Origin of the sequence: Vibrio sp. 1727 (genome assembly GCF_033344415.1) — a bacterium.
GTDB lineage: Bacteria > Pseudomonadota > Gammaproteobacteria > Enterobacterales > Vibrionaceae > Vibrio > Vibrio alginolyticus.
This window is the reverse complement of sequence record NZ_JAWPOT010000010.1, coordinates 115,343-173,013: the sequence shown is the minus strand read 5'-3', so window position 1 is coordinate 173,013 and position 57,671 is coordinate 115,343. Positions and strand designations below refer to the sequence as shown.

The 57,671-nt window shown below is 43.7% G+C and carries 50 protein-coding genes, 1 tRNA gene and 4 pseudogenes (1 of these 55 cut by a window edge); 27 read left to right on the top strand and 28 right to left on the bottom strand.

The window, feature by feature from the left end; translation table 11 throughout:
* Positions 1-277: 277 nt before the first annotated feature.
* Positions 278-1,072, bottom strand: coding sequence for an AraC family transcriptional regulator (locus R8O10_RS11810; protein ID WP_005375710.1), 795 nt, complete (start codon positions 1,070-1,072; stop codon positions 278-280).
* 122 nt (positions 1,073-1,194) lie between these two features.
* Between R8O10_RS11810 and R8O10_RS11805 the strand changes: the two genes are divergently transcribed.
* Positions 1,195-2,001, top strand: coding sequence for a sulfite exporter TauE/SafE family protein (locus R8O10_RS11805; protein WP_318191431.1), 807 nt, complete (start codon positions 1,195-1,197; stop codon positions 1,999-2,001).
* Positions 2,002-2,120: 119 nt separating this feature from the next.
* Here R8O10_RS11805 and R8O10_RS11800 read toward each other — a convergent pair whose 3' ends face one another.
* The 4 genes from R8O10_RS11800 to R8O10_RS11785 all read right to left on the bottom strand — a co-directional run bounded on the left by R8O10_RS11800 (position 2,121) and on the right by R8O10_RS11785 (position 5,972).
* Positions 2,121-3,146, bottom strand: coding sequence for a hypothetical protein (locus R8O10_RS11800; RefSeq protein ID WP_318191430.1), 1,026 nt, complete (start codon positions 3,144-3,146; stop codon positions 2,121-2,123).
* A gap of 392 nt (positions 3,147-3,538) precedes the next feature.
* Positions 3,539-3,841: a hypothetical protein gene (locus R8O10_RS11795; RefSeq protein ID WP_005375707.1), complete on the bottom strand. Its 303-nt coding sequence runs from the start codon at positions 3,839-3,841 to the stop codon at positions 3,539-3,541.
* A gap of 205 nt (positions 3,842-4,046) precedes the next feature.
* Positions 4,047-4,985 (bottom strand): alpha/beta hydrolase, encoded by a 939-nt coding sequence (locus tag R8O10_RS11790; RefSeq protein ID WP_017635745.1) that lies wholly within the window; start codon positions 4,983-4,985, stop codon positions 4,047-4,049.
* 72 nt (positions 4,986-5,057) lie between these two features.
* Positions 5,058-5,972 carry an alpha/beta hydrolase gene (locus R8O10_RS11785; protein WP_318191429.1) on the bottom strand — a complete coding sequence of 305 codons (915 nt, stop codon included), beginning with the start codon at positions 5,970-5,972 and terminating at the stop codon, positions 5,058-5,060.
* A 128-nt stretch (positions 5,973-6,100) separates the two neighbouring features.
* Here R8O10_RS11785 and R8O10_RS11780 point away from each other — a divergent pair, with 128 nt between their 5' ends.
* Positions 6,101-7,030, top strand: a complete 930-nt coding sequence (locus R8O10_RS11780) for a LysR family transcriptional regulator (RefSeq protein ID WP_115386707.1) — start codon at positions 6,101-6,103, stop codon at positions 7,028-7,030.
* 68 nt (positions 7,031-7,098) lie between these two features.
* On the opposite strand, the gene R8O10_RS11775 is transcribed toward R8O10_RS11780, so the two are convergent.
* Positions 7,099-8,292, bottom strand: a complete 1,194-nt coding sequence (locus R8O10_RS11775; RefSeq protein WP_213891233.1) for an acetate/propionate family kinase — start codon at positions 8,290-8,292, stop codon at positions 7,099-7,101.
* A gap of 363 nt (positions 8,293-8,655) precedes the next feature.
* Between R8O10_RS11775 and R8O10_RS27945 the strand changes: the two are divergent.
* Positions 8,656-8,976, top strand: a pseudogene (locus tag R8O10_RS27945) (GGDEF domain-containing protein); the annotation flags it as partial.
* Between the two features lie 193 nt (positions 8,977-9,169).
* Positions 9,170-9,310, top strand: a complete 141-nt coding sequence (locus tag R8O10_RS27940) for a hypothetical protein (RefSeq protein ID WP_412035165.1) — start codon at positions 9,170-9,172, stop codon at positions 9,308-9,310.
* A gap of 72 nt (positions 9,311-9,382) precedes the next feature.
* Here the strand turns inward: R8O10_RS27940 and R8O10_RS11765 are convergent, their stop codons facing one another.
* Positions 9,383-11,314: a DEAD/DEAH box helicase gene (locus R8O10_RS11765; RefSeq protein ID WP_005375680.1), complete on the bottom strand. Its 1,932-nt coding sequence runs from the start codon at positions 11,312-11,314 to the stop codon at positions 9,383-9,385.
* Between the two features lie 413 nt (positions 11,315-11,727).
* On the opposite strand from R8O10_RS11765, the gene rnb reads away from it, so the two are divergent.
* Together rnb and R8O10_RS11755 are read left to right on the top strand one after the other, a co-directional pair.
* On the top strand, positions 11,728-13,731 hold the full coding sequence (gene rnb, locus R8O10_RS11760) for an exoribonuclease II (RefSeq protein ID WP_318191428.1): 2,004 nt from the start codon (positions 11,728-11,730) through the stop codon (positions 13,729-13,731).
* A 71-nt stretch (positions 13,732-13,802) separates the two neighbouring features.
* The gene (locus R8O10_RS11755; RefSeq protein ID WP_053303736.1) at positions 13,803-14,612 is read left to right on the top strand and encodes an AraC family transcriptional regulator; all 810 of its coding nucleotides are present in this window, start codon (positions 13,803-13,805) and stop codon (positions 14,610-14,612) included.
* Positions 14,613-14,645: 33 nt separating this feature from the next.
* Here the strand turns inward: R8O10_RS11755 and R8O10_RS11750 are convergent, their stop codons facing one another.
* On the bottom strand, positions 14,646-14,999 hold the full coding sequence (locus R8O10_RS11750) for a DUF3024 domain-containing protein (protein ID WP_017635751.1): 354 nt from the start codon (positions 14,997-14,999) through the stop codon (positions 14,646-14,648).
* A 266-nt stretch (positions 15,000-15,265) separates the two neighbouring features.
* Here R8O10_RS11750 and R8O10_RS11745 point away from each other — a divergent pair, with 266 nt between their 5' ends.
* Positions 15,266-16,090 carry a phosphate ABC transporter substrate-binding protein gene (locus tag R8O10_RS11745; RefSeq protein ID WP_158155297.1) on the top strand — a complete coding sequence of 275 codons (825 nt, stop codon included), beginning with the start codon at positions 15,266-15,268 and terminating at the stop codon, positions 16,088-16,090.
* Between the two features lie 63 nt (positions 16,091-16,153).
* Here R8O10_RS11745 and R8O10_RS11740 read toward each other — a convergent pair whose 3' ends face one another.
* On the bottom strand, positions 16,154-16,834 hold the full coding sequence (locus R8O10_RS11740; RefSeq protein WP_005386198.1) for a MaoC family dehydratase: 681 nt from the start codon (positions 16,832-16,834) through the stop codon (positions 16,154-16,156).
* Positions 16,835-17,163: 329 nt separating this feature from the next.
* Between R8O10_RS11740 and R8O10_RS11735 the strand changes: the two genes are divergently transcribed.
* A tRNA-Ser gene (locus tag R8O10_RS11735) sits at positions 17,164-17,254 on the top strand.
* A gap of 160 nt (positions 17,255-17,414) precedes the next feature.
* On the opposite strand, the gene R8O10_RS11730 is transcribed toward R8O10_RS11735, so the two are convergent.
* Positions 17,415-18,965: a PAS domain-containing methyl-accepting chemotaxis protein gene (locus R8O10_RS11730; RefSeq protein WP_033907145.1), complete on the bottom strand. Its 1,551-nt coding sequence runs from the start codon at positions 18,963-18,965 to the stop codon at positions 17,415-17,417.
* Positions 18,966-19,250: 285 nt separating this feature from the next.
* Here R8O10_RS11730 and modF point away from each other — a divergent pair, with 285 nt between their 5' ends.
* On the top strand, positions 19,251-20,705 hold the full coding sequence (gene modF, locus R8O10_RS11725; protein ID WP_047101539.1) for a molybdate ABC transporter ATP-binding protein ModF: 1,455 nt from the start codon (positions 19,251-19,253) through the stop codon (positions 20,703-20,705).
* Here the strand turns inward: modF and R8O10_RS11720 are convergent.
* On the bottom strand, positions 20,693-22,165 hold the full coding sequence (locus R8O10_RS11720) for an EAL domain-containing protein (protein WP_053303738.1): 1,473 nt from the start codon (positions 22,163-22,165) through the stop codon (positions 20,693-20,695). The genes modF and R8O10_RS11720 overlap by 13 nt on opposite strands.
* 348 nt (positions 22,166-22,513) lie before the next feature.
* Between R8O10_RS11720 and R8O10_RS11715 the strand changes: the two genes are divergently transcribed.
* The 3 genes from R8O10_RS11715 to R8O10_RS11705 all read left to right on the top strand — a co-directional run bounded on the left by R8O10_RS11715 (position 22,514) and on the right by R8O10_RS11705 (position 27,428).
* The gene (locus R8O10_RS11715) at positions 22,514-23,248 is read left to right on the top strand and encodes an IclR family transcriptional regulator (protein ID WP_005386192.1); all 735 of its coding nucleotides are present in this window, start codon (positions 22,514-22,516) and stop codon (positions 23,246-23,248) included.
* Positions 23,249-23,254: 6 nt separating this feature from the next.
* Positions 23,255-24,094 carry an arginase gene (locus R8O10_RS11710; RefSeq protein ID WP_318191427.1) on the top strand — a complete coding sequence of 280 codons (840 nt, stop codon included), beginning with the start codon at positions 23,255-23,257 and terminating at the stop codon, positions 24,092-24,094.
* Between the two features lie 307 nt (positions 24,095-24,401).
* Complete coding sequence (locus R8O10_RS11705) at positions 24,402-27,428, top strand: polymer-forming cytoskeletal protein (protein ID WP_318191426.1); 3,027 nt, start codon at positions 24,402-24,404, stop codon at positions 27,426-27,428.
* A gap of 64 nt (positions 27,429-27,492) precedes the next feature.
* Here R8O10_RS11705 and R8O10_RS11700 read toward each other — a convergent pair whose 3' ends face one another.
* From R8O10_RS11700 to pcp, 4 genes are all read right to left on the bottom strand, one after another.
* A complete protein-coding gene (locus R8O10_RS11700; RefSeq protein ID WP_005386186.1) occupies positions 27,493-28,785 on the bottom strand; it encodes a DEAD/DEAH box helicase in 1,293 nt (430 codons plus the stop codon).
* Between the two features lie 170 nt (positions 28,786-28,955).
* On the bottom strand, positions 28,956-29,942 hold the full coding sequence (locus R8O10_RS11695; protein ID WP_318191425.1) for a GTP-binding protein: 987 nt from the start codon (positions 29,940-29,942) through the stop codon (positions 28,956-28,958).
* 63 nt (positions 29,943-30,005) lie between these two features.
* A complete protein-coding gene (locus R8O10_RS11690; RefSeq protein ID WP_005375648.1) occupies positions 30,006-30,269 on the bottom strand; it encodes a hypothetical protein in 264 nt (87 codons plus the stop codon).
* A gap of 197 nt (positions 30,270-30,466) precedes the next feature.
* On the bottom strand, positions 30,467-31,105 hold the full coding sequence (gene pcp / locus R8O10_RS11685) for a pyroglutamyl-peptidase I (RefSeq protein ID WP_213879528.1): 639 nt from the start codon (positions 31,103-31,105) through the stop codon (positions 30,467-30,469).
* Positions 31,106-31,392: 287 nt separating this feature from the next.
* On the opposite strand from pcp, the gene R8O10_RS11680 reads away from it, so the two are divergent.
* The 4 genes and pseudogenes from R8O10_RS11680 (at position 31,393) to trpB (ending at position 34,449) form a co-directional block, all read left to right on the top strand.
* Positions 31,393-31,641 (top strand): hypothetical protein, encoded by a 249-nt coding sequence (locus R8O10_RS11680; protein WP_213879526.1) that lies wholly within the window; start codon positions 31,393-31,395, stop codon positions 31,639-31,641.
* 306 nt (positions 31,642-31,947) lie between these two features.
* A complete protein-coding gene (locus R8O10_RS11675) occupies positions 31,948-32,160 on the top strand; it encodes a cold-shock protein (protein ID WP_005375644.1) in 213 nt (70 codons plus the stop codon).
* A 359-nt stretch (positions 32,161-32,519) separates the two neighbouring features.
* A pseudogene (locus R8O10_RS11670) lies at positions 32,520-32,826 on the top strand (S1 RNA-binding domain-containing protein); the annotation flags it as partial.
* A 399-nt stretch (positions 32,827-33,225) separates the two neighbouring features.
* Positions 33,226-34,449, top strand: coding sequence for a tryptophan synthase subunit beta (gene trpB, locus R8O10_RS11665; protein ID WP_238970815.1), 1,224 nt, complete (start codon positions 33,226-33,228; stop codon positions 34,447-34,449).
* A 131-nt stretch (positions 34,450-34,580) separates the two neighbouring features.
* Here the strand turns inward: trpB and R8O10_RS11660 are convergent, their stop codons facing one another.
* A complete protein-coding gene (locus tag R8O10_RS11660) occupies positions 34,581-36,038 on the bottom strand; it encodes a DUF3360 domain-containing protein (RefSeq protein ID WP_005375642.1) in 1,458 nt (485 codons plus the stop codon).
* 418 nt (positions 36,039-36,456) lie between these two features.
* Between R8O10_RS11660 and R8O10_RS11655 the strand changes: the two genes are divergently transcribed.
* Positions 36,457-36,873: a VF530 family DNA-binding protein gene (locus R8O10_RS11655; RefSeq protein WP_005375544.1), complete on the top strand. Its 417-nt coding sequence runs from the start codon at positions 36,457-36,459 to the stop codon at positions 36,871-36,873.
* Between the two features lie 151 nt (positions 36,874-37,024).
* Here R8O10_RS11655 and R8O10_RS11650 read toward each other — a convergent pair whose 3' ends face one another.
* The 5 genes and pseudogenes from R8O10_RS11650 to R8O10_RS11625 all read right to left on the bottom strand — a co-directional run bounded on the left by R8O10_RS11650 (position 37,025) and on the right by R8O10_RS11625 (position 40,861).
* Positions 37,025-38,275 carry a DEAD/DEAH box helicase gene (locus R8O10_RS11650; RefSeq protein ID WP_005375545.1) on the bottom strand — a complete coding sequence of 417 codons (1,251 nt, stop codon included), beginning with the start codon at positions 38,273-38,275 and terminating at the stop codon, positions 37,025-37,027.
* Between the two features lie 393 nt (positions 38,276-38,668).
* Positions 38,669-39,139, bottom strand: a complete 471-nt coding sequence (locus tag R8O10_RS11645) for a hypothetical protein (protein WP_318191424.1) — start codon at positions 39,137-39,139, stop codon at positions 38,669-38,671.
* Positions 39,129-40,039 (bottom strand): annotated as a pseudogene (locus R8O10_RS27935) (hypothetical protein). The gene R8O10_RS11645 and the pseudogene R8O10_RS27935 overlap by 11 nt, the downstream one beginning before the upstream one ends.
* A gap of 320 nt (positions 40,040-40,359) precedes the next feature.
* Positions 40,360-40,605: a hypothetical protein gene (locus tag R8O10_RS11630; protein ID WP_170890046.1), complete on the bottom strand. Its 246-nt coding sequence runs from the start codon at positions 40,603-40,605 to the stop codon at positions 40,360-40,362.
* Positions 40,606-40,645: 40 nt separating this feature from the next.
* The gene (locus R8O10_RS11625) at positions 40,646-40,861 is read right to left on the bottom strand and encodes a DUF3820 family protein (RefSeq protein WP_005375557.1); all 216 of its coding nucleotides are present in this window, start codon (positions 40,859-40,861) and stop codon (positions 40,646-40,648) included.
* Positions 40,862-41,004: 143 nt separating this feature from the next.
* On the opposite strand from R8O10_RS11625, the gene R8O10_RS11620 reads away from it, so the two are divergent.
* Positions 41,005-41,313 (top strand): cysteine-rich CWC family protein, encoded by a 309-nt coding sequence (locus R8O10_RS11620; protein ID WP_080276966.1) that lies wholly within the window; start codon positions 41,005-41,007, stop codon positions 41,311-41,313.
* 38 nt (positions 41,314-41,351) lie between these two features.
* On the opposite strand, the gene R8O10_RS11615 is transcribed toward R8O10_RS11620, so the two are convergent.
* The gene (locus R8O10_RS11615; RefSeq protein WP_005375560.1) at positions 41,352-41,696 is read right to left on the bottom strand and encodes a HopJ type III effector protein; all 345 of its coding nucleotides are present in this window, start codon (positions 41,694-41,696) and stop codon (positions 41,352-41,354) included.
* A gap of 199 nt (positions 41,697-41,895) precedes the next feature.
* On the opposite strand from R8O10_RS11615, the gene R8O10_RS11610 reads away from it, so the two are divergent.
* Positions 41,896-43,665, top strand: coding sequence for a choice-of-anchor I family protein (locus tag R8O10_RS11610; protein ID WP_086047303.1), 1,770 nt, complete (start codon positions 41,896-41,898; stop codon positions 43,663-43,665).
* A 70-nt stretch (positions 43,666-43,735) separates the two neighbouring features.
* On the opposite strand, the gene R8O10_RS11605 is transcribed toward R8O10_RS11610, so the two are convergent.
* Both R8O10_RS11605 and phhA read right to left on the bottom strand, forming a co-directional pair.
* Positions 43,736-44,074 carry a 4a-hydroxytetrahydrobiopterin dehydratase gene (locus R8O10_RS11605; RefSeq protein ID WP_005375563.1) on the bottom strand — a complete coding sequence of 113 codons (339 nt, stop codon included), beginning with the start codon at positions 44,072-44,074 and terminating at the stop codon, positions 43,736-43,738.
* Complete coding sequence (gene phhA / locus R8O10_RS11600) at positions 44,064-44,858, bottom strand: phenylalanine 4-monooxygenase (protein WP_318191423.1); 795 nt, start codon at positions 44,856-44,858, stop codon at positions 44,064-44,066. Before phhA ends, R8O10_RS11605 begins: the two co-directional genes overlap by 11 nt.
* Before the next feature lie 222 nt (positions 44,859-45,080).
* Between phhA and R8O10_RS11595 the strand changes: the two are divergent.
* Positions 45,081-47,053 (top strand): annotated as a pseudogene (locus tag R8O10_RS11595) (acetoacetate--CoA ligase).
* 149 nt (positions 47,054-47,202) lie between these two features.
* Here the strand turns inward: R8O10_RS11595 and R8O10_RS11590 are convergent.
* Positions 47,203-47,778, bottom strand: a complete 576-nt coding sequence (locus R8O10_RS11590; RefSeq protein ID WP_085569285.1) for a class I SAM-dependent DNA methyltransferase — start codon at positions 47,776-47,778, stop codon at positions 47,203-47,205.
* Positions 47,779-47,949: 171 nt separating this feature from the next.
* On the opposite strand from R8O10_RS11590, the gene R8O10_RS11585 reads away from it, so the two are divergent.
* A complete protein-coding gene (locus tag R8O10_RS11585; protein WP_005375568.1) occupies positions 47,950-48,828 on the top strand; it encodes a LysR family transcriptional regulator in 879 nt (292 codons plus the stop codon).
* 176 nt (positions 48,829-49,004) lie between these two features.
* Complete coding sequence (locus R8O10_RS11580) at positions 49,005-49,898, top strand: cation diffusion facilitator family transporter (protein ID WP_005389400.1); 894 nt, start codon at positions 49,005-49,007, stop codon at positions 49,896-49,898.
* A gap of 151 nt (positions 49,899-50,049) precedes the next feature.
* Here R8O10_RS11580 and yddG read toward each other — a convergent pair whose 3' ends face one another.
* Positions 50,050-50,952 carry an aromatic amino acid DMT transporter YddG gene (yddG, locus tag R8O10_RS11575; protein WP_005389394.1) on the bottom strand — a complete coding sequence of 301 codons (903 nt, stop codon included), beginning with the start codon at positions 50,950-50,952 and terminating at the stop codon, positions 50,050-50,052.
* A 120-nt stretch (positions 50,953-51,072) separates the two neighbouring features.
* Between yddG and R8O10_RS11570 the strand changes: the two genes are divergently transcribed.
* From R8O10_RS11570 to R8O10_RS11550, 5 genes are all read left to right on the top strand, one after another.
* The gene (locus R8O10_RS11570) at positions 51,073-51,222 is read left to right on the top strand and encodes a hypothetical protein (protein ID WP_017634379.1); all 150 of its coding nucleotides are present in this window, start codon (positions 51,073-51,075) and stop codon (positions 51,220-51,222) included.
* A gap of 12 nt (positions 51,223-51,234) precedes the next feature.
* Positions 51,235-51,885: an isoprenoid biosynthesis glyoxalase ElbB gene (gene elbB / locus R8O10_RS11565; RefSeq protein ID WP_017634378.1), complete on the top strand. Its 651-nt coding sequence runs from the start codon at positions 51,235-51,237 to the stop codon at positions 51,883-51,885.
* Between the two features lie 333 nt (positions 51,886-52,218).
* Positions 52,219-53,367: an L-threonine dehydrogenase gene (gene yiaY, locus R8O10_RS11560; RefSeq protein ID WP_005388247.1), complete on the top strand. Its 1,149-nt coding sequence runs from the start codon at positions 52,219-52,221 to the stop codon at positions 53,365-53,367.
* A gap of 149 nt (positions 53,368-53,516) precedes the next feature.
* Positions 53,517-54,593, top strand: a complete 1,077-nt coding sequence (locus R8O10_RS11555) for a PQQ-dependent sugar dehydrogenase (RefSeq protein WP_318191422.1) — start codon at positions 53,517-53,519, stop codon at positions 54,591-54,593.
* Between the two features lie 142 nt (positions 54,594-54,735).
* Complete coding sequence (locus R8O10_RS11550; RefSeq protein ID WP_021707668.1) at positions 54,736-55,350, top strand: HAD family hydrolase; 615 nt, start codon at positions 54,736-54,738, stop codon at positions 55,348-55,350.
* A 108-nt stretch (positions 55,351-55,458) separates the two neighbouring features.
* Here the strand turns inward: R8O10_RS11550 and R8O10_RS11545 are convergent, their stop codons facing one another.
* Entirely contained in the window at positions 55,459-55,938 is a 480-nt protein-coding gene (locus R8O10_RS11545) for a Dps family protein (RefSeq protein ID WP_033906834.1), read from the bottom strand.
* A 300-nt stretch (positions 55,939-56,238) separates the two neighbouring features.
* A protein-coding gene (locus R8O10_RS11540; RefSeq protein ID WP_262649351.1) for a methyl-accepting chemotaxis protein crosses the window boundary here: on the bottom strand, positions 56,239-57,671 show its 3' portion. Its footprint extends 568 nt past the window's final position; the window shows 1,433 of its 2,001 coding nt (coding positions 569-2,001); its start codon lies beyond the right edge, outside the window; the stop codon is at positions 56,239-56,241.

The window sequence follows — 57,671 nt, the reverse complement described above, 5'->3', positions numbered from 1 at the left end:
GCTATGAGACCTAGTAATCGTTACGATTTCGCTCTAGTTCACGGACATATTGACACAGTCCCACCCCATGTAGAGTCAAGTCAGACAGCGCTTGTGAAGAAATCAACGTTTACTCTCTCTCAATAGGAGACTACTGGTTGTGAGATCAATTCTTCAAACAACAAATTGTAGAGCCCCAAACAAGGAAATGTTATAACATAACAGTTAATCTTTTCAATATTTACCTTTTTTGATTAAAGATAATTAGGGGAACATCATGAGCATGCGAGCACGGAAATTATATTCCGCGATTAGAAAAGTAACGCGTAGGTGAATCGCCATAGACCCGACGAAACATCGCGATAAAGTTGCTGGGCGTCGAATAACCCAAAGCATGTGCAACCGCTCCTACAGATTCCCCTCGAGCTATCATTTCTAATGAATGTATTAGCAGTACTTGTTGCCGCCATTCATTAAAACTCATGTTTAACTCACTTCGAATCAATCGTCTTAACGTCCGAGATGAGACTGCCCCAATATTGGCCCAATGCTCCACAGAATGTTTGCTGTTTGGGTCTATTAAAATTGCTTGAGTAACTTTTTGCAGTCTCGGATCTCTGGGCAGCGGGATGTGGAGTGACTCATGAGGGCTATTGACGATTTCATCGGATATTACGGCAAGAATACGTAAAGACTGTATGGATAGATCGTCTGTTTTGCTCCATATCGATGCTCTAACCGATAGGGCTTTCAACACATCGCTCATTTGGATAACACAAGGTCTCATTGGAAACCGCTCACAACTCTCTGGAGTAAACAGTAATGAACGACCTTTCAGAGAACCACAAAAATAAACACTGTGCATCGCACCCGGGGGGATCCAACCAGCTCGGTGAGGTGGTAGTATCCACGTTCCTTCATCGGTTTTGACCTGAATTAGCCCTTCATCTATACACAGTAACTGGCCTCGATGATGACTGTGCCAATTATGTGGCCGTTGATCCAAATGGTTGAAGTCGCTCCTTTCATGCTGCCACTCCTTAACGATCAGTGCGGCGCCATTTTTCCATTCGCTGTAATCAGAGTTTGTCACTTTATTTACTCAATTCCATTTTGGCCATTATTCATTATTTTCTGTCCTCTTAACGTTACCATAGCAAGTTAGCGTTCGAGTAACATTTTAGCAACGACCATTTTATCGAAGGCAGAACCATCATGAACGAACCTATCTTTATTATCTATTACATTACGGCAGGCTTGGGCATTGGCTTTCTCGCAGGACTCGTTGGTGTGGGTGGTGGTGGAATGGCCGTCCCTATTTTTGCGTTTCTATTTTCACTACAGGGAATAGCTGATACGGAAGTAGTGCATCTTGCGTTGGGGACATCAATGGCTTCGATGATTGTTACAACATTGGGCAGCATGCGCGCTCACTACAAAAAAGAGAATGTAGACTCGACAATGGTAGTAAAAATGTTGAGCGGAGTTCTAGTCGGAACATTTTGCGCCACATTCGTAGCATCGTATCTACGAGGCGTCTATCTGGCAGGCTTTTTCAGCGTATTCATGTTGTATGTTGCTTATAAGATGTTCCTCAACACTGAAAATGAGTACAACCCTAACCCACATGGGGCTATCGGTAATATCACTGTAGGCTCGGTGATTGGCTCTGTATCAGCACTTGTCTCTATAAGCGGTGCGGGGTTGATCATCCCCTATCTTGTCCAGCAAAATTTTGAGGTAAAACGTGCTATTGGTACCTCTGCTGCGATAGGTTTCCCTATCGCGCTGTCAGGAAGCCTCGGTTACATGTTAAACGGATGGGAAAATACAGATTGGAACGCCTTAGTCTTAGGATACATATACCTTCCTGCAATGATCAGCTTCTCCATTAGTAGCTACTTAACTACTAGCCTCGGCGTGCGTTGTGCAGCGTATTTCCCAAATAAAGTTCTTAAGAAAATCGTTGGTATTTTGTGTGTTCTTCTAAGCTTTAAAATGCTGGGACAAGTACTTAATTAAGGCAAATAATACGGTCACTAGTACGTCTTGCAGTATGGTGGAGGGATAAGCCTGCACAAAACTTACTCCTCGCTTTGCTTACTCGAACAGACAATGTGTAAGAAAGTGTCACATTGTTGCTATTCTTGTGGCTTTGTTAGGCTAGTCAGAATTACATCCAAAATTTTCTGGTGATTGTCCTTTCTAGAAACCTCGTCATGCTCCTGGCAAAGTGCTTCCTCCCCTTCTGATGCGAGAATTTTAATGCCACGCTCAGTACATTCTGCGAACGCACTAAACTGACTCACACTAGGAATCTCTTGAAACGTCACATTGGGAAGATCAACAAGTGATTCGGCTGGTGTCAGTGCGGGATGTAGCCGATCAGAAAGCGCCACCACGGTGATAGCATTGTTCATCAAGGCCAGAGTTTCAGGGACAAAAGTTTTCGTTAGCTCAGGGTTGATAACGACGACCGATTTCAGTTTGTTTTCAGACTGAAATCGGGGGATTTTTTTATCCGGGATGCTGGTAATATCAACGTTATTTTCACGTAACCAATGACAGTCTACATTGGTGGCGTTGTGACACGATGTTCGATATTTCTCCGGGCTTATTTGCGCTCCGGAGAGCATCAGCATAGATGTGCCGCCCAGAAAAAAGCCGACCCCCTGCACTGCATCAGTATCTACGCCTCCGGACAGTATCCCGACCGAACTTAATTCGTTCAGCCCAAGCACCAAATCACTGGTTCTGAATGTGATTTCATCAACAGCCATTTCTGCATTGATTTCGTTCGGTGCAGGAGGCTTTGGTACCACAACGACATAACCTTGTTGCGCTAGGCTCGAGGCTATCCAACCACTGTGGGAAAACGCTGACCGTGTTCCGCCCTGCGACAAAAGCACAACGGGAAATTTTCCACTTGCTAAAGGGGCATCTAACTGCGTTTCGACTGATTTAAAAATGTTCCCCCTACCAAACGTGAAATTGTTTTTTTCGTTCGTTGTGGGATACCAATAATAGACTTCTACTGGCTTATCTCTGTCTTCACTGAATCCCGTTTTGATTGTTAGCGCAGAATGGTATTTCGGCTCATTCGTACTGGCGCTGGCACTGACACACAATGTAGCGAGTAGAAAAGACATTATTATTTTGGTTTTCATTTTTCCCTCAGCCGGTCAACACATTATTCTGCACGGCATCTAGAAAAATAACGCGCAGGAGATTCTCCATATATTTTGCGAAACATAGCAATTAAGCTATTCATAGTCGAGGTAACCCAAAGAAAATGATAGACCGCTCCAGCTAGAGCCTTTCTTTTCAATAATTTTCTGCGGATATCCACCATGCAGAAGTTTGTACTTTACTCATTGTAAACGACTAATCATTGTCTCTTAAGGCAACATTAGAAAACCAACCGTATTCACAATCCATAACTCGTAGTTACACCGATGTATATCTAAGTGAGCCGAAGCTTCATTGCCCATCCAGTGCCCTTTGCATTTTTATAGCAAGGTAGCCAAGCACCATTTTATTACGGACCATTGCTGCGCGGCTAATGCTTTTGTTTTGTATCGTAACTGATTTGCTTACTGACGTTCTTTAGTTGCACTCCTACCTTATTAAAGGCCTTTTGAATAGTTGTGGAAACATGCTGGCGGCCCTCTCCTTCAAAAAAGTTAGCTCGATCTTGCTTCGTTTCGAAGACGCAGACTATTTCTAAGCTTTGTGGAAAAGAAGAGAATTTGACGGTATGAGTCACCCAAAGAAAGCCATCGTAGCCTTTTAGCGTATCTTCACAAACTTCGGTCAACACTTCTCTAATTAGATTCTCGACCTTCTTATCTGATTTGCGCATAAATTAAACTTCATTCCTATCTAACGCCTTTAATTAGGTTTCAGTGTACATTGTCTTAAACAGTATTTGGCAGTGGTATTTAGTCAATAGCCTGTAGATGAGGTTATTCGCACGAAGATTTACCGACCTACTCGCTTCGAACTACATCTTACGCTGTTAAAAATAAGCGCTTTGCAACTCTACAAAACGCTTCTAACTTATTAGATTATTTTAAGTGTGTTTCAAGGAATGCAGAAACCTTGTCCATTGCAATGCCGACTGCTTCTGGATGGTCATACAGTTCATAGTGAGACCAATTTTCCAAATTAACCAGCTGTCGGTCTTTTGATTGAACAGAGCGGCCATAAATTTCCTGCCCATCACGATAAGCACCAAACGCCCCGACTTTTTGCCCTACCACGGCCATAACAGGCTGAGTCAATAACGTTTCGGCAAATGCAAAGGCATCCCAGCTCAGTGTTTTCTGTGCATGTGAAAACAGCATACGAGTTGCACCACCTTCGGTTTGTCCACGTGATGTTTTGTAGTATTCAGTAGCTTCGAACACGTCTCGTTCTGTTAATCCATTTTCTTTTGCAAATTCAATATTTGGAGGAAGAAGTTCATCGATTTTCAGCTCTGAGCCGCGAGCTTCGGCTGTTCTCTGTGCAGCCATAGCTTCAAGATTGGCGATAGGGTCGTACATACTAAAGCCTTCACGGAACAAGCGGCCTAAGTTAACAGGCGTAATACCTACGACAGCTTTCAAGCGCTTTTCGGTTAGGGCTGAATTGATCATGTAACCACCACCGCCGCAGATACCGAGTCCACCAATTCTATTCTCATCGACATATGGTAAAGTTACTGCATAGTCGATAACGCGACTGATATCTTCAACACGTTGACTTGGGTCTTCTACGTAGCGAGGCAATCCTCCCGATTCTCCTTGGAAGCTCGCGTCAAATGCGATCACGACGTAACCTAACTCAGCAAGGGCTTTACCATAGACAGCGCTGGATGTTTGTTCTTTACAACTACCAAAAGGATGAACACTTATCATTGTTGGGTAGCGTTTCGATTCATTGAAGCCTTCTGGGAATAAAATTAATGCAGACATATCCCAAGACATATCAGCATTTCTAAAAGTGATTTTTTGCATATTCATAATCAATACCTTAAGAGTAAAAAGCCTTGAGAGCAGAAAGGCTCGAAGCAATTGAGCCTTTCATCGGGAATATTAAAGAGTGCGTTGGAAGAAAGATGTGAGTTGGGATACTGCGTCATCGACGTATTCGGCAACATCATAAAGCGACATATGGTTTGCACCATCAATGGCATACAAGGTTTTATCTGAACTCGCAGCACGTTCTATCAGGTCATCACTCATCCATTTGCTGCCTGCGTCACTACCAACGACAGCAAGAATTGGCTGAGTTAGGAATGCTTCCGCTTTGTGGTACGCATCGTAAGTAATGATCTGATTTAAGTTACGAGTTAGAGCAAAACCCGGCGCATTTGGATGTTCACAACGTGGTGTGTGGTAATACTCCCAAGCTTCGCGTAGTTCTGCATTTGAGGCATCTTCTTCACGCATCGGAGCTAGAGGAATAGTCGCGAATTCTGTACCATTCGTGTCGGTTGTGCGAGCATTCGAACCAAATTCTAAGTAACCAACAGCGTCAGCATCGTTAACCGAATTATCCCAACCATTACGGAACATTTGGCCAATGTTTACGGCACTAACCATACCCAGTGCTTTGATTCGACGATCATTGATCGCTGCATTTGCACTATAGCCCGCACCAGCACAAATCCCCATTGCGCCAATTTTATCGTTATCGACGTACTCTAACGTTGTCAGATAGTCGACGACTGCGCTCACGTCTTCAGTACTCGTGTAAGGGTTTTCCATTTGGCGAGGCTCACCTGTACTTTCACCTTGATACGAACGGTCAAACGCAATGGCAATTATGCCGCTTTTTGCAAGTTTACTCGCGTATAGGCCTGCGGTTTGCTCTTTTACGCCACCACCTGGGTGTGAAACAACAACCACCGCATATTGTTTACTTGCATCAAAATCTGTAGGGAAGTTGATAACCGCTGAAATCTCAATACCTTGACCATTGAGATTTTTGAAAGTGACTTTAGACATAGCGACATTCTCCATTAGAGGTTAACTGTTCATCTCAGGCTGACCTGAGCTTCGAGGTAATATTAGTCAACACACTGTTTCGGATAAATATCGTTTTATCTACATGACTGTTTAGTTATACTTAACAAATGAGAATAGAACCTTCTTTAATTTCATCACTGACGTGGTTTGCACATATTGCTCGCCATCGCAGTTTCACTAAAGCAGCCTTAGAAATGGGGATAACCCGTGCTGCCTTATCACAACACCTGAAAGCGTTAGAGCAACAGCTACAAGTTCGGTTAATCAATAGAACCACTAGAAGTATGTCGTTGACTCAAGAAGGCCAACGTCTGCTTGATATTTTGCAACCTTCATTGATGAACATTGAGCAGGTCGTTAACGAATTGAACGACTCTCATCTTGAGCCTTCGGGATTAATCCGTATCAGTGTATCAAGAACCGCTGCTCGGCTGCTTATTGAGCCCTATCTAGGTGAGTTCCTCTCTCGTTATCCTAAAATACGCCTAGAGCTAATCATGGATGATGGGTTTTCTAACATCGTCGCAGAAGGCGTTGACGCTGGCATTCGCTTAGGGTTAAGCTTAGATGAACATATGGTTGCGGTCCCTATTACTCCGCCGTTAACAACGGCAATAGTGGGCTCTCCTGAATACTTTAGGCAAAATGGACTACCTCAAACTCCTGAGGATTTAGAAGGTCACAATTGCCTTGCTTATCGTTTTACCTCTAGCGGAACAATTGATCATTGGTCCCTAACCTCTCCAGATGTTGCAAAGCGCACCCTAGTTTTCGAGCCTAAAGGCAATGCTATTTTTAATGATGACTATAGTATGTTACAAGCTGCAATACAGGGTGTGGGTTTAGTGAAGCATATTGATTTATGGGTGGAAAAGCACATAAATGAGGGAAGATTGACCCGAGTTCTGACACCTTGGTGCAAAGAGTTTCCTGGGTTTTATTTATATATACCTTCACGAGAGCATATGCCGAAAAAAATCCGCGTCTTGATGGATTTTTTAATCGAAAAGCGCGAAGCTCTGAAACTCAAAGAGTAATTACCAAATTGCTTTAAATAAAAAAGCGAGCACGAGGCTCGCTTTTAACTTTCTGTTTTCGTTATATATTACAATAGCTCAACCGATTGTTTAGCTATCACAAATTCCTCGTTAGTAGGAATAACAAGAGCTTTGGCACCTAACAACTCAGATGTTGCAATAACACCTGCGTTACCAAATCTTGCATCTTCGTTACCTTTCTCATCTTCAACAAAACCTAACAGTTTTAGGTTTTTCAAGATTTCACGACGAATTGGTAGTGAGTTTTCACCAATACCACCAGTGAAGATGATGCCGTCTAACGATTCCAGAGCCGCTAGGTAGGAAGTAATGTATTTCGCAACGCGGTAAGTGAAGATCTCAAATGCCAACTTCGCACGTGAATTCCCCGCTTCCATTGCTTCTAGTACACCACGAGCATCACTTGTCACACCAGATACACCTAAGAAACCTGACTTCTTGTTCATCATCTCGAACACTTCGTCTTTTTCCCAGCCTTTACGGAAAAGGAACTCGATAACACTTGGGTCTAGGTCACCACAGCGAGTGCCCATCATTAGGCCAGCTAACGGCGTCAAACCCATACTTGTATCAACACATTCGCCATTTTTAACCGCACTCACTGATGCACCGTTACCTAAGTGCACAGTGATAAAGCTGCTTTCTTCAACCGGCTTATCTAGCATTTTCGCTGCTTCACGGCTTACGTAATAGTGGCTTGTGCCGTGAGCACCGTAACGACGCACTTTATGCTCTTCGTAAAGCTCGTAAGGAAGTGCGTACATAAAGGCTTTGGCTGGCATTGTTTGGTGGAAAGCAGTGTCAAATACAGCAAATTGAGGCAGTGAAGGGAACGCCGCCATTGCCGCTCTCATGCCTTCAGCGTTCGCTTTGTTATGAAGTGGTGCAAGTTCAGCAAGGCGCTCTACTTCTTGAATAACTGTTTCATCAACTTTCACAGTTCCTTTAAAGGTTTCACCGCCTGCGACAATGCGATGGCCTACAGCGACAAATTTTGAGCTCAAACCTAGAGTTTCGAGTAGTTTTACCACTCGCTCAACAGCGTACTGATGATGGTTACCGCCAGCCGGAATTGCTTCAACGGTTTTTTCTCCCTGATATTTCCAACTGATTTCAGCTTCAGGTAGGCCAAAACACTCACCAATACCTGATACCAAAGCTTCACCGGTTTCAGAATCAATAACAGCAAATTTTAATGAAGAGCTACCAGAGTTGATCACCAGTACAAACGAATTAGACATGAAATAGTTATCCTGTTGTAGAGCAGAGGTTGTAATAGCGCTTGTGCGCTGCGTACTTCTTGTTTGCCCCTCTATTATTCAATAATTTTTTAATCTTTCAACAATCTTTTAGTAAAAGCGATTTGATTGAACAAATTTTGTTGATCTGTAGCAAGTTTTGATTTTATTTGAAGGCTAAAAAATATCACTTGTTAAACATAATTTATGAATAGGTCAATTTGTACAAAGTCAGATATATAAGCTACGTTGTTTATTGGGTGAACAAAAATAACAAACCAATCAATAAATCGGGGTAATAATGTGCCCACTATTGCATTTCTATTAGTAATCTTAGGTTTGATTTTGCTCTGCTGGGGATGGCAGATGACAAAAAACATCTGCTCGAAAACTGACGTAACCGGGTGGACTTTCCTATTATTGTTAATCAGCTGCTTCATTTTTGCTTATGCCGTTTTTTTGCACGCCATCATGCAAAAACCTATTGCTTCTCTCTTAGAAACGGGGGTTTCTCTTATACTTTTTGGCGGCAGTATCTTTGTCGTGCTGGTGATTAAGTGGAGCAACGATTCGATATTAGAGCTTCATACTGTTGCTGAAAGAGAGAAGCGCAATGCCGTCCATGACGCTCTTACTGGGCTCCCTAATCGTAAATACTGCTTTGAGTCTATCGAAGACATGACACAACCTGAAGGCCAATGACTGATTCAAATTATGAGATAACCTCAAAAACGTCGAAAGATTGATAATACGTTTCAAGGTAAGCTGGTTAATTTCTTTCACAGCAAGCCGCACTGAAGGCTCACGCTCTATCGTTGAGAACACGATTGCGCTAGCACATGGATTAGGGTATTAGGTCGTAGCAGAAGGCGTTCAAGACATGGACACACTGCATTTTTTGATAAGTCGAGGCTGTGACATCATTCAGGGTTACTTGTTCTGCCCTGCCCTGCCCTTAGACGAAGTAATAAGTTGGGTAAACAAACACGATGAAAAGCAAAACCGTATTAGACGCGCATAAAAAAGCCGAGCACTTTGCTCGGCTTTCAATTCTTTTTGTAGCAACTTAAACCGTCGCTTTAATCACTCGTGATTATGCGTCTGTACGACGGCCACGACCGTGACCACGTTCACCACGATGTGCACCACGGTGATCACCACCACGGTTGCGATCGAAACGACGTTCGCCACCTTCGCGATTGCCATCGCGGTTGCCGTCACGGTTACCGCGGAAGCCACCTTCGCGACGACCGCCTTCACGACGATCACCACCACGATTGCCGCCTTCGCGGTTGCCACGGTAACCACCGCCATCACGACGACCACCATCGCGACGACCACCGTCACGGCGACCACCACGAGACTCGCGGAAATCATCGAAGTCACATACTACAGCACCAACATCTTGTTGACGGATACGTAGTTTGCTTAGCTTGTTCGCCGCATCTGAAGTCATTGCTTTAGGTAGCTGTACGAATGTGTGACCTTGAGCTAGTTTGATCGCACCGATAGAACCTTTACCTAGACCTAGTTCGTTTGCTAGAGCGCCAACGATGTCTTTAACTTGAACGCCTTGCTCACGACCAACTTGAAGCTGGTAAGTATCCCAGTCTTGGTTGTTGAAGTTACGACCGCCATCGCGACCACCTTCACGGCGCTCTTTACGACGTTGCTTGTCACGCTCAATTGCTTCAACCATTGGGTCTTCGCCAATGTAGAACAGAGGACGTTTGCCTTGCTGACGCTTAAGAAGCATAGCAGCAAGTGTTGCTGGGTCGATGTCTAGAGAAGTTTGTAGTTTCTCTACCAGCTCAGCAAATTTGTCTAGTGCTTTGTGCTCTTTCTCTGCTTCAAGCTCAGCGCCTAGCTTAGCTAGACGAGCTTCAGCAACTTGGTCACGTAGAGGAAGTTGGATTTCTTCCATAGATGACTTAGTTACACGCTCGATAGTGCGAAGCATACGAATTTGGTTAGTGCGAACTAGAAGGATCGCTTTACCCTTACGTCCAGCACGGCCAGTACGACCGATACGGTGGATGTATGACTCAACATCAAATGGGATGTCGTAGTTAAATACGTGCGTAATACGTGGAACGTCAAGACCACGAGCTACAACATCAGTTGCAACTAGGATGTCAATAACACCTTGTTTGATGTGATCAACAGTACGTTCACGTAGAGACTGAGGAATGTCACCGTGCAGTGCAGCTGCTTTGAAGCCACGTGCAGATAGCCAGTCAGCCAGACGCTCAGTATCTTGACGAGTACGTACGAATACGATTGACGCGTCAGTTTCTTCAGTTTCAAGAAGACGAGACATCGCTTCATCTTTCTCTACACCTTTCACTACCCAGAACTGTTGTTGAACTTTGTCTACAGTGTGGTTTTTACCAGCAACGTCAACCGTTACAGGGTCACGAAGGAAACGTTCAACGATCTTCTTCAGCATTGGAGGCATAGTTGCAGAAAACAGAACGCGTTGTGCTGACTCTGGAGCGTGCTCCATGATCGCAGTTACATCATCTACGAAACCCATGTTTAGCATTTCGTCTGCTTCATCAAGAACGAAAGTACTAACTTCGTCTAGGTGTAGACGTTCGCGATTGATAAGATCTTGAACACGGCCTGGAGTACCAACAACTACATGAGCGCCACTTTTAAGAGCACGCATTTGGTCGACAATAGATGCGCCACCGTAAATCTCTAGAACTTTCAAACCTTTGATGTTTTTACCAAGGTTTTTCATTTCCGCTGCAACCTGAATTGCCAGCTCACGAGTCGGAGCAAGTACAATCGCTTGCGGTTTGCGTTGGTTTAGATCGAGTTTGTTGAGAAGAGGCAGAGAGAACGCTGCTGTTTTACCTGTACCTGTTTGAGCTTTACCCAGCGCGTCAGCACCTTCCAATAGGTGTGGGATTGCCGCAGCCTGAATTGGAGTTGGTGACACGAAACCCATTCCGTCTAGAGCAGAAAGGATAGAATCATTCAGAGATAAATCACTGAATTGAATAACAGAATCTTGCATTGGGATCCTACTTAATTAAACAAAAAAACAGTCCCATATGCTCTTCCAATTCGATACTGATCCATCCAGATACTGATTCCATTCAGACGGGAACACAGCACAGTACACAACCGCGATAAGCCATTAGGGACGACTAAGGGAGGCGGATTATTCCTTAAAAGCATAAAAAAATCCAGAAAAAATTGAATTACATCACAATTTATTCTCAACAATGGTATTTTTAGCATATTTTTCCACCAACCCTACCATTCCCCGTAGATTCGCGTAACTCACAGATGAGAATTTCATCAATATTTAAGCCAATTTCTCGTGGTTAAATTGGCAAAATTCACGGCGAAATTACGCTCCACAGGTAGTAATAATAGCTCGCAATGATTATAGTGTGCCCAACTCCATAGGTAATTTAAGAAAAGATGTTTCAAGATAACCCACTACTCGCTCAGCTTAAGCAGCAAATCCAAGAAAACCTGCCTAAAAAAGAAGGCTCAATAAAAGCCACAGATAAAGGCTTTGGCTTTTTGGAAGTGGACAGTAAGACGAGCTTCTTCATCCCGCCTGCGTACATGAAAAAGTGCATGCACGGTGACAAAGTCATCGCCATTATCCGCACCGAAAATGAACGCGAAGTTGCAGAGCCACAAGAGCTGCTGGAACAAGCCGTGACTCGCTTTATTGGTCGAGTAAAAATGTTCAAAGGCAAGCTCAACGTAGCACCTGATCACCCACAGCTTAAAAAGCTATCTCTTAAAGCGAAACTAAAGAAAGGTCTAAAACCTGACGAGTTCGCCGAAGGTGATTGGGTTGTCGCACATCTTATTCGCCACCCTCTAAAAGGCGATAATTCTTTCTTCGTAGAAATTTCTGAAAAAATCACTGACGCGAATGATAAAATTGCGCCTTGGTGGGTAACGCTTGCTCAAAACGATCTACCAAACTCTGAGCCAGCAGGCATCGATAACTGGGAACTGAAAGACGACGCGGAGCTAGAACGCGTAGACATGACTCATGTTCCATTCGTCACTATCGACGGTGAATCGACTAAAGATATGGACGATGCGCTGTACGCGAAGAAAACCGTATCTGGCGATTTCGAACTCACCATCGCTATTGCGGACCCAACCGCCTACATCACACCTGAAGATGAAATGGATAAAGTAGCGCGTGAGCGTGGCTATACTATTTATCTTCCAGGCCGCAACATCCCGATGCTACCTCGCGATTTAGCGGACAACCTATGTTCTCTGATTGAAGGTGAAACCCGCCCTGCTATTTGCTGTACCGTAATGGTAAGTAAAGATGGTGTGATTGGCGACGATATTAAATTCTTCGCGGCAAACATCAAATCACATGCACGCCTAGCATACGATCACGTGTCTGATTGGTTAGAAAACGGCAGCTCTGAAGCATGGCAGCCATCTGAAGAGATCGCGACCATCGTTCGTGATCTTTATGAGTTCTCTCTTGCTCGCGCTGAATGGCGTGAGAAAAACGCAGTGGTCTTCCCTGATCGTCCTGACTACCGTTTTGAGCTCAGTGAAGATAACGATGTAATTGCTATCCACGCAGACATGCGCCGCAGTGCAAACCGTCTTGTTGAAGAATCCATGATTACCGCAAACATCTGTGCAGGTCGTACATTACGCGATAAATTTGAAACAGGTGTCTTCAATACGCATGCAGGTATCAAGAACGAGAAGATTGAAGAAGTGGTTCAACTTGTCAATCCAGAAGGCCAGTTGGAGTTCACAGCGGAGTCTATTGCTACACTAGAAGGCTTTGCTGCGTTGCGCCGCTGGTTGGCAGCTCAAGAAACGTCTTATCTAGATAACCGTATTCGTAAGTTCCAAGCATACAGTGAAGTGGGTAATCAGCCTCTGCCTCATTACGCAATGGGTTTAGACATCTATGCAACTTGGACATCACCAATTCGTAAATACGGTGATATGATCAACCACCGTATGTTGAAGGCCGTCATCCTTGGTAAAGAACCCGTACAAAAACCAGATGATCAAGTAGGCGAAGAGCTAGCTCTACATCGTAAACATCATAAAATCGCTGAGCGAAATGTCTCAGATTGGCTATATGCACGCACGCTTGCTGATGAGTCGAGCAAGAAAACTTGTTTCACAGGTGAGATTTTCGATATTAATCGTGCAGGCGCACGTGTCCGACTTCTCGAAAATGGCGCAGCAGCCTTTATTCCTGGTGCACTAATTCTTGATAATAAAGAAAGAATTGAGTGCAATGGCGACAACGGTACCATCTCTATCGATAAAGAGGTCGTATACAAACTTGGGGATACATTGGAAATTGTCCTTACGGACGTAAACCAAGAAAACCGCAGTTTAGTTGCAAAGCCAACCCAGGTATTCGCTGAACAACCAGCAGCACAAACAGAACAGACTGTAAGTGAATAATACCGAATGAAGTTAAAAGGCGCTCTATTGAGCGCCTTTTTTATTTGTTATGTAAAACGATAAGAACGAGTATGCCGAACATTGAGATCATTCGCTTTAATCACTTCACTGCGCGCAAAAGTGAGCGTTACACTGCAACACATAATGGGTTATATATTGTTGAAGAAGGTGCCCTATTAGTTCATCAACCTAATGGTGAGCAATTTGAACTTAAAGCCGGAGATTTCACACTCTATAACTCCGCAGATCTGAGCAATGCAGAAGCCGTCTCTAGTGACGGAGGCTTTAAAGCACTGGCTTTAGTCTTCAATCCAAATATATTCTGTGACTTTAAGAAAGCACACCCGATGCTACGTTCCAAAACGGAAGAAAGGCGCTTCTATCCTTTTTCAACGCAATCCAGTAGCGAAGTAGCACAATTGAAGGACATGTTGGTTAAGTTAGCGAGTCGCAATGCTCCAGACTACACACAAAGCCATATCGCAATGGCATTGCTGTCGTTGATGGTTGAGGTAGAGCCAAACATCCTATCTATCATAGATGATGCAAGTAGCCTGAGCGACTCTCAAAAAGCCATTAAGTACATTGAGGGTAATATTGAAAAAGACATCACGCTAGAAGGCTTAGCGGCTCATATGAGCATGTCCATCGCAACCTTAAAACGTCGCCTCGCCGCAGATGATCTTTCGTTTTCTCAGATATTAAAGGTGAAACGGATAAACTTCGCAGCAACCCAACTGCGCAAGTCAGAAAAATCAATAACAGAAATAGCGTTTGAGTCTGGTTTTAAAAGTGCAGCGCATTTCAGTACAGCATTTAAATCCGTTTACAACATGACCCCCAAAGACTTTAGAAACCAAGTTGTTAGGCCTAAAGTATAAATCATGTCGGCATTCGCATCCGTTGGGCTCGCCCTATTCCCAAAAACACGCTTGAGGATCGCGCTCCAACTCGTTGAGTAAGTCCTCAAGCATTCGGCTAAATGGAAGTGGCTTATAAGGCACCCACCTTAACAGCTCGTTGTGATATGTGGGAACATAGAAATACCAAAGTTGGTTGTCCTCATCAAACATGATCTTCGCGACGGGAGAAGTATACTCGCTATGCTGGGAGTCGAGGAGAAAATGCGCCCGATGAAGCTCAACGCCATTTTCTACTAGCTCATAGAGGCACTTGCCCTGTTCGACAGGCAAGTTAGCATTACGCGCAGAGCAGAGCGATTGAACTGATTTGTATAAACGACTTGTCGCCATTTGGGACACTGACATCAACGTTCTCCCGATGGATGATAGTTAGAGCTGTCGATCCTAGTATATAGCCTTTACATCATCACCGATGGTAGTTATCTACCTAACTCAAGTATAAGATAGCTATATTATCATTTGCCCAGATTATCATCTCAATCCACTTGGAAACGCTAGCTCCATCACCTCTTGACTAGAAACAATTCCCCTGTTTAGCGCTAACAGTTCACAAAAGTGTAACCTGAACGCAATATCATAAACTCTGCTTTATCCCGTATATGGAGTTTAATATGTTACGTTTTACTGTGGCGACGTTATTGGCCATAGCAGTCTCCCTCCCTACCATTGCAAAAGAAATCAACATCTCGGGTTCAACTTCGGTTGCTCGTGTGATGGATGTACTTGCTGAGGAATACAACAAAACACACCCAGACGATTACGTTGCTGTTCAGGGCATTGGTTCGAGTGCTGGTATCACCATGGTCAATAAAGGAGTAGCCGAAATAGGCATGAGCTCTCGCTATCTGACTGAAAGCGAAAAAGGTGAAGATCTCAATGTATACCCTATCGCTTATGATGGCCTCGCTGTTGTTGTAAACCGTACCAACTCTGTAGAAAACCTTTCTCAGCAACAGCTGTTTGATATTTACAAAGGTAAGATTAAGAATTGGAAAGAGGTCGGGGGCACAGATCAGCCTATCGCGGTGGTTACTAGAGAAGCGTCTTCAGGTTCACGTTACAGCTTCGAAAGCTTGCTGGGACTGACCAAAATCGTTAATGATCGCCTTGTCTCGGATATCAGCCCAAACAACTTGGTTGTAAACAGCAACAGCATGGTAAAAACCATTGTTAACCATAACACTCGCGCCATTGGTTTTATCTCTGTAGGGTCAGTAGATCGCTCGATCAAGGCGATTCAGTTAGATGGTATTGACCCAACGTCGACAAACATTAGCAATCATAAGTACAAGTTGGCGCGACCATTCCTAGTGCTATACAAAGTAGATAAGATTAGCGATGCAGGTAAAGGTTTTATCGCTTTCCTTCGTTCAGAGCAGGGACAAAAAGCGATTGCAGATTACGGTTATACGCCAGTAAAAAACTTTAATCAGTAAAAATAAAAAAGAGAGCACCTTGATGCTCTCTTTTCCTATGTAGTGTTCTCTCCGGTTTCGGAATTAGAAATGCAGTTGAATTACAGAGACCACAACCGCACCAGGTCGACGAATACCTTCAATTTCCACTTTAATTTCGCGCTCAATCTCCAAACCTTTTTTGATTGGCGTTACTTTTGTTAACGTGCTGACTGCACGAACATTATTGCCTGCTTTGACAGGGTAAGGGAAACGAACTTGGTTTAAACCCAAATTAACTACCATTTTAGCTGTTGGGAACATTGGCTTTTCTGGATCGACTGAATCCGTCAGTTTAGGCAGCAATGCTAATGTTAAAAAGCCATGAGCGATAGTTGTCTTAAATGGAGATTCAGTTGAAGCACGCTCTGGATCAGTATGAATCCATTGCATGTCTTCCGTTACCGCACCAAATTGGTTAATACGTTCTTGAGACACATGAACCCAATCACCAGTGTGAATAACTTCGCCAATTTTTTCACTTAACTCGTCATAAAGCTTTTGAGCCTCAGGTGCCATTACGATCGGTGCAGGTTGAGGTGCAACTTCTTCGTTGACGGCTGGCTGCTGGTGATCACGAACTTTTGAGAAAAGAAAGCTATTTTGAGCTTTCCCCAAAAAGTCACTCCAATAATCGCGTAACGTTGGAGACATCCAATTCATAAACTCGGATTGATGAGCAGAAATCGCATCAACTTTGTCTTTAAATAGATTTGTGACCTTCATAAACACCCTTAAGAATTCTAAGCACAACTGGCTATACCAGTTAATTTTGAATTAGTTCACAAAGTCTTGCAAATACTTTCGGGCGAACACATGTACCCTAAAAGTATGTTATGTCTTATATATCAGCAAGATAACAATAAAACACCATTTTATTGACGCGCGCCAATATAAAGTAAAAACTCTACAAATTGGTACTTTTTGTCCCTTTTTCACTCCGTTTTCAAACTGTCCAACATCACATCAGTGATCATAAAACAAGCAAACAGTACTTCTATTATAATTCAGCACTTTACAAGTTGGACTATGCTCCTTATTATACCGCCCACAACGGAGAGATGGCTGAGTGGTTGAAAGCACCGGTCTTGAAAACCGGCATACGTTAATAGCGTATCTAGGGTTCAAATCCCTATCTCTCCGCCACTTATTTAGAGAGCTCGCATTTATTGCGAGCTTTCGTCATTTTAGCTCTTAAAAAACGAGATTTAGAAATCCTCGCTCGTAAACGAATCCGGCACTTCACTATATTCCAGTTAAAAGCCCGCTAATGTTTAGCGGGCTTTTAACTTCGATTTTCTAAAGTTTAAGCAAACTTCTTAATCATTTCAGACAGGTCATTGGTGCAATTTTGCACTTTGGTGTTCATATGATTCGTTTCAGTCATCAGTTCATACGATTCACTGTACTTTAAATTAAGCGACTGGATGTTTTCATTTATTTCATCCGTTACATAAACCTGCTCTTCTATCGCGACCGCAATTTGTTGGTTTCGTTCGACGACGTCCTGAACAAGGGATTCCAATTGTTGAATGCTATCCAAAGCAGTACCTAACAATGTTACCGTTCCGGTCGACATTTCGTTACCTTTCTCTAACGCAGAAACCGCTGATTTGCTCCCATTTTGAATCCCTTCAATGGCCGATTTAATCTCTGTTGTCGATTCCTGAGTTCTTTTAGCTAAGGTTCTCACTTCATCTGCTACAACGGCAAACCCTCTGCCTTGTTCGCCTGCCCTCGCGGCTTCAATAGCAGCGTTCAACGCTAATAAATTAGTTTGTTCGGCAATACCATTGATGACTTCAACAACAGTTCCAATTTGCTCGGTTTGTTGGTTCAAACGTATGACCACTTTAGATATTTCGCCGAGCTCACCCACCAACTCTAAAACCGATTGGTTAACATTATCGATAACGCTACGGCTGTCTATCATCGTATTTTGTGCTTCTAACGTAGCCTCGGCGGTCGCTTGAGCATTATTTGATATCTCAGATGAAGAGGCTTGCATCTCGTTGACCGCTGTTGCGACCGAGTCAATCTCCACTTTCTGTGCGCTTAAGTTCTCCGTCACTTGCTGGCTATTTGTCGCAGCACTGTTAGCACTTGCGCGCGTTTCTTCGCAAGAGTCTTTTACAGACACGCCAACGCGCCCCAATAGCGCATTTGCAAATTGCTTACGCATCTTCATACCCAGCTCAATCTCAGCCAGATCGTTGATTCTTCCGCAATAAATATATTCCATGAGTGGATTATTGAAGTCTTGCCTAGCCTGTTTAGCGAGCTTCTCAACTGGTCTGGTTAATACATAAATAGAGAAAACGGAAAGTAACGCAACAACGCCAAACGCTATCACTGGTGATTGATTCATTTGTAGAATGAGTAAGCCAAGAAGGTTTGAAATTAAAAGGAAGAAGGCCGATCTCATCCACAAACGTGTACGAGGAAGATACATTTTCCACGGCTTACGATTATTTCGAAGCTTCGAATACGCTTTTTCCGCTCGCTGGATGTGTATACGCTCAGGTTTAAATCTCACTGATTGGTATTCCACAACTTCACCATTAGATTTTATAGGAGAAGCAAACGCGTCAACCCAATAATAGCCGCCGTTTTTACGTCGATTTTTGACCATTCCCATCCAGTGTTTGCCAGTTTTCAGGTGAGTCCATAAATCTTTAAAAGCCTGTTTTGGCATATCAGGATGACGCACAACATTGTGGGGTTTACCAATAAGCTCCCCTTCATCAAACCCCGCTACTTCATTAAAGTTTTCACTGGCATATTTGATGTAACTGGAGGTATCGGTAATGGAAACTAGGCTGTAACTCGAGGGGTAATCGTATTCCGTTTCACTCATAAACATGTGTCCTTACATTGATTAATTAACAAACGGCAAATATGAACTTATCGGCATAACATTCACATGCATAATGATAGGTTGATTCAAAAATAAAACAAAATTATTGACAAGCTTACTTGTTACTTAATGACTCTAGTCGCATTTTTATCCTCTAATACAAGGCTTCGTTAATATGTACAAGACTGAGCACTGTTCAAAATTAATACACAAAAGCGCTTCCGTACTGAGTTCGTAAATTGTTATAAGTAATCCACTAAAGCGAAAACAAGGAAGACAAACACAATGACTATTCACTTTCGTCAGCTTGCAGCTAAGAGAAACACGACACACTTGTTTATTGACGATTGGAAAATTAACACTCAGCAGTCTTGGGGGATATTCAGCGCGGATGGAGATATTGGCTCTCTGCTTGGAGACCTTATTTGTGATGAAATATCACCAAATAGTGGGGAAATTGAGCTAAATGGGCTGTCCGTTGCGCAAGTGTCGTTATCAGAGCAACAGCGATTACTGGAAAGAGAATTAGAAAAAGATGATACGGATTTTCTTGATCGTATCGACCAAGGAAGCACTGTTTATTCATTAATCCTAGAACAGAGCCAAGACACTAACTTAACTGAACAGCTAGTTAATGATCTCGACCTAAGTCATCTTAGAGATAGTGGCTTCCGTGTTCTCTCTACCGGAGAAACCAGAAGAGTAATGCTCGCCCGAGCTTTAGCCACACAACCTGACTTAGTATTACTCGATAATCCATTTACTGGCTTAGATATTGCGCACCGAGCTGCTCTCGCTCGCTATTTACACTCGCTTTCTCAAAATGTGCAACTACTCATAACCTTCTCTCGCGAATCTGACATGCCTGAGTGGATCAATAGCATCGCGCTTTTCAGTGCAGGAAAGCTTGATAGTACAATGGATAAGTCCAGTTGGGATAATCATCCAATCATTGGACAAATAAAATCTCAGTCAGAGCAACAGAGTGAAGAAATGATAAGCTTGATACGTCAGCATCAGCACTCGACGCCATTCAACAACCCAATATTTGAACTAAAGAATGGGGCTGTCGAATACACCGATAAGAAGATTTTTACTGACTTGAACTGGCGCATAGACAAGGGCCAACATTGGCAGGTCAAAGGTCCAAATGGTTGTGGAAAGAGTACCTTACTTGGATTGATCTTTGGCGATCATCCGCAATGCTACAGCAATGACATTGATATTTTTGGTAAAAAGCGTGGTACTGGCGAGACAATCTGGGAAATTAAGCAGCATATCGGCATGGTGTCTTCAGCGCTACACCTCCAATATCGAGTCAATTGCAGCGCATTAGAAGTCATTTTGTCAGGATTTTACGATTCGATTGGGTTGTATAACCAGCCAACTCGCAAAGAGATGAATATTGCAAACGAGTGGCTCGATATCTTACATATGAGCCAGTACAAAAAAACCTCATTCAAGCAATTAGAGTACGGTCAGCAGCGACTATTACTGATTGCAAGAGCCATCGTGAAACAACCCACATTATTGATTTTGGACGAGCCGTATCAAGGGTTAGATTTTTTGGGTAGACGGTTAGTTAAGAACACACTTGAACTCATCGCTAGAGAGAATTTAAGCCAACTATTGTATGTGTCTCACTACCAAGAAGACCGCTTAGATAGCATCAAAAATGAGTTAGAGTTTGTGTTTGATGAAAATGCTCAGTGTTATAGAGCTAACGTCTACCAATCATAATGATTTCGCTGCGCAAGCTGCTCATAAGGTAATGGTTTGGAGTACAGGTATCCCTGATGATATCTCACTCCCATCTGCTTTAAGTGTTCAGCTTGCGCTATGGTTTCCACGCCTTCAGCGATCAATTGTACTTGTAACTCTTCCGCGAAATGAACCATCGCTTTTAAGACAGAAGCACTAAGGCTAGGAATACCAATGGTTTCGACAAAGCACTTATCGATTTTTAAGTAATCTATGCGCATGTGCTGTAAAAATGCTAACGAGGTTTGGCCAGTTCCAAAATCATCGATCAGCACATCAATACCATGCACTCGCAGTGCTGCAATGCATTTTCTCGCCTCTGAATCAATGAGCTGACGCTCCGTTATCTCTACCCCTAATGAGACTTTGTTTCGGCTCAACTGTCTGTCGAGCAATTGAATTTTTCTGATCGCGTTTGGTCCGACTAAATAACCAGGCGGCACGTTAATACCAAGGTGGACAGGCTGATCAAAGCCTAATTTACTGAAGTCCTCTGCCGCTTTATCCAGAACGAAATCAGTAAGTAAAAAAACCAATCCACTTTGCTCTGCCGCAGGGACAAACTCATCCGGAGAAATGAACCCCTTACTTTGATGCTCCCATCGCACTAGCGCTTCAAACCCGAATAACTGGCCGGTATCAACGTTAACTTGCGGTTGGTAATACAGGGTCAACTCTCCTCTTTTTATCGCTCTTTTAAGATCCAGTATCAAATTGCGATGAGGATCAATAAACTTATTCAACGCATACAAGCAAAGGTAGATCACGAAAATAATTGGAATTGAGTACAAAAAATAGGAAAGTGTTCTCTGTTTGACGAAAAGATCGCTGGCTTCGCTCAAAGCTTCATACTCAAACATTTGCGACGATTTGATACCGATAGGATTACTTCCCGCTCTTAATGCTCCTTCAGGTGAAACTTGCTCATGAATAAACAGCGCAGAACGTTTTAGGCGTAAATCGTTGTTAAACCCTATTGTCGCATTAAAGTAGTCATGATCGATAATCGTTACGGCTTGATAACCGCGCTCTCCTTCCGTTACCACTAGCAAAAACTGATCGTACAAGCTATCAACACTACCAAGCGCTAGCGTTTGTCCCTTGGGAAAGGTGATGTGCTCAGCTAACGGTTTAGAGATACTTCCCAATTTCGAAGAACAAGTAATGACTCCCTCTTTCACAATGAGCATTTCTTCAATATCTCGTTCAAACATTAAGCTTTGCTGGAGCTCTTCACATCGCTCAGGGTGTAGCAGCGCCGTGCGGTTTTCTGTCTCTATTTGGAATAAAATTTCATCTGCAATTTGCACATTTTTTTCTAATAAATGATTGAGATTGTTTTGCACGCTTTCACGAGCTAAATACAAAACCTCTCCAATAACCAAGGGAATAGGCAGAAGAAAAATGATGGCTTTTTTAAAAATCGCCTTATTCAGCATATAAAAGTAACCTTTTATAAAACCGATTTACTGAGATGGTACCTCGATTCCGATACCCGCTAGCAACTCACGTTTTTTAACATTATTTGTTTGGATTAACTCAGTATGCGAAACGCTGAGTAATACCGCAAACTAAACAATGTCTTAATCACTCCTGTTCCAATTTAGTATCAAGCGCCTCAAACCTGAGACTTTAATTCGACACCATGTTATGTCTATCGGTAGTTGCGAAAGTCTTTACCTGTCTGTTTCTCATCATGTAAGAATTACCCATTAAAATTATTTTTCTTTTCTCAGTGATTAAGAATTATATTTGTCGTAACTCCTACAACACGTTACAACACTCTCATGACGACAAACAAAGCTAATGCTAACCAGGTAAACGAAAAATCACTGCAGTTGTTAATGCAAGTTGCAGTTAGTCCGTTCCCAGTTTCTGCGAAAACGCTAAGCGAGCAATTGAACGTTCCTTTAAGCAGCCTTTACCGACACTTAAAACTGCTTAAAGAGTGGAACTTGATCGAAGAAAGCGTTCACGACAAGACATTTGTCGTTGGTCCGGCGGCATTATTACTCATGCACAGCTATGAGACCGCGCAACATGGGCTCGACATGGTCGAAACCATACTGGCTAGGTTGGTACAACAAACCGGGGAAATGGCCGCTTATATGGTACCAGCGGGTTATCGTGCGCTTTGTGTCAGACAGAAAGAAAGTATGCAGGCGCTGCGTTGCAGCTTCGTCCAGGGTCAAAGTCAACCTCTGCTGCGCGGTGCCTCATCTAAAGTGATGCTCGCTTTTATGCCTCAAAGTCGATGCGAGAAAATCTTGAGATATTTTAATCAAGATCACCGACGCGACGAGTGGGAAAAAGAGCTCACAACCATCCGTAAACACGGATATGCCGTCAGTACTTCTGAGATTGACCCGGGTGTTTCAGGTATTAGCGCACCGGTAATGAAAGGAAGCAAACTGATTGGCGCAGTCTCAGTGATGGCTCCGGCCCACCGAGTCGAAAAGGATAAGCAGCGCATTATTTTACATGTACTGCAAGCGGCAAGGGCACTACCACCAGAAAGGTAATTCATCATGTTAAGCTTTTTCAAACGCTATAAACTCCATCACACCGTGAAACAGCCGCAGCATTACCCTTTTTCTTTTATGACAGTGTGTGAGTATTTGCCACCCATGTCTAAGGGCGCGTTTGAATTAGCTGATCAAAGTTTGGAAAATGCTAGTGATTGGCTTTACCAACAACATGATCATGAAACCGCTGAAAACTATGGGCACTTCAACCACGACAAACTGGAGAATGGCGAGTTTCAGGAAGCGTTAAGTCTTTCGCTTTCTCGTCACTCAATTCCGCTTTTAGTCACTAACTGTACCGAGGCAATCTTGTCCATGTTACCTGTGGTCGTATCCTATCGAGACGAAGTGGGTGTCGTAAATATCGGGCATAACATGAACTTGAAACCGACACTTGAGCCACGCTTAGGCTCTGCATTCCATTTTGCTCTTTCTCGCTATCAAAACGTACGATTGTTTTTTGCTGGCGTCAGTGAGCAAGAGACGAAGCAGGAAACGTGGGAATACGCGGAAGATCAAGGTTGTGATTGGGTGACCGAGAAAGAGTTTTCTTTTCGTCATCGCAATAACGTTAAGCAACAGATCGGCAATTACCTAGACCACTGCGACCAAATAATCATTAGTATCGACCTTGGATCTCTAAAAACCAAAAACAGCCTTGATGGCGCGTCAGAAATTGATATCCAAATGGTTCTACGCACGATTAGGCAATGTCTGGTTGCAGGTAAAGTGAGAGCAATTCAGCTCGTTGGCGATCGAGATTGCTTGGTCTATTCGAGACAAACGAAAGCCATACTAGAAGAGTTATATCAGATGGCTCCACTCATCGTTCACGCTGCATAGCGTTATAAACATTCAGAATCAGGATCGCTTCCTTCCTGATTCTGAACCAACATGCTTACTTATTATCCTTAACTAACAAATAGTTACACATATAAATCGACACACGTCACACTGGCCTCTTGAACTAACCTGACACTTACGTTGTAATAAGGCCGCTAAACTTTGGTATGACATACGAAATAAAAAATAACCAAAGTTCAATAACTAAGCGGCTTCAAAACAAAAAATTACCGCAGCTATTCCAATTTCAGTGAGCATTTGCTCACGCTCGCTTGATGCCATCTTGTTCCACTCATTAGGACATTTGATGATGCGTCTTTGCAGTATTTTCACTGCGGTTCTTTTTTTACCGCTAACCTCACACGCCACCACTTATGACGTAAAAGATCTATCTGAGTTAGGTCAACTTTGCTCACACAAGAGTTTTAGTATCGAAAGCGATGGCACGACTTATCGCTGTACAGGGAAACTAGTCCTACCCGCTGGTGATAAAATTGTCTCCTCATTACCGGAAAAAGAGATAACGTTAAAAGCAGATTATGGCATTGTGTTAGAGGGGAATAATACGATTGGTGAACCCAATAAGCGTATTTCTCTACACGCCCTCGCTACCGGATTAACGGTTAACAATGAGAAAGCTTCAAACCTCGACGATTACCAAAACAAACACACTGTCATCTATGGTGATCTTCTATCGGCATACCCAACAAAGCTGCATAACATTCTCATAGACGGGAATATTAAGCTAACAGGTTCGACACTTCACATTGATGGAACGTACAACACCATTATTGGTGATATTTCGACACACAGCACGACCAACATATTTAATACAAACATCTGTGGTAAGGTCGAATCACAAGGCGAAACACTACACCTAAAAACAAACCATCCTTTACAAGACCATTTTGTCGTCGGTAATGTTTCTGCGCACAACTCTTTGATTATAAAAGATATGTCGATCTATGGTACAGCTGAATCTGTAGGATCGTCAGCTACATTAAGTGGCTCATTCTATAGTTCCATCGCAGCAATTAAATACTTCCAAACATTGAACTTCAACAACGCTCCAAATCAGCCTAGTCAAGTTTGTGGTGAAATCCAACAAACGCCAGGAAGTGCACAAACGAAAGCACAAGACAACAAATACACGCAATACTGTGGATTGGGCGAGGCTGATTGTCACTACTCTTCCCAAGTCTGTCCAATCACCCCTCAAGATGTTCCGAATTGCAGCATGCAGCCTCCATCAGAGAACGACTTCGACCTAAGCGTCACACCATCGGACGACATGGCACTGATGTGCGGCGACGATCCTCCGCAATTTACAGCAATGACATCCAATAATGGAGAAGTTGTAAGCGCAGAAGTCAGTGCAGCCCTATCACACCCTGACTTGTTCACTTTAGAGGTGATCAAAGGTCAGCAGACATTAAAAGCAAACCAATTTATGTCTGACGACAATGGTGAGCTCGTTGTTCGAGTGGTCCCGAACGATATTGATACCATCGCGTTAGGTACTAACTACACGCTGACTTTCACTATGGCAGAAGACACCAGCAAGCAACAAACGGTTAGCTTTATATTTACGCCATTTATGTTTGAGGCCTACTCAAAGACGAAAAGCGCCACTTTAAATGAAATACGCGTTATTGCAGGTAAACCAGAAAACGTGCATACGCGATTGCTTGCTTGTGCCTCCACCGGCGAACCTGTAGTCGCAAGCAACTACAATGGTACTCCTAAGGTTTTTCATCCATTGGTTCAACCATTAGGAGGAAGTGAAGGAAACTTTAGCTATTCAGCGGAATTTAAAGACGGCTTGTCTGAACATGGTCTTATCACGAACGAGTCCGGCATATTTGAAGTGACATTGTCCGATCATTTTGAATGTGAGGGATTTGAAGAGTGTCCAGAAGAAGGCAAAGTGGAAGTGAAAGGGACATTTAATGTGCACTCGCGACCATGGACACTCGCTATTTGTGACAACCAACGTGCTTTGCCTTCTGGCACCTCTGAACATGGAGAAGGGTTTCTTGCTGCCGGAGAACTTTTCTCTCTAACGGTGAAACCAATCATTTGGCAAACTGACGGCTCTGTAAGTGGTTCTGTTGAATCAGCACGTTATTGTGATGCCTCTATCACCCGTAATTTTATGCTTGATGACGCTCCAGCAGCATCGGTTGTCTTGTCGAGTGAGCAACATACGCCATCAGAGACAGCGAACCAAACCTCAAAATTGCTAAAAAGTAGTGACTCACTGGCTCAGGCGCATAATTCAGCCAAGAATGATCAATTCGTCTTTAATGGATTATATTGGGAAGAAGTCGGGAGCTTGAGAGTAAAAGCAAACCTAGAAAGTAAATATCTAGGTATGACTGTGAACGAAGGCTATCGTTACGTTGGTCGTTTTTATCCAAAATATTTTCAAGTGCAAGACCAAGAATGGCACTACCCACATGGCCAAACTTTTGCTTACATGAATCAACCTTTTGAGAAAGTCACTTACGATGTTGTCGCACTCAATGCGAATAAGGAAAACGTGAAGAATTACGTCCACTTTTCGTCTAACCTTCAACAACATTTCGATTTAGGCGAGCTAAGCTCATACTCCGATCGGTTTTTGCCGCCTAAGCCTAAGAAGGTAGACTGGAAACTACTGGGTAGCGCGAGTGTTGGAACGTTTGTTATAGAGAAGCCCTCGACCAATGCGACTTGTAACAATAGCCCATGCTGGAAAAAGAACACGACAGATAAGCAATATCCTGATGGTCCATTCAATACCGAGACTAATAGTGATATCAGCCAAATAGGTTTAGTCTCAGTAAAAGCCGTTGATGAGGTAAACTTCTTCGACGATAGCGAAGTGCTCACAAAACAACCAGACATTCGATTCGGTCGTTTGAACTTTCAAGATGTAGGTGGCAACCAAGGCATGGTGATCAAAGTGCCACTTGCTGTGGAAATTTGGCAAAACGGTCGATTTACGACTAACTTCGATGACAACTCAACAACGGCGAATGGTGAATATTACTTCAGCACGCCAATTTGGTCGCATGCGCCTGCAAACAACGCCCTGCTTTCTGGCGTTGGAACGATGAGTATTGGCAGGATAACCGATATCGTTGCAAGCCAAATTGACTCAGCGCGCGAGCAAATACAATTCCATCTAGATTTAGACAGCTCAGGCAATCGCATCCCTTGGCTGAAATACGATTGGGATAGCTCTACAAGTGAAGAGGAAAACCCACCCGTCATTGTTACGTTTGGTATTCACCGAGGAAACGATCGCATTATTTATCGTGGTGAACCAAATATGCTTGGCCTAAATTAACGCGAAACGACAAAACAAAAAGAGCCCCTCAATTGAGGGGCTCTTTTCACACAGACTGTGTAATTTACTTTGCGCCACGACGCGCTTTCAGGCGCTTTACCATAGCAAGACGACGCTCTGCCGACCCTTGGTCTGTTGCCGACTGGTTCGGGTTATTACGACGACCTTGACGATTCTTAAACGCTGGTTTTGAGTGCAGCTTTTCAATGTAAGATTCACGCTGTTTTGGTTCATAGCCTGCAAGCTCAATACGGCGAATGCGTTGCTGGATCAGATTTTCAACCTGAACAACCGTGAGCTCTTCATCTCGGTTTACAAATGAAACGGCATGACCTTGTTTACCTGCACGGCCTGTACGACCAATTCGGTGAACGTAATCTTCCGCTAGGAAAGGCATGTCATAGTTCACAACGTGAGGTAAATCTTCAATATCTAGACCTCGAGCAGCGACATCGGTAGCCACCATGACACGTGCTTTACCGGACTTGAACTCTTCTAACGCACGACGACGAGCACTTTGAGCACGGTCACCATGACAAACCACCGCTTTGATACCATCAAGTTTCAGCTCTTTTACCACTTCGTTTGCGGTCTCTTTGTAGTTCACAAATACCAACACTTGTTTCCAGTTCTTACGACCAATTAGCTCTGAAAGCAGTTCCGTTTTTCGCTCTTGATCAACTGGATATAACACGTGAGCAACTGTCTGTGCTGTCGTATTCGCTCGCTCAACTTCAATACGCTTAGGCTTACGCAGGATATCTTTTGCTAACAGATTTAGTTGGCTCGAAGTCGTTGCTGAAAACATCATAATTTGCGGATCAGTATCCACATCTAGCATGATCTTACGAACTGCATGAATAAAGCCCATATCCAAGATACGGTCTGCTTCATCAAACACCAAAAACTCTAAGTGTGCCACCGAGACATTACCTTGTTCGATGTGTTCTTCCAATCGACCAGGTGTAGCCACTAGGATATCTACACCATTTTCCAGTGCCGCAACCTGAGAAGACATTTTACGGCCACCGAAAATCGCCGCCACCGACAGATTGGTGTACTTCGTATAAGCTTTGATGTTGTCAGCAATTTGTTCAGCAAGCTCGCGAGTTGGAGCCAAGATAAGTGCACGAGCAGTCTTACGAGAAGCGCTACGGTTACTGTCTAACAACTGCTGAATCATAGGCAGAGAAAACGCAGCCGTTTTACCAGTACCTGTTTGTGCTGTAGCGAAAATATCATGGCCTTTGCGAGCCATTGGAATCGCCTTCTGTTGAATTGGCGTTAACTTTTCATAACCGCATTCTGCCAGTGCTTTAACCACTTCTGGCGCAAAACCTTGAGATGAAAATGACATTGAGCGTATTCCTTAAACAAACCACTAAAAATAGCTTTAAAAATTTAGCCGTCCACTATACCCGAATTTGAGTGATTTATCTCACTTTTCTCATTGAAATCCTACAAAAGAAAAAACGGTGAGCACAGATATATCAGTGGTTCACCGTTTTCGTTTAACCTTTGCGCAATTTAATGTTTGATGCCAGATAACTGAAGGAGAATTCGCTCAAGCTCATCCCATGGCAACAGCTGAGAATCTATCACTTCTAATCGTGATTCAAAGCCTTCTAAGCTGATTTCATTCACCGACACGACTCGGTTGGCAACATTAAACGCGTAACAACCTTGATCCGTATTGACCACTGCTTTAACACGCTCTGCGGTCAAGTCCGAAAGCATAGAGAAAAGCTTTTCAAAATCAAACTTATACTCTGCCCCAAACAACCACCCACAACTAAAATAACCCTGCCCTTTGTTCTCTTTGCGCACAAAGGCTTCATCAGGCGCCAACTGGAATTGAGGCTCTTGATGAGCGTGGTCATGATGATGTGACTCGATATGGGAAGAAGCGCTGCCGTAAACCCGTTCAATATCCAAGACTTCTATCGGCAACTCACCGTCATGAATAAGCTTACTGAATACTTTTGAAGGGGATTGGTCCGTCACCCAGTCATTAAACACATCAAGGTCGTGGCTGGAACATAGGTCAACCTTACTACCAATAACCACATCTGCACTGTCTAACTGGTCCACGAAGTTTTGGTTAGAAAGATACTTTTCATCACTTAAGTTACGCGGATCAACCAAGGCAATCGTCGCTTTAAGATCAACGTAAGGTTCATACTGCTGTGAGGTAAGCGTCGCGATAACCTGTTTGGGATGACCAAGGCCTGTCGGCTCAATCAATAAACGGTCCGGTTTTTGACGCAATAATGCTGTGATACCTACCGACATCGGCACACCCGCAGTGCAGCACATACAACCACCCGGCACTTCTTTAATCAGCGCGCCTTGGTCGGTCATCAATGCGCCGTCGATGCCAATCTCACCAAATTCATTGACCAAAACCGCCCAGTTTTCTTTTTCCGGTTTGTTCTTCAGTAGATTTAAAATCGTGGTCGTTTTACCGACACCCAAAAATCCGGTCAGTATGTTGGTTGGTACTCGATTTGACATGCTTATCTCCGACACGTTAGTGCATTAATGCTCCAGCAAAGTATACGGAGAATGTGACTCGCTTCAACGCTTTTTATCGCACGCATCAAGCTCATTGCGTGATGCGTTGGAACACATTTTTCGAGCTTGTTTGGGTTGACTTATCAACTCTGAACGCTTCATATCAGACAGGTATCTACTGGTATAAATAACGCAAGTAAAAAACGCGATAATAGCGACTACGATGGGAAGAACTCCGAGCGTGTTTTCGAATTTAAGCGCAGCAATAGCCAACGCGAAAACAACGACAGAGATAAGTGCGATTGACTTACTTTTGTTGCTTTTCATAATAACTCGCCTTTCGTAAAGTTAGCCCCTAACACCTCCTGTACTAGAGGAATGCCAGTTTGAACAACATCCAACCTGACTATTCAATGCTACTCCTTTCGCTACTTGTGAAATTTGACAAAGCTAACATTTACTACAACATCAAACGACGAGCTTATTATTATCTTTCAAACACTTACTGAATTTTAAAACACTTACTAGCAAATCGTTCCACCGCTTACCAGGATATCGCTATCATTGGCAATACAAACTTGCGCCACCAGCTTTAGTCCTTCGACTATCATGTCCAAAGACATAGAAGGCTGACTGCCATCTGCTGCTTGTTCTGGCAATAATGGAATATGAACAAACCCGTGACGAATCGGATTGTCTTTCAAGTAATGTTGGATCCCATAAAAGAGATGGTTACATACAAATGTTCCAGCACTGTTGGAAATCTGGCTAGGTATACCCTGCGTTTGCAATGCTTGCACAACACGCTTTATCGGTAGTGTCGAGAAGTAAGCATCAGGCCCATCAGCCACCACGGGTTCATCAATCGGTTGATGACCAGCGTTATCTGGAATACGAAAATCATCAACATTAATTGCGACACGCTCTGGGGTTATCGCGCTACGCCCGGCCGCTTGCCCTACAGTAATCACACAGTCTGGCTGGTGCGCTTCTATTGCTTCAATAACGACTTTCACCGAGTCATATCGAACTACGGGGACTGGGCAAGTAACTATCACACCGCCTTTTATGGCCACAGCCTCTAATTGCTTGACCGCTTCTAAGGCGGGGTTAATGGCGTCACCACCAAAAGGTTCAAAACCGGTAATCAGGACTTTCTTCATAACAGCCTTTAGGAAAAGAGTTTTACAAATTATTGCACTCCCCTTCACCCCATCCAATAGCAAAAGTATTGATGAGATAAACCAGACAACATTATGTGACTCATGTCTAACCAGCGAGGGTTTTCACTTTATTGAATCTAGACAAGTTCCGGACTATCGAGACTAACTATCGATGATTAGTGGCAGGGCAAGGTTCTCTCATTACATGACGCACGTAGAAGCTTGGTTTCCACGCTTAACTTAGGTAGAGTACGCGACCGCAATGCAATTCGAAGAGATTGAATACAATGAATATTGATAACCATGTAATCGAAACGATTGAAGAGTTGGAGGCATTTCTGCATTTAGTAGAAAGCGGCGCTCTAGGCCTTGAAGGTGTCACTGGCGTTGCGCTAGCCACCTCAAATACCGATGGCCGTCCATTTGTTGCCCTATTAGGAGAAAAGCACCAATTGCTCCTTGGCCGCTGGGTTTCGCAGCACGTATATGACAATGGTAAAGACATCGTTCGTAACGGCCCAACCAGAAAACACTAAGCGCTCGACGCCACCTATAACATCACGCCGTCTTATACACCAAGCGTATGCTTTGAAAGCAATGCGCTTGGTGTACTCAAAAAATAAAAAAGAAAAGGCTAGCCTTTATTAATTTTGTCGGTATACTGCACATCAGCTCTTACGGAAAGAGCTATTAATGTAATTAAAGATCAAAGTTTCTCTCAGTTCCACATCGAATTCCTCGTTTACGTTCCTGCGACAAAATAGTTATCTCTAAAATCATATAGTAGCACTTGATATTAGCTAAAAATTCAATATTTAAAACAATCAAATATAGAGGTATCTATGTCTAATAAATTAACTGGTTCAGTAAAATGGTTCAACGAAACTAAAGGTTTTGGTTTTATTTCTCAAGACAATGGCGGTGATGACGTATTCGTTCACTTCCGTTCTATTGTTTCTGAAGGCTTCAAAACTCTTACTGAAGGCCAAAAAGTATCGTTCGTTGTTGAACAAGGTAACAAAGGTTTACAAGCAGCTGAAGTAACTGCACTGTAATTCTTTGTGTGGCATCAATGTTGTTGGTGCCACAATCCCCTTCCACTTGTTACTGCCCTTACTATTCTCTATCTAAGTTTATATAGCCAAATCACTTACCTCTCCCACACCATCATTAATCACTTTCAATAAAGTCACTTTGGTATACATCTTTAGGTAATCACACAACCTACCTTGCAATTCCAGTTTGGAACTAAATTAATCTCATTTATATCTGAATCACTTCGCCTCATGCTTTGCTCATAAAAATAAAGTTTATAAAATAAAAGCGATTGGCGAATATAAGAGAAAAAATGAAATTAAATATATCTGCTCAATCAATAAATTCTAATAACTACGAGCACATAATCCCTAGCTAAGAGGTTGAGTCAGCACTGAAATGTCATTACATGAAGCCATTTATCGGACAACACTTCATAGGGACAGCGTCTGGAGTCACATACTTCGCGGGATTTGTTGAGTTAGAGGAACCGAATCGAAGGTCTCATTCCTTTATCAAGTTTCCAAAATGGTGAGTTCGAATTTGATGTAGTCAAACAAAAAATTTCCAGCCAGAGCGCCACGTTTACTTTCGGGACCAAAGTGCACGTGTTGGTTAAAGACGCCGATTCGAGACAAAGAAAGATCATGTTCAACTCAAAAGACGCGGAACACTCGGTAGGTTAGCCTGTTTTAGGTTACTTTCTAATCCATTAATCAAAAATAAAAAATAAGCTTTTAATACCGCAATTAACTTGTGACATTTCGCTGACATCGACTCATTCTAAAACCCTAACATCTGACAAAGGAGACGAATCTAATTTTTGTTTCCAGACACCATCGCAGAGTGTATTTCCAGCACTCTGTTTGCCTCGAGAGGTTCTTATGACAGCCTAGGATCTCTCGAGGCTTTTTTGCACCTATTCAAACCACCTGATTCTACATCCCAACTATTATCCCCTACCCAAGCTGTACTTTTTAACTAGTTCACTAGATCTACAATTGTTATTTAAGCAACTGATCACACAACCTCTTCCAAATTTTGGGTATAAAGTATCAATACTTTCGTTAACTAGGATGTAAATAATGAAAAACTCGTTTGATCTCACTATGCCCAACGAAGAAGGATACTTTGGTGAATACGGTGGTAGCTTTGTTCCACCTGAGCTTGAACAAATCATGCATGACATCAACGCAGCTTATGAGGAATGCAGCAAAGATCCTGAATTTAAAGCGGAACTCGCTCGCCTATATAAGCACTTTGTTGGACGACCTAGCCCAATCTTCCATGCGGAAAACTTGTCTAAAAAATACGGAGCAGACATCTACCTAAAGCGCGAAGACTTAAACCATACAGGCGCACATAAAATTAACCACTGCTTAGGGGAAGCCATTCTCGCTAAAAAGATGGGTAAGAAGAAACTGATTGCTGAAACTGGCGCAGGGCAACACGGTGTTGCGCTTGCTACAGCCGCGGCATTGGTTGGCTTGAAATGCGATATTTACATGGGTGAAGTTGATATCGCCAAAGAGCATCCGAATGTCGTCCGCATGAGAATCCTTGGTGCTAATGTCATTCCTGCCACTCATGGGCGCAAAACCCTCAAAGAAGCGGTAGATTCTGCATTCGAAGCTTATCTGAAAGATCCTGATACACAACTTTATGCGATAGGCTCTGTCGTTGGCCCTCACCCATTCCCTAAAATGGTACGAGATTTCCAATCAATTATCGGTAACGAAGCACGAGTTCAATTCAAAGAAATGACCGGCAAGTTACCCAATAATCTCGTCGCATGCGTTGGAGGTGGTTCTAACGCGATGGGGCTATTTACTACTTTCTTAGAGGATGAACAAGTCGCCATTCACGGCGTTGAACCTGCGGGCCGCTCTTTGCAAAAGGTTGGCGAGCATGCTGCAACACTCACACTCGGTGAGCCAGGTATCATGCACGGATTTAAGTCTTACATGCTTAAAGATGCGCAAGGCGAACCTCAGGAAGTGTACTCTGTAGCAAGTGGCTTGGATTACCCATCGGTTGGGCCTCAGCATAGTTACTTAAAAGACATTGGCCGTGTCAATTACGGCTCAATCAGTGATGACGAAGCGATTGATGCCTTCTTTGAGCTGTCTCGTGAAGAGGGAATAATCCCTGCTATTGAATCCTCACACGCTGTCGCTTACGCAATTAAACTCGCACAGCAAGGAGAAACCGGCTCAATTTTGATCAACTTATCAGGCCGTGGTGACAAAGACATTGATTTTGTCGTTGAACACTACGGCGCAAAATACGGCATTGAATCACTCATATAGCCTAACTCCGTAGCCTAACCCTACATGCAAAAAGCTACCTGGTACTAGGTAGCTTTTTGTTTTTGTCTACTATTTTAAGAAGCAAGTCCCTTTACTCACTGCTCTCACTATACCTTTAGAGCATAATTCGATTAACCGATAAGAGCTGGAATGCCTGGAAGCTGACCAACAATAGCAAGGGAGCCTGCACAAACGATAAACGCAGTGCCAGGAATCAGATATTTATCTTTGCGCGATAGTTCGTTAGCACGCTCATGGTCGCCGATAAGCCCGAGGTTATCCAACAGCATCGTGATTGCCCAACCGAAGACTGGATTAACGAATGCACAGGCAAAAATACAGATACCTGCACTGAGTGAATCTTTATGCTTATGGATCATCTGCATACCCGCTTCAAGGAGTGGTAAGAATACACCCACAATCAAAGCAACGCGCAGAACAGGTTCCCACATTGCTAGATCCATTGGGTAGCCAATTACCGCCGCCGCAATACACATGAAACCCGTCAACAGAGCGCCACCTGGAATAGGACGCTTGGCAATTGCGGCAGGAATCATGTACGTTCCCCAAGAAGAAGCTAGGTTTCCGCCCCCTAAGAGTGAACCAACCCCCTGACGAACAGATGCTCCGACCATCGTGTCGTCGACATCCATGAGTACACCTTTCGCTTCTTTTGGGTAGTTAAGTTCTTGAAACACACGATGGCCGAGATAATCAGGGGACCACATAGCGACTGCCAGTAGAGCAAATGGAGTCACGGCAATAAAGTGCTCTAGGGTTGGCCAGCCTAGCTGCCAGCCTGTATCTTCACCCCACCAGTAGAATGGACTGAAATTAGGCAGGCCCGGTTCTGTGGTAAAGGCAAACTCAGCGCCCATCAAATAAGCAACAATACCCGCGAGTGCAGAGCACAATGGGATAGCGAGCCAACGTTTATTGATCTTGGCTAAGTAAGCGTAAACCATAACGGTTAGGCCTATGACCACAAACGAAATGTAACCTTGGTCCGTACTTGCAGCCCACGCTTCCGTCTTATTAATTTGCCCGAGCAACCCAACGGCACCAAGGTAGATCAACAACCCTCCTCGAACCCCGATACCAGTCAGAGTCATGAGTTTAGAGCCACCTTTGGTTAAGGCGAGAATTAACCCAAAAACACATACCATCAAACCTAGCGCGAGAGGGTGCCCTCCTGCAGCTGCAATCATAGGAATCAGCGGTATCATTGGGCCATGGGTTCCCGCTAAGTTTGCATTCGGGTTTAGTATGGCAGAAAACAGGATGACGAACAGGGCTCCAGCGATAAGTAATTCGTAACGCACGTTTTCTGCAATGAATTCCGGAGATAAACCAAACTGAGCAGCAAAAGCGGAAACCATGGCAGTGACCATAACCACTTTACCAATGGTTGCTGCTAATGCCGGTACCCAGTCTTCGATTTCAATACTGTAATCACGTGAGGGCAAATGAATTCCCCAGCGACGGAAACTCATGACGGTTAAATCATGATTTAGAAAGTCTTCTCGGTTTTCAAATTCATGCGGTTTTTTGCGCACATCCCTGTAAAAAGTCTTACTTTTGTCAGACATTGAGTCATCCTTTTATGTTTCAACGTTGAACTACGTCAACTAGAGTTTCGCTTGGTAGACAGGCCTTCGACCAATACGAGACAACACCCACATCAAACTTCTAGGCCATACTAAGAAAGCGGCATGAACCAATTTTGATTTTGATCTTATTAAGCATGTGTTGCTATGGGTAGGAATATTAGACATTAGTAAAAGAACAACAAAAATCTCACTTATTACACAATAATTTAACATCGAGCTAGGACGCTTGAACTTTTATGAGTCATTTTTGAGCAGAGAGCCAAGTAGAGCGGCTAATTCCGATTTATACTTTCAAGGTAGAGAGCACTGTGCTCGCATCCATCGCAAAGTAACTATCGATATCTCTACATTGTATACTTTGTTAAACTCCGCCCTTTAATGAGTAAGGCCCTTAAAAATGATGACTGACGAAGAGAGAATCGAGCTGCAACAGAACAATCCACTGCACGGATTAAAGCTAGAGACTATGTTGCAAGAGTTAGTGGATTTTTACGGCTGGGACATTCTAGATACAGCAATGCGTTTTAATTGCTTTAACACTAAGCCTTCGATTGCAAGTAGCGTGAAGTATTTAAAGAAAACCGAATGGGCGAGAGAAAAATTAGAAAACTTTTACCTTTATCGCTTTAAGCGCATGCCACGCGCGAGCGAAGAAGAATACAACTTACCACCAAGAGCTCGTACCTTCCCTCATGGCCTTGAACCTAAAGAGCCAATGCCGCTAACCGTTGACTCTATTCTTAAGTCACAAGCCAAAGCAGCGTCTGCATTTAAAAAGCGTTCACCTCGCGGACGCCCTGCTCGTCGCCAATAACACTATCTTGAAAAGCAATAGAGCCCTACTGGTAGCTCCAGCAGGGCTCTATTGTTCTTTAAAGGAATGGCTAGAAGCGAAGACTCAAGCTAGTGAGCATTCCCTTTCTCCAGCAACTCCCGTAAGTAAACTCACATGTAGTTTACGTTTTCTATTGATTGCGCTTTTTCTTCTTTTTACCCGTACCTGCTGGCTTCGCTCGCGGCTTCATTGGTAAAAAGTAGGCTTCACTCTGATCGTCTTCCACTTCAAAACCGACTACCTGCTCGCGTTCAAGTTGGAACTTATTTTTCTTTTCTATCACTTTGAAATGGTGGTAGTCGTCGTAATCGATAAGAGATAACCCTAAACCTACTTCACCAGCACGACCACTACGACCGATTCGATGCATATAATCAGCAGGGCTACGCGGAAGATCGAAGTTAATCACCACTGGAAGTTTTTCAATATCAAGGCCGCGTGCTGCGATATCGGTGGCAATAAGAACTTGAATCTCGCCAGACTTAAAACCGTCAAGGACACGAGTACGAGCGCCCTGCCCTTTATCACCATGGAAAACTTCAGCGGTAATACCGCGTTTTGACAACTTTTGAGCTAAATGGTTACAGGCATTCTTAGCGTTCACAAAAATCAGAGTCTGTCGCCACTGATGCTGTTTGATTAAGTGCGCGAGTACCGCCGTCTTCTCACCTTTATTTACACTAAACACGCGCTGCACCAAAGTGCTGGCTTCTGCGCTCTGCAACTGAACTTCAACAGGGTCGCGGAGCAACTGCTGAGCCAACGTCGTCACTTTATCAGGGAAAGTTGCAGAAAATAACAGCGTCTGTTTCTTCTCTGGGAGTAACGCAAGAATCTTATTCAGTTCTTCGGTAAATCCGAGGCTCAACATACGGTCGGCTTCGTCAAGAACAAGCGTTTTTACTTGGTCCAACTTAATCGCGTTACTGGATACCAGATCAAGTAATCGACCCGGCGTTGCAACAATGATGTCACAGCCACCACGAAGCGCCAGCATTTGTGGGTTCACCGATACACCACCAAATACGGCAACCGTTTTGATCTTATCTCTGAGATGGTATGAGTAAGATTTGACGTTATATGCCACCTGTGATGCCAACTCACGAGTTGGTACTAAAATCAGGTGGGAAACGAAGTTGCCACGGCGATTGTTTGATTCGTCTTGCTGAACAATTTTTTGCAAGATTGGCAGCGAAAAAGCAGCGGTTTTACCAGACCCCGTATTGGCACCACCAATAATATCTTTCCCTTCAAGGATATCAGGAATAGAACGGGATTGAATGGGCGTCGGTTGGCTGTATTCCAACGCTTCTAGTCGCTCGACTAATGTTGGAATCAGGCCAAGATCGGCAAATGTCGCTTGCTGTGTTTTATCTGTCATTACAATGAGTGGCTCAGTGCTAGTAAAGGCCGTGTATCTTATGCTATTTCGCGTCTGGATGTTAGAGATAATGGCCCAAACAGAAGATTGGTGAAAGAAGCACTATAGGGTTCAGGAACTTCCTTTCACTAACATGAGTTAATGGTTTCGATAACCAATACTCTACGACCAAGATGGTAGCGTTCGCGACAAGCAAAGGGAAAAGGAGCCAGGCATTCTGACTCCTGTAAAGCAAAATACAGCTTGAGAAAACCCTATAGCTTATAATTGGCGAAAAATGCGTTACGACAAATAGAATATTAGCAACTAATGGATAACTTCAAGTATTGAGAGCTAGCGCATGACATGTACATACGCTAGCAGGGTGCTTGTGCCAAGAGCTTGAAAGATGATTTAACCGCACGAACTAGGGTCTAAAACATACGTCCGACTTGAGGATTTTAATGTAAGTTCTTGTTCAGAAGTACATTCAATATAGTCATATTGCTTTATTTTTTCTCTCGTGTTGTTATCTAACCATATGGCAGAGGCAATAGAACTTAATACTATTATCGCTATAGAATATAGCCCTGTTTTTGTCGAAAATGGTACTTTTAGTAATAGTTCTGTTGACCTGTGTAGCATAGCTATGGGAATGATCGCTATAAAACCAAATATTAGAAGGCCTACAAAAGAAGCAACATTGTTCACTAAACCTGCTAGTTTTACTTTAGGAATGATACCGATTGAGTTGTTAATGCTAATTAACTCATTAATTGAGCTGTAGCTCAACCACACCATAAAAACCATAAGAGGCCAACTAGCCATCACTTTAAGCCAACGCTTTATCTTTAGTCTTCGGTTAAATTTTTCATTAGAAATCATTAATAGTTTTCTCTACTTGATTCTTCATCGGTTCCGTGAATTTAAATTGGTCATCTAGTTTAGATATTTCCTTTCCTACAATAAACGCAGTAACAGCGAAAATACCAAGTGTTAGAGCGGTTGGCACAACAAGTACCGTACTTAATGTTGCGACTCCCAGAATAGTTATTCCTTGAGCGATAACTCCTGCGGCAATGCCCTTAGATATATCCGCTGTAAATTGGCCGACCACTTCACCTAGCGTTTTTTCATCATGTAGAATGTAGTCAACCGCATTAACCGCACCACTAAACACAAGTTCAACATAGATGTTGCCTTTCAAGAAACTGACATCGCCTTGAACAGTATTTAGAGCATGACCAATTTTAAGCATTTGTGGTGTTGCTTCTTGCCAACGGATACCTAGGTCTAAATATTTAGGCTTGTAGTTCTCAACCACAATATTCATTACACCATTGATATTGACAGCTTTAGCGGTTGCCCCCAACCGCCAAGCTCTTTAGCGACCTCATAAGCGCCTTTAAGCCCCATGCCTACGCCAGTGTAGTCCTTGCCGTTCGAAAGTTGTCCATGCGAGTCTTTGATGAGCAAGTCTAAATACTCGTTACCTTCTTCAACAGTCAGTACCGCAATACTCACGTTCTCTTGTTGAGAGGTGTCCCACTGATATTCTTTAGCTTGCTTTTGTAAATCATCGTTCCATTCTTTTTCTGTTAGGTCGTAAGCTTGTTGGACCGCTTTGCGTTCAGCAAGAACGCGCTCTCTATTTTCAGCCCATCGTTTCTCATCGCTCGCGGTAGATCTCAGCTCTTCCTGACGTTCTCAGCGTTGACGTGCTGCTCGTTCTCTAGTGGTTTCTTGTCTTTCTTCTGGGGCTACAGGAGAGGATTCATATCTCATGGGAGTCGGTTTTACTGATAAATAAAAAGGATAATAACAATATTTTCAGTGATTTATCATCCCCAACAAGATTGCATGATGATTTAACCAATTAAATAGGCAGTTTGACTAATCAAACAAGCACAATGAAGGCTCAATAGTGTTGAGTTACATTCAATCGGATAACTTTTCGTAGGGTAAAACGTACGAACCAAATTTTGTAGAGTATTTATTCCAGTTCTTTTTTGGGGCAATAAAGAGTTAGCCTAACGGTCTGGCTCTTTTGAATGAAAAAATAGACTGGTGGGAGAACTTGTAAGGCTGTGGCAGGTTACACTCACTTACTCCTTAGGCAGGTGACCAGTTTCCTTCGCAAGCTTTTGCATCGCCTCGGCAAACGTTGTTGTCCCGCCTTTAGCTTTAACCTGTATTACCTTATATCCCAACTTTTCCAACGCTTGGCGCTCTGCCAAAACAGCTTTGTCATCTCGCTGGCTACCTTGAGCTGGCTGATGAATGTAACATCCCTCTAGTTTACCATCTTCGACCAATTGGTGGTGTTTCAGCGCATCGATATCAAAATTCATAATAAGTCTTTTCATTAAGAGTGGGAGTTTCTGTGGCTAGTTACATACGCTTCAAAGGCTTCACGACACTATCTAAGCCTTCAATTTTGAGCGCTAAACATAGCTTGAGCAAATCCCCTAGCTCGCCGCTTGGCCAGCCCTTTTTATCAAACCACAGTAAGTATTCTTCAGGCAGGTCGATTAACACTCGCCCTGCATATTTCCCAAATGGCATTTGCATTCTAGCGAGTTTAATGAGGTTTTCTTTTTCTAACATAAGTGACAGAGAGTTAAGGTAACTCGCCCAAGGGTAACACTGGTTCTCCCTCCTCACCAGCAAATCGCAGTCACGTTTATTTTGGCGGCCTTGACTCGCTTTGTGCTAGAGTACGCGGCATAAAAAATGAGAACGAGAAAGCAATGAAGTCACCTTGTCGAGCAGCATGTAAAAATAACGCCGGAATATGCTCTGGTTGTCACCGGACGATGGATGAAATCATCCAATGGAAAGACAAAACCGATCTCCAACGAGATGCGATTATCGAACAAATCGCAGGAGAAGATTCAACGCACAGTTGTCCTGAGTGCGGGACTCAAGCCCATTGTGATATCGCCGCAGGCAAAGAGACATGCTGGTGCTTTACTATTGAAACCCGTGATTTACCCAAGCCAAGCGCCAACCAGCTGTGTTTGTGCCGAAAATGTCTAGAAAAAAAGCCAGTCGCGTAATACGACTGGCTTACTGATCATCGTTTTCTGACTGGTGTTTATTTAGCGGTTAAAGCGGACGCTTCAAACTTAATGCCTTCCCACCCTGTCACCATAAAATTACGAATATTCTGGTGATCGCTGTTCTCTGGATGCTGCAATACATCTTCACGATAAAAACGGCCAAAGCAGGCTAGCGTCGCTTCTTTGTCTAGGTTGTTTAGCAAACCGAAAGCGAAGATCTTACACGAACCGTTGTTCTCGCCTGCATTGTTTTGTGTCTCACCATTTACAAAAGCGGTTGGCTCAAACGTATAGTTATCTTCGATCACCGCCATCGTTGCTTCAAATTCGACCTGCTCTGGTGACGCTGCCAATAAATCTAAAAACGATTTTAATTCCATTATTCCTCTATCCCTACTTCATCATATTGATGACACATTAGTTTCATAAAAAGCCAATATAAGAGTCATCAATCATACATATATTCAGAGCCTTACCAAATCAAACGTCATTCAGCGCTCTATCATTCCAATTGCGGAAATGGACAGCAGCATAAAACCCATGCTGATTGACAACCTATCGGATTGATAAGGAGATATCATGATCACCCCTTTAAAGGCAATCGGTGTACTCGCATTGTCATCACTTGCCATCGCGTGTTCATCACAACCCGAAGATACCGTGGCTTCATTCGCTACACAATGCAAACCTACCACTGCACCCGTTACTGGGGAAACGTCAATTCAAGGTTTAACGTTTATCGGAACATCCGTTGCTGATGCTCCATTCGACACATCGGCAGCTGAAATCGTCAGTTATGACGCTTGTACGGATAAACTCTATGTGGTTAATGCTCAAACAAAACGTGTCGATGTACTTTCTATGGATGACAACGGCGTACCAACGCAAAGCGCATTCATTGATCTCAACAGCGCTGGCGAAGCAGCGGGCATTGAAATTGGCGCAGCAAACAGTGTCGCTGTATTCAATGGTTTGGTAGCAGTTGCGATTGAAAACAGTAATAAACAAGCGAATGGTATTGTTGGCTTGTACCGCTCCGACGATTTGTCATTAGTCATGACGTTTCCAACAGGCGCATTGCCAGACATGGTTGGCTTCTCGAAAGATGGCCGATACATCGCAACCGCTAATGAAGGAGAACCAAACAGCGATTACAGCATTGACCCTGAAGGTAGTATCACTTTGATCGATCTGAGCCTTGGTGTTGCTCAAGCAGAAGTGTCACAAATTGGCTTTAACGAATTTGATGATTCACGAAAAGCAGAGCTTCCAAAGAATGTGCGTATTTCGGGGGTAAACGCCACCATCGCACAAGATCTAGAGCCGGAATACCTCACTTTTGCAGATAACGGCAAAATCTATGTCGCGCTACAAGAAAATAACGCCATGGCAATCGTCAATCCAGAGAGCAAATCGGTAGAAAAAATTGTTGGCTTAGGTGAGAAGTCTTGGTCGGGCGCTAAACTCGATGCATCCAACAAAGACAAAATCATTGGGAACTTGAAAAGCTACCCACAACTGGTTGGCTTATTTATGCCTGACACCATCGACAGCTACTCAGTGAATGGGAGTACTTACATCGTATCGGCAAATGAAGGCGACGGGCGTGAGTACGGATTCAAAACCACTCAAGAACTGTGCGACAAAGCTGGCTTTATGTGGGATGAAGACGATTACCTCGGTACAGATGAATATACATCTGAGCAAGGAACCTGTTTAAGCCATATTGATGAAGTGCGCGGTAAGAAGCTGAAAGTGGCAGCAGAACACCCATTGGCAGAGGCACTAAAAGACAACAAACAACTCGCGCGTTTAAAAGTGATTAAGCCGGAACAAACGCTTTCTGCACAAGAGAATGTTCAATCATTTGGCGCGCGTTCATTCTCGATTTGGGATGAAAACGGCAAGTTGGTCTTCGATAGTGGTGACGATTTCGCGACTATCGCGCTGCTGAATGAAGGCAAGAACTTCAACAGCACCAACGATAACAATAGTAGTGGGGATGACCGAAGTGATGATAAAGGTATTGAGCCAGAGGCGATTGAAGTAGCACAAATTAACGGTCGTCATTACGCGTTTATCGGCTTGGAGCGTCAAGGCGGTATCATGATTTATGACATCACAGACCCGAAACAAGCGCAGTTTATGCATTACGTAAACCGCCGTGATTACAATCAGCCAGTATGTACAGAAGTCGAAGATGGCGAATGCATGAACGACACATACAATCCAAAAGCAGGCGATTTAGGTCCAGAGTCCATTAATTACTTTACCCGTAACGGTGGTCATTTTATCGTCGTTGGCAATGAGGTATCGGGCACGACATCCGTCTTCCGAATCAATCTATAAAGTAATGTAAAAGTCATTTAGAACCAAAACGCCCGACGTAAGCCGGGCGTTTTTTGTATGAGGTAATGTCCTACTCTGCCGATGCTAGCGCGTCACACTTTGATGCGCAGATAAAATCGTTTTTATGCAGACCTTTGATAGAGTGACTCCACCACGTTACGGTAACCTTACCCCACTCCAACAAAATAGAAGGATGGTGGAACTCATCTTCTGCCAGTTCCGCGATTTTGTTACTGAAAGCCCATGCTTGTTTGAAGTTCTTAAATTTATACACCTTTTCTAGTTGAGGTATGTCTTCTCTTTCAATGATCTGCCAATCAGACAATTGCAGCAGCAGAGATTGTTGTTCTTCTTTGCTTAGTGCAATGGCATCGATACTACAAGCTTCGCATTTTTGTTCATTCAACATGAGCAGGTTCCTTTGGTTCAAAAAGTGGAGGAAGCAGTCCAGCTTCAATCGCTAGATCGGCTTGTTTCAATAAATTTAACTGACTGATTTTAAAGAGCTGAGAAAAGTCATCAATCACGTAATACTTCGGTTGCATGATGTCGATACGATAAGGCGTTCTCAGCACTGTTTGTAATTCAAATGGGTCGCGAATTGCTGCATCACTCTCTAATGCGTAGAGGGTTTCGCCAGGAGATGAGAGAATACCACCACCGTAAATTTTGGTTTTGTCCCCTTCTTTCACCAAGCCAAACTCTACGGTAAACCAGTAGAGGCGAGCGAGATAGGCTCTTTGTTTTGGGGTAGCGGCTTGCCCTAGTTGACCATAATGCTCGGTAAATGCAGCAAAGTCTGGGTTGATTAACATCGCGCAATGACCAAATATTTCGTGGAAGAAATCTGGCTCCTGTAAGTAATCGAACTCATCTCTTGTACGCAAGAATGTGGCGACTGGAAAGCGCTTATTACCGAGTAGATTAAAAAATCGGTCGAAATCAATAAGCGCGGGAACGGGCTCCACTTGCCAACCTGTTGTCTCCATCAAGACACGATTAATTTCTGGTAACTGAGGAACGCGGTCTTGAGGTAAATCAAGCAGCGTCAAACCGTGTAAATAAGCCTCACAAGCTCTGTTTTGGATCACACCCATTTGTCGTGTTACCAAATCTCGCCAAATGGCGTCTTCTTCACGGCTCCATTCAACCCTGCCTTCCTGGTTTACGGGTTTAGAACGATACTGCGTCATGGCTCATCTCCATTAACAAATCCTTTACATTAAGCCTATCTGTAGTCTTAAGAGCTTCCAATCCCTGCGCGATTTTCTCAGCACCATCCCGATGTAACATATTGTTTACAATGCATCGTAACTGCATGATTTTTATAACACGATATAATCTCTGGCTTGTTTGACTTTATCGTGTATTCCTCTCAAACTAAAACCTGTTATCACTTTGTTATAGAGGGACCTATGCGCGAGAGCAGCAAAGTATGGCACCCGAGCGAAAGTCGTATCGAAGAAGCCAACATTACACAGTTTATTGAACACATTAATCGACAAGGAAATACCCTTGAAAGCTTCGCTGATCTGCATCAATGGTCACTCGATCATGTAGAAAAATTTTGGCAGGAAGTTTGGCTATTCTGCGACGTCATTGGCACTCAGGGAGAGACCATAAAAGAGCGAGCAGAAAGTCGCTGGCAGCAACCTGTTGAAAATAGGGATATAAATGGTTCCCAAACGCGCAAATTAACTACGCCGAAAATTTGCTAACCTACGCGTGTCACCAACCCGATGATCTCGCGATTTGGTTTGAAAATGAACGTGAAGAAAAACAGACCTACACCTGGAAACAATTGTGCGAAGAAGTTTCGAGTGTGCAGCAATGGTTGAAAGAATGTGGAATTAAGCAAGGTGATGTCGTCGCTGGTTATTTACCTCACCTACCTCAAACGGTGATAGCTATGCTAGCAACCACCAGTTTAGGGGCGACCTGGACTTCCACCTCACCTGATTTTGGCGTCGAAAGCGTTTTGGAGCGCTTTGGTCAAGTGAAACCCAAAATCCTGTTTACTTGTGATGGCTATACATTCAATGGCAAAACTTTCGATATGTCTGAGAAAAACCAGCATATTACGGATCATCTTGATGGTCTTAAACAAGTTTGCCAAATTAGCTACCTTAAACCACACATTTTTGAATGCGATGTCTGCACCCAAGATTGGCAAAACGTCCTGAATCAATACACACCCGAAGCGCTGACTTTTACTCGTGTGAATTTTAACGATCCGCTATTTGTGCTCTATTCTTCAGGCACAACAGGCAAACCGAAATGCATCGTTCATTCCGTCGGCGGAACGGTGCTTAATCACTTGAAAGAGCATCAACTGCATTGCGATATTCAACCGAACGACCGAGTGTTTTACTACACAACCTGCGGCTGGATGATGTGGAACTGGCACGTTTCTTCACTCGCGAGCGGTGCATGTTTGGTGATTTTTGATGGTAGCCCTGTTTACCCTACTCATAATGTGCTCTGGGACCTCGCAGAACAAGCCGAAGTGACGCTATTTGGAACCTCAGCAAAATACCTAGAGGCGCTGGAAAAAGCATCTTTTTCTCCGCAGAAAAGTGATGCATTTTCAAGTCTGAAAACCATTTGTTCGACTGGCTCTGTTCTGTATCCAGAACAGTTTGATTATGTCTATCAGCACATTAAAGAAGATGTACACCTCGCCTCGATTTCTGGCGGAACAGACATTTGTGGCTGCTTTGTATTAGGCAACCCTATTTCTCCCGTTTATCGGGGAGAGTGCCAATCAGCAGGGTTAGGGGTCGATGTCCGAGTCTTTAACCCACAAGGTAATAGCGTAATGGGAGAGCGCGGTGAGTTGGTTTGTGCCAATTCATTACCCAACTTCCCTGCTGGCTTTTGGAACGACACCGGTGAGAGATATCATCGCGCTTATTGGGATAAATTCGACAATATTTGGCACCACGGCGATGATGTTGAACAGACCAGCGTTGGGGGATACGTGTTTTATGGTCGAAGTGATACCACGTTGAATCCCGGTGGCGTAAGAATCGGCACGGCCGAAATCTATCAGCAAGTGAACTGTATAGACGGTATTCTAGATTCGATCGCAGTAGGAAAAGAAGTCGATCGCAACGAACAAATATGGCTGTTTGTCCAATTAGTCAAAGGGGTAGAGCTCAATGACGAGATGATCGCTTCCATCAAAGCACAGCTAAAGTCTGCATGTTCTCCAAGGCATGTACCTAGTGCGATTTACGCAATAAGCGATATACCTAAGACACGCTCAGGAAAGCTGGTCGAGTTAGCCGTTAAGCAAGTCGTTAACAACCGAAACGTCGAAAATTTAGGCGCAATAGCCAACCCTGAAGTGCTGGAGGAGATACGCAGGATAATCGTCTCAAAATAACCTCCGAAGACTAAGTTGTTCGAGTATGTCCTTGCCTGCACCACGACGACTTGTTTAGAGCAAGTGAAGTTACACATACCCTCAGCAGATAAGAAAAAAGCGAGCTTGTTAGCTCGCTTTTGTCATTTTTTGTTCTTTATACAGCGGTATTAGCGACGACCAAGCCCCATTAATACCGACATTGTTTTACCATCAGATGTAATGTCAAAAACGTGTTGCGATTCAACTTCAGTAAAACCCGCTTCTTTCAGTGCACGCTCAGACTTCGCAAGGGTAAAACCGTCTTGTTCAGATTCTGCAATCCAATCAAAATGAACAAAATAGCCGCCGTGGTTAAGTAGAGAATGCGAGATCGTCAATGACGCGTCTAAGTCTTCCACGAACGCTAAAACTGATGATGCAACCACCAAGTCGAACTGTCCACGAAACGCAGGGTGCTGAGCAACCAAGCCGCGAGATAATGCATCTACCACAGGTTCTACGTTGACGAGCTCTTTTTTATCGAGTTCCTCAATCATGGCTTCCGATGCGTCTAATGCTACGATGTCTTTAACCATCGGTGACAATCGTTGACTTAACTGCCCTGTTCCGCATCCAAAATCTAGTACTTTAATGCCATCAAGCTGAGTTAGCTGTTGTAACTGCTCAAACACCGACTGCGCAAATTGCTCTGTTGCTGGATTTGATTCCCAGTTTTTTGCTAAGCCGTCCCAATCTTGTGCCATCGTGGCCTCCATGTTCACTTTTTGTAACCCACATAGATTACCGCAAAACCGTTAAAAGACCATAGACTTATCTGGCGGATTCGCGTTTTTTTCGATAATCTTTCATGGCTTTGGGAGCGCATCTGCATAATACCCAAATTATTTGAATTCATTTATTGGTTGTGTCAAATCATGAACTTAACTCAAGTAGAAGCCTTCTGCACCATCGCTGAGTGTGGTTCTGTTTCTGAAGCGGCAAGGCAACTCGACTGCAATCGTACCAAACTCAGTATGTCGATTAAGGCATTAGAGAAAGACCTCGACGTTGAATTGTTTAACCGAACTGGCAACCAGCTCACCCTCTCTGAAGCTGGGAAAGCCATTTACAAAGATTGCGAACACCTACTTATCATCGCACAACGGGTCAGAAAGACCTGCGCTCAAATCTCGGAAGGGTTTAACGCGGAAGTTTGGGTAGCACGTGACGACTCCTTACCTGATGATCTCTGGCAAGAACTATCTCATACATTGAATAACCGCTTTCCTTCAACAACCTTCAACTTAATCTTGGCATCCAGTGGCGACTTAGCCAACTTGGTCAGTACCCACCAAGTAGATTTTGCTTTCGGTGTTGATTATGAGCGAGTAGACGATCCTCGTATCGTATATAACCCGTTAGGCAAGATACGTATGATGTCAGTATGCAGTGTAGAACACCGCCTAAGTAAGATGCGCCGTGTCTCAGACGAAGATCTACGTAGTCAAATGCAAGCACTAATGGTGTACCTAAATGAGAAAGACAACCCTGAACTGCAACCTTTCTCGACTCGATATATTGGTTTTTCGAGTTTTGACTACATGCTGAACACCATCTTAGAAGAAGACGCTTGGGGCGTGCTTCCTGAACCATTAATCCGCCATTACCTTCGTCAGCAGAAGCTCGCCGTTATCAAACACACATACGGATTGACGCAAGAAGACTACTGTATGTTTTCACCTAACGGCCATACTGAGCATCCTGCAATGACGTGGTTAGCAGATAAATTGAGCGAGTATTTATTTGACTTCTAAACATTTTATCAGTGAGCGTCAATTTTACTGACACCAAAAAACCACAGTAAGCCGTTGTTTTATAAGAACATAAATAAAAGCGCAATTTTTTAGATTAGTTACTGGTCACTTTGTGGTTGCCTAAATTACCTTATGAGCGAAGAATAGTAAGGTATTAAAATTCAAAGGCATCTTTTATGTGTGACAGGACAAGCAAAAACGAAAACCGTATTCTAACCATTTCAGCCCTTTTGGCATCTGGGTTCGCTGCTGGTGGTATGGTACTTGGCTTGCTTGTAGGCTCAATTGTCATCGTGTTTGACGGTGTTTACTCTTTGGTCAGCTTACTGTTAACTTTATTGTCACTGGCCGCTTCTTACTATATTAACAAACCTTCAAAATCTGTATTCCCATTTGGAAAAGCGGTCTTAGAACCAATCGTTATTGCGATAAAAGCAGCCGTCATTTTAGTGGTTGTAAGCTTCTCTCTCTACTCTGCGATATCAGCATTGATGTCTGGAGGTCGTGAGGTCGATGCTTCTATTGCGACCTTATTCGGCATCGTGAATGTTATCGGCTGTGGTTACGCTTGGTGGTTTATGGCGAAACGCAGCCGCCGCTTCTCATCAGGCTTGATTGAAGCGGAGAAAAAACAGTGGCAAATGGATACTCTGCTAAGTGTGGCGGTGACCGTAGGATTTATCTCAGCTTGGGCTGTTTCACTAACGCCATTCTCTGAGTATGCGGTATATGCCGATCCCATGATGATGGTTTTAATGGGCTTTTACTTCCTCAAAGTACCGTTCGATATGCTAGTAGGTGCCTTACGTGAACTACTAATGATGACACCAAGCAAAGAGCTGTGTCAGAGCGTTGGCAAAGATGTTCTTGAGATTGAAAAAGTAACTGAGCATCAATTGAAACTGGCTGGCGTAACGAAGGTGGGCCAAGAGCTACGAGTAAATGTGGACGTACATATTGATGACGACACATTGGAGCTTGATACACTAGAGCACACTCGTAAGCAGCTTATCAAGCGACTGTCGAAGCACAGATTCAAGCTTCAACTACACTTGAACGTCGCTTATTAGAGTGCCACCAAAGAGCCGTTAAAACTCAATAAAAAGCTCCCAATCTCGGGAGCTTTTTTAATTTTTTCGATTTAGTTTCTTCGTATTCGAATACAGCTCGCAAGGGAGATCTGTTCGTTGCTCACTTAAATTCTCTGATCTCGTTGGTAACTTACCCAGCCGCTTCGCGCTTCTCTTTGGTGACTAACCAACACATCAGCGAGCCCACCGTTACCATCACAACGCCCTGCCAAAAGCTATGGCTCAGAGTTACGCCAAGAATAATGGAAGAAAATAAAGCGGAAAAAATGGGTGTGAAGTAAGACAAGGTGGCGAGAAAAACCATATTGCCGCCAACGATCGCGATATTCCATAAACCATAACCACCAGCCATTAAAGCCGCAGAGGCCACTAAGTACCCCATCGCTTCCCAACTGAATGTCATTGGTGGCTCATCCGTAAACGCGTATTTGACCCAAAGCGAAACAGCTGTTGCAATAAAAAACAGGGTAATCGCATTATGTTTAGATTGCTGCCTTTGGGTTAAGTTGCAATAAAAAGCCCATATAACCGCGCCAGCGAAAGCCATAAAATACACCAGAGGGTTACTACTAACATTGGACATGATCTGAGTTATGGATAAGCCATTCTCACCGCTCACAGTCCAAGCAACCCCAACAAACGCCAGCGTAACTGCGGGATAAAGCAACCAGTTTGTTTTTTTATTGCTGCCAAGGACCGCAAATAAAACCGTCAGTGCGGGCCAAAGGTAATTGACAATCGACACCTCAATTGCCTGCGCGCGCGAGTTGGAATATCCCAAAGATAGAGCGAGAAATATTTCATAACAGACGAACATCGCACCACCAAGCGCAAGATACTTGGGAGAAAAGTAAGACAACTTTGGAATACCGACCACGATAAGAAGGAAAACAGAGCTAAGAGAGTACAACATGGCTGCCCCGCCTACAGGACCTAAACTCTCCGTAACCAACCTCGCGATGCCAAGCAGACAACTCCAAGAGAGAATCGCGATACAACCATAAAGTGTGAAACGAAATTGCACTGATTTCATGTGACCTACCACTCACGAATGCCAAAGGAAACGTCAGCTTAACTCAAAAATGATCAGGTTCAACGTACTGTTTTATAAAAATCAGTATAAAAATCATTCTATTAAGCCGTTGGAGTCGATATGAAACATTTTCTGCCCTCTAGTGTTATGCTTACACCCTTTGTTGTGCGCTACTATGATGAAGATGACAACGAGAGTGAAAACGTTAAAACACATTCGGAAACGCATGGTCTAGATAGCGAAGAGCAATCTAAGGAACGTTCAGAGTAAAGGAATCCAAACATGAAAAAAGTCGCAGTCATTTTAAGTGGTTCAGGCGTTTACGACGGTTCTGAGATCCACGAAGCAGTGTTGGCGCTCTACGCCATCGAGAAGGCAGGTGCAACTTGGCACTGCTTTGCACCTAACATTGACCAACTCCACGTCATCAATCACCTAACTGGTGACGAAATGGATGAAACACGTAACGTATTGATCGAATCAGCTCGTATTGCACGCGGAAATATTGACGATGTCGCCAAACTTAACGTCGATGAATACGATGCCCTACTGCTTCCAGGTGGGTTTGGTGCCGCGAAAAACTTAACCGACTTCGCTGTTTCGGGTGCGGAGTGCTCCATTAACACACACGTAGCTCAAGCTTGTCGCGCGTTTGCTAATGCGAAAAAACCAGCTGGCTATCTGTGTATTTCTCCTGTCATTATTCCGATGATTTATGAGCAAGGCGTGAAAGGAACGGTAGGCAACGATGAGGCAGTCTCAATAGCATTTAATCAAATGGGCGGTGAACACACCACGTGCCCTGTCGAAGACATCGTTTTTGATGAAAAACACCTCGTACTTTCAACCCCTGCTTACATGTTGGCAGAGAATATCTCTCAAGCGGCTTCAGGTATCGAAAAGTTAGTATCAAAACTGATTAAAATAGCTTAATTATTAGTAGTTAGCTTATAAAACACTTCCCTATCCCCATTGATAATTAAGTTATTAATGGGGATTTTTTATACTTTAGTCGAATTTAGAGATATATCCGCGTCAGAAGTCAATTTCTGCCAATCGTTTGCGTCCATAGTTTCATATTTGTTCTACTTTATATCAGTGTTGCACTTATACGCAGTGCAACAAGATCACTGTCACAGTTTTTCTCTTGCAAGTACCTCTAAGTAGGTAAACTTGCTTCAGATCAACTTCAATCTGGAAACGAATGTGCGACAGTAAATGGCAAATTAAGAAAGATTATTAAAAATAACGACGGAGCAATCCAATATGACAAGTGCATTTTTTATCCCTACCGTAAACCTAATGGGCGCTGGTTGTCTGAAAGACGCAGCAGACAGCATCCAATCTCAAGGCTTTAAAAAAGGTTTGATTGTTACGGATAAGATCCTTAACCAAATCGGTGTAGTCAAACAAGTTCAAGACCTTCTCACTGAGCGCGATGTAGCAACCGTTGTGTTTGATGGCACTCAACCAAATCCAACTATCAGCAACGTTAACGACGGCTTAGCACTTCTTACTGATAACGAATGTGACTTCGTTATCTCTCTAGGCGGCGGTTCACCACACGACTGTGCGAAAGGTATCGCGCTTGTTGCTTCTAACGGCGGCAAAATCGCAGATTACGAAGGCGTAGACCAATCTGCAAAACCAATGATGCCACTTATCGCGATCAACACGACGGCGGGTACTGCATCTGAAATGACGCGTTTCTGCATCATCACTGACGAAGAGCGTCACATTAAGATGGCTATCGTTGATAAGCACACAACACCGCTTATCTCGGTAAACGATCCAGAGCTAATGCTCGCTAAACCTGCTTCGCTAACTGCGGCAACAGGTATGGATGCCCTAACTCACGCGATTGAAGCTTACGTATCTATCGCGGCAACACCAATCACTGATGCAGTAGCAATCAAAGCGATTGAGCTTATCCAAGCTTACCTACGCACAGCAGTGAAAAACGGTGAAGATCTAGAAGCTCGTGAACAAATGGCATACGCACAGTTCATGGCGGGTATGGCGTTCAACAACGCTTCTCTAGGTTACGTACACGCAATGGCACACCAGCTAGGTGGTTTCTACGACCTTCCACACGGTGTTTGTAACGCGATTCTTCTACCTCACGTACAGCGTTACAACGCGCAAGTATGTCCTGAGCGTCTACGTGACGTAGCAAAAGCAATGGGCGTAAACGTAGAAGGCATGTCTGCTGAAGAAGGTGCAGCGGCAGCAATCGACGCTATCGTTACTCTAGCGAAAGATGTGGGTATCCCAGCAGGTATTAAAGAGCTTGGTGCGAAACTAGAAGACATCCCAACACTAGCAGACAACGCACTGAAAGACGCTTGTGGTTTCACTAACCCTAAACAAGCAACTCACGAAGAAATTTCTAAGATCTTCGAAGAAGCGATGTAATCTCGCTAACTAAACAATTCTCTAGCCTTAATTCAATCCCCGATCTCGTATCGGGGATTTTTTACATTCATATACAAGTGAATCTCTGCCAAACATAGTCTTTTAGTGTTAGCTTTTAAGTATTAATACGATTCATATTGGAAGGAACCATGAGAACGATTGCTGCTACCCTACTCGCTTGTTTATCCTGTTCTGCCAACACTGCCGAATACCGCGCCAACGAAGTGGCGAGTGGATTTCAGATCCCTTGGGGGATCGAGTTCTTAGATAATCAACGCGTTATCGTCAATCAAAAGAACGGTACGGTTTCGTTGCTGGATATCACCACAGGCAAACCTCAAAAGCTGTTTAACGTTCCCGATGTGAACACCAGTGGACAAGCCGGCTTATTGGATGTTGCGCTCGCACCGAATGCCGATAAGCAAAACCCGCAACTCTTCTTTACCTACAGCAAGCGTACGAGCAAAGGCAATACGGTGGCGTTAGCGACGGCGCAATTGCAAAACAATCAGCTTGTAGGTTGGAAAGATCTCTTTGTTGCTGATGCCTTCACCGATACAGGTCGCCACTACGGCAGTCGAATTTCATTTGTAGACGATAAAGTTTACTTCTCAATCGGTGACCGTGGCGAACGTGATAATGGACAAGACACTCAAACCCATGCTGGCAGTATTCTACGCCTTAATCTTGATGGTTCGGTTCCGCAAGACAACCCATTCAAACCTTCCGAAGCTCGTCATGAGATATGGAGTTACGGGCACCGTAACCCACAAGGTATGTTTTACGACGAAGCAACAAAACAGCTGTGGTCGATTGAACATGGACCACGGGGTGGCGATGAAATTAATCTAATCAAGAAAGGCGCGAACTACGGCTGGGCAAAAGTCTCTCATGGTAAAGAGTATTGGGGTCCGTTGGACGTCGGGGAAGCTAAGTCGTTACCGGGAATGGAAGATCCAAAACTGGTATACATCCCTTCTATCGCACCAAGTAACATGATTTTGTACCGTGGCGATAAGTACCCTGAATTGGACGGAAAAATCCTCGCCGGTGCATTGAAACTGGCGCACATCAACGTAGTTTCTATTGAGAATGGCAAGCTCACCGAATCAAAAAGATTGATGGAGAATCTTGGTGAGCGAATAAGAGATATAACCATCAGCCCCGATGGTTATATCTACTTTTCTACCGACAGCGGCAAAATCTTTCGTCTTGAGGAAAGGTAATCAAACACTAAAATCGTTAAGACTATTTAATTTGTGACGTACTAGTGATTTATTTTCGTACAATCCAAGCAGAAGAATCTAAACTTAACAATAACCTTTTGTTTTTTAAAACGATAGTTCGGTTAAGTTGTACGAGGTCATTATGATTCCATTCCCTTTACAGCTCGATAAAATTAAAGCCGTGGTGTTTGATTTAGACAACACCTTGGTGAGTTCTGATATGAACTTCGGCGAATTGCGACAACAGCTTGGCTGTCCGCAGAGTGAAGATCTATTGGATTTTGTCGACGCACTTGAGCACCCTCATCATCGAGAGCACGCTCATAACGTGATATTTGATTACGAGATTTCTGATGCTGAGCAGTCTGCTCCAATGATTGGCTGCCATGAATTACTCGCCCACTTGCATCAAAATGAAATCAAAACCGCTATCGTGACGCGCAACTGCCAAATCGCCACGCAGCGCAAACTAGAGCACAACCAAATCTCAGTGGAACGAGTCATCACTCGTGAATGCTTCCCGCCCAAGCCAGACCCATTGTCTTTGCAGGTGTTGGCGAAAGAGTGGCGTTTGATGCCTAATGAAGTGCTTTATGTCGGCGATTACCTTTACGACTTGCAGGCAGCGTATAACGCGCAGATGCCCTCTTGCCTTGTTCATCACGGTAATCAAGAAACCTTCAATGATTCAGCCTCATTGGCGCTTAATGAACTCAGTGATTTATTGAGCCGTTTTGAATCCTTACCACGCAAATAAAGCACACATATAAAATACGCAAACAAAAAAAGGGGCACCAACGTGCCCCTTATGACTTATTCCCGATTGTTTCATGCGTTCCCAAGGATTGCTTGGGTGATGCGCTGCTTAGCCTTGTAGGTAAGCGTTAAGCATCCACATTAATTTTTCTTGCTCACGGATGTAGTCACCCATCAATGCCGCTGTACCTTCGTCATCTGCTTCACCCGCGTTTTGTAGAATCTCACGCTGTTTTAGAAGTAGAACGCTAAAGCCTTGAACCAGACCTTGTACACACTCCTCACCAGAAGTCGCGTTTTGATGTTCTTTAATTTCACTTGCTTCCAAGTAGTTGCTGAATGAGTGCGCTGGCGTATGACCCAAAGTTAGAATACGCTCTGCAAGCTCATCGATTTTTGTTTGTAGATCAGTGTAAATCTCTTCAAATTTTACGTGCAGTTCGAAGAATTGCGCACCTTTAATGTTCCAGTGGTAACCGCGAGAGTTCATGTACAACACTTGGTAATGCGCTAGCAGTTGATTTAACTGTTGAGCTAGTTGTGCTGATTGTTCGCTGTCTAGACCAATTAGGCTTACTTGTTTGTTCATAATGTTGCTCCTAGAAGGATGATACCAATCGTAGTAACGAACTATTCTCTTACCGGGATTGGTATAAAGTTTAAAAATTCTTTTGCAGTATTTGCTGCCGATGGAGTCATATTACGACTCTGACTCGGTGAAGAAAATTTGGTTTTAGCTATGATTTAAATAGCCAAATCCAATGAGCAAGCAGACGAATATCGGCGTATCATCCAACAAAAAGCCCCAATCCTTTTTGTGTAAAAAGAATTGGGGCTTTTTTACTATTTGGTTAACGTTCAAAAGTAGATGAACAGACGTAAACCTTATCTATGCCGTTTTGAAAGTTGCCATCTGTTGATTCAGCTCAGTAACTTGCTCTTTTACTTGCAATGATGTCTCTGATGCACGTTGGCTGTTATTCGAAACCTCATCCACTGATTGAGTTATATCGGACATCAATCCAGTGATCGAGTTGGTCGCATGAGATTGCTGCTCTGCCGCTGCCGCAAGCTCTGCCATTTGTTCATTCAAAGAACCAATTTGTTCAGTAGTGACGAGCAAACGAGTTACCGCTTTTTCAATGTGCTCAGCGCCCTGCTCCGCAAGTGATTGGCTGTGTTCAATCTCCTCAACCACCGAATTGGTCGAGCGTTGAATCGCGTTGATAATGCCGTTGATTTCTGTCGTCGATTGAGTAGTGCGAGTCGCTAACATACGTACTTCATCCGCCACAACTGCAAAGCCTCGTCCTTGGTCGCCCGCACGCGCTGCTTCTATCGCGGCATTCAATGCCAGTAAGTTAGTTTGTTCTGCTAAGCCTTCAATCACCTCTGTAACTCGACCAATGGCTTCGCTCTCTTTGCTTAACTGCGTCACTTGCGTGCTCGCGGTTTCAATGCTGCCATGTAAGCTTTCCATGGTGACTTTGTTTTGCTCTAGTGCATCGCGACCTTGTTCAATCTCGCCTTTTGAATCAGAAAGCTTCTGCACCGATTGGTTGGCTTGATCTAGGGTGTTACGCGCGGCTAAAGCGATTTCATCCAATTGCCTTCCCATTTCAACAATGCTGGTCTGTTGCTGTTCCACATTCGATGAGGTGACTTGCGCCGATTCCAACAAAGCCCCCATGCTGGTATCCACTTGGTGCGCTTTCTCACTCACCCCTGCGACGATGCTCGCTAACGATTGGTTCATGCGGTTAATCGAATCGGTAAGGTCTGCCAATTCATCTTTCCCAACAACAGTGAGCGGAGGCTGAGAAACGTCTCCTGAAGCGATCGTCTTTGCACGCTCCGATAAGTTTTTCACTCGGCGACCAATGGTGTTGCCCATGTATTTTGAAATCGCTACTGCGGCAAACAAAACTAATGCTGCTGCAATCAACATAGTGGTCAGTACGTTCTTGATCGACTGATTAATACCCTGTCCACTTTGATCAGCACGACTTTGCTGAGCCAATACAATCGTTTCTAAACTTTGGTCTAGTGCATCCGCTGCTGGCAACAGTTCATTCGCCATTAACAAGTTTGATTCGTTCCATTCTGGCGATTGACGCAATGCAATCACCTGCTCTGCTAAAGGAAAGTACAGTTGCTGCATTTCTTTAAACAGTGACCACAGTGATTGGTCGTTATCGGTAAGTCTGTCGAGTTTGCTGTCGATTTCCGCCACGGACTGATTGTGGTACTTAATCAAGTCGTGGTATTTGTCCAAATGCTCTTGCTGCCCGTACAACAGGAAATCTCGCAAAGCAGACAGTG

Coding starts and splice junctions, on each gene's coding strand:
- R8O10_RS11805 (WP_318191431.1), top strand. CDS start 1,195: ATGAACGAACCTATCTTTATTATCTATTACATTACGGCAGGCTTGGGC.
- R8O10_RS11800 (WP_318191430.1), bottom strand. CDS start 3,146: ATGAAAACCAAAATAATAATGTCTTTTCTACTCGCTACATTGTGTGTC.
- R8O10_RS11795 (WP_005375707.1), bottom strand. CDS start 3,841: ATGCGCAAATCAGATAAGAAGGTCGAGAATCTAATTAGAGAAGTGTTG.
- R8O10_RS11790 (WP_017635745.1), bottom strand. CDS start 4,985: ATGAATATGCAAAAAATCACTTTTAGAAATGCTGATATGTCTTGGGAT.
- R8O10_RS11785 (WP_318191429.1), bottom strand. CDS start 5,972: ATGTCTAAAGTCACTTTCAAAAATCTCAATGGTCAAGGTATTGAGATT.
- R8O10_RS11780 (WP_115386707.1), top strand. CDS start 6,101: ATGAGAATAGAACCTTCTTTAATTTCATCACTGACGTGGTTTGCACAT.
- R8O10_RS11775 (WP_213891233.1), bottom strand. CDS start 8,292: ATGTCTAATTCGTTTGTACTGGTGATCAACTCTGGTAGCTCTTCATTA.
- R8O10_RS27940 (WP_412035165.1), top strand. CDS start 9,170: ATGGACACACTGCATTTTTTGATAAGTCGAGGCTGTGACATCATTCAG.
- R8O10_RS11765 (WP_005375680.1), bottom strand. CDS start 11,314: ATGCAAGATTCTGTTATTCAATTCAGTGATTTATCTCTGAATGATTCT.
- rnb (WP_318191428.1), top strand. CDS start 11,728: ATGTTTCAAGATAACCCACTACTCGCTCAGCTTAAGCAGCAAATCCAA.
- R8O10_RS11755 (WP_053303736.1), top strand. CDS start 13,803: ATGCCGAACATTGAGATCATTCGCTTTAATCACTTCACTGCGCGCAAA.
- R8O10_RS11750 (WP_017635751.1), bottom strand. CDS start 14,999: ATGTCAGTGTCCCAAATGGCGACAAGTCGTTTATACAAATCAGTTCAA.
- R8O10_RS11745 (WP_158155297.1), top strand. CDS start 15,266: ATGTTACGTTTTACTGTGGCGACGTTATTGGCCATAGCAGTCTCCCTC.
- R8O10_RS11740 (WP_005386198.1), bottom strand. CDS start 16,834: ATGAAGGTCACAAATCTATTTAAAGACAAAGTTGATGCGATTTCTGCT.
- R8O10_RS11730 (WP_033907145.1), bottom strand. CDS start 18,965: ATGAGTGAAACGGAATACGATTACCCCTCGAGTTACAGCCTAGTTTCC.
- modF (WP_047101539.1), top strand. CDS start 19,251: ATGACTATTCACTTTCGTCAGCTTGCAGCTAAGAGAAACACGACACAC.
- R8O10_RS11720 (WP_053303738.1), bottom strand. CDS start 22,165: ATGCTGAATAAGGCGATTTTTAAAAAAGCCATCATTTTTCTTCTGCCT.
- R8O10_RS11715 (WP_005386192.1), top strand. CDS start 22,514: ATGACGACAAACAAAGCTAATGCTAACCAGGTAAACGAAAAATCACTG.
- R8O10_RS11710 (WP_318191427.1), top strand. CDS start 23,255: ATGTTAAGCTTTTTCAAACGCTATAAACTCCATCACACCGTGAAACAG.
- R8O10_RS11705 (WP_318191426.1), top strand. CDS start 24,402: ATGATGCGTCTTTGCAGTATTTTCACTGCGGTTCTTTTTTTACCGCTA.
- R8O10_RS11700 (WP_005386186.1), bottom strand. CDS start 28,785: ATGTCATTTTCATCTCAAGGTTTTGCGCCAGAAGTGGTTAAAGCACTG.
- R8O10_RS11695 (WP_318191425.1), bottom strand. CDS start 29,942: ATGTCAAATCGAGTACCAACCAACATACTGACCGGATTTTTGGGTGTC.
- R8O10_RS11690 (WP_005375648.1), bottom strand. CDS start 30,269: ATGAAAAGCAACAAAAGTAAGTCAATCGCACTTATCTCTGTCGTTGTT.
- pcp (WP_213879528.1), bottom strand. CDS start 31,105: ATGAAGAAAGTCCTGATTACCGGTTTTGAACCTTTTGGTGGTGACGCC.
- R8O10_RS11680 (WP_213879526.1), top strand. CDS start 31,393: ATGAATATTGATAACCATGTAATCGAAACGATTGAAGAGTTGGAGGCA.
- R8O10_RS11675 (WP_005375644.1), top strand. CDS start 31,948: ATGTCTAATAAATTAACTGGTTCAGTAAAATGGTTCAACGAAACTAAA.
- trpB (WP_238970815.1), top strand. CDS start 33,226: ATGAAAAACTCGTTTGATCTCACTATGCCCAACGAAGAAGGATACTTT.
- R8O10_RS11660 (WP_005375642.1), bottom strand. CDS start 36,038: ATGTCTGACAAAAGTAAGACTTTTTACAGGGATGTGCGCAAAAAACCG.
- R8O10_RS11655 (WP_005375544.1), top strand. CDS start 36,457: ATGATGACTGACGAAGAGAGAATCGAGCTGCAACAGAACAATCCACTG.
- R8O10_RS11650 (WP_005375545.1), bottom strand. CDS start 38,275: ATGACAGATAAAACACAGCAAGCGACATTTGCCGATCTTGGCCTGATT.
- R8O10_RS11645 (WP_318191424.1), bottom strand. CDS start 39,139: ATGATTTCTAATGAAAAATTTAACCGAAGACTAAAGATAAAGCGTTGG.
- R8O10_RS11630 (WP_170890046.1), bottom strand. CDS start 40,605: ATGAATTTTGATATCGATGCGCTGAAACACCACCAATTGGTCGAAGAT.
- R8O10_RS11625 (WP_005375557.1), bottom strand. CDS start 40,861: ATGTTAGAAAAAGAAAACCTCATTAAACTCGCTAGAATGCAAATGCCA.
- R8O10_RS11620 (WP_080276966.1), top strand. CDS start 41,005: ATGAAGTCACCTTGTCGAGCAGCATGTAAAAATAACGCCGGAATATGC.
- R8O10_RS11615 (WP_005375560.1), bottom strand. CDS start 41,696: ATGGAATTAAAATCGTTTTTAGATTTATTGGCAGCGTCACCAGAGCAG.
- R8O10_RS11610 (WP_086047303.1), top strand. CDS start 41,896: ATGATCACCCCTTTAAAGGCAATCGGTGTACTCGCATTGTCATCACTT.
- R8O10_RS11605 (WP_005375563.1), bottom strand. CDS start 44,074: ATGTTGAATGAACAAAAATGCGAAGCTTGTAGTATCGATGCCATTGCA.
- phhA (WP_318191423.1), bottom strand. CDS start 44,858: ATGACGCAGTATCGTTCTAAACCCGTAAACCAGGAAGGCAGGGTTGAA.
- R8O10_RS11590 (WP_085569285.1), bottom strand. CDS start 47,778: ATGGCACAAGATTGGGACGGCTTAGCAAAAAACTGGGAATCAAATCCA.
- R8O10_RS11585 (WP_005375568.1), top strand. CDS start 47,950: ATGAACTTAACTCAAGTAGAAGCCTTCTGCACCATCGCTGAGTGTGGT.
- R8O10_RS11580 (WP_005389400.1), top strand. CDS start 49,005: ATGTGTGACAGGACAAGCAAAAACGAAAACCGTATTCTAACCATTTCA.
- yddG (WP_005389394.1), bottom strand. CDS start 50,952: ATGAAATCAGTGCAATTTCGTTTCACACTTTATGGTTGTATCGCGATT.
- R8O10_RS11570 (WP_017634379.1), top strand. CDS start 51,073: ATGAAACATTTTCTGCCCTCTAGTGTTATGCTTACACCCTTTGTTGTG.
- elbB (WP_017634378.1), top strand. CDS start 51,235: ATGAAAAAAGTCGCAGTCATTTTAAGTGGTTCAGGCGTTTACGACGGT.
- yiaY (WP_005388247.1), top strand. CDS start 52,219: ATGACAAGTGCATTTTTTATCCCTACCGTAAACCTAATGGGCGCTGGT.
- R8O10_RS11555 (WP_318191422.1), top strand. CDS start 53,517: ATGAGAACGATTGCTGCTACCCTACTCGCTTGTTTATCCTGTTCTGCC.
- R8O10_RS11550 (WP_021707668.1), top strand. CDS start 54,736: ATGATTCCATTCCCTTTACAGCTCGATAAAATTAAAGCCGTGGTGTTT.
- R8O10_RS11545 (WP_033906834.1), bottom strand. CDS start 55,938: ATGAACAAACAAGTAAGCCTAATTGGTCTAGACAGCGAACAATCAGCA.